Origin of the sequence: Flavobacterium sp. ARAG 55.4, from assembly GCF_051846875.1 — a bacterium.
Lineage (GTDB): Bacteria > Bacteroidota > Bacteroidia > Flavobacteriales > Flavobacteriaceae > Flavobacterium > Flavobacterium plantiphilum.
In genome coordinates this window covers 1-44,605 of record NZ_JBPYCT010000019.1, presented here as the reverse complement: position 1 = coordinate 44,605, position 44,605 = coordinate 1, and the positions used below count along the sequence as shown (strand labels likewise).

The 44,605-nt window shown below is 31.7% G+C and carries 42 protein-coding genes; 19 read left to right on the top strand and 23 right to left on the bottom strand.

Annotated features, from left to right (window positions below):
* Positions 1-335: 335 nt before the first annotated feature.
* Entirely contained in the window at positions 336-1,514 is a 1,179-nt protein-coding gene (locus tag ACSV4D_RS17295; protein WP_439229254.1) for a glycosyltransferase, read from the bottom strand.
* A 199-nt stretch (positions 1,515-1,713) separates the two neighbouring features.
* Between ACSV4D_RS17295 and ACSV4D_RS17290 the strand changes: the two genes are divergently transcribed.
* The 3 genes from ACSV4D_RS17290 to ACSV4D_RS17280 are packed head-to-tail and all read left to right on the top strand — an operon-like array spanning position 1,714 to position 7,575.
* Positions 1,714-4,806, top strand: coding sequence for a hypothetical protein (locus tag ACSV4D_RS17290; protein ID WP_439229253.1), 3,093 nt, complete (start codon positions 1,714-1,716; stop codon positions 4,804-4,806).
* Positions 4,803-6,038: a hypothetical protein gene (locus ACSV4D_RS17285; protein ID WP_439229252.1), complete on the top strand. Its 1,236-nt coding sequence runs from the start codon at positions 4,803-4,805 to the stop codon at positions 6,036-6,038. Before ACSV4D_RS17290 ends, ACSV4D_RS17285 begins: the two co-directional genes overlap by 4 nt.
* Positions 6,022-7,575: a cellulase family glycosylhydrolase gene (locus ACSV4D_RS17280; protein ID WP_439229251.1), complete on the top strand. Its 1,554-nt coding sequence runs from the start codon at positions 6,022-6,024 to the stop codon at positions 7,573-7,575. Before ACSV4D_RS17285 ends, ACSV4D_RS17280 begins: the two co-directional genes overlap by 17 nt.
* Here ACSV4D_RS17280 and ACSV4D_RS17275 read toward each other — a convergent pair.
* From ACSV4D_RS17275 to ACSV4D_RS17265, 3 genes are all read right to left on the bottom strand, one after another.
* A complete protein-coding gene (locus tag ACSV4D_RS17275) occupies positions 7,558-8,760 on the bottom strand; it encodes a glycosyltransferase (RefSeq protein WP_439229250.1) in 1,203 nt (400 codons plus the stop codon). The two genes, ACSV4D_RS17280 and ACSV4D_RS17275, sit on opposite strands and share 18 nt — an antisense overlap.
* A gap of 82 nt (positions 8,761-8,842) precedes the next feature.
* A complete protein-coding gene (locus ACSV4D_RS17270; protein ID WP_439229249.1) occupies positions 8,843-10,117 on the bottom strand; it encodes a sugar isomerase in 1,275 nt (424 codons plus the stop codon).
* An 18-nt stretch (positions 10,118-10,135) separates the two neighbouring features.
* On the bottom strand, positions 10,136-10,426 hold the full coding sequence (locus ACSV4D_RS17265) for a hypothetical protein (protein WP_439229248.1): 291 nt from the start codon (positions 10,424-10,426) through the stop codon (positions 10,136-10,138).
* 151 nt (positions 10,427-10,577) lie between these two features.
* Between ACSV4D_RS17265 and ACSV4D_RS17260 the strand changes: the two genes are divergently transcribed.
* Positions 10,578-12,638 carry a tetratricopeptide repeat protein gene (locus ACSV4D_RS17260; protein WP_439229247.1) on the top strand — a complete coding sequence of 687 codons (2,061 nt, stop codon included), beginning with the start codon at positions 10,578-10,580 and terminating at the stop codon, positions 12,636-12,638.
* Positions 12,639-13,118: 480 nt separating this feature from the next.
* On the opposite strand, the gene ACSV4D_RS17255 is transcribed toward ACSV4D_RS17260, so the two are convergent.
* The 14 genes from ACSV4D_RS17255 to ACSV4D_RS17190 all read right to left on the bottom strand — a co-directional run bounded on the left by ACSV4D_RS17255 (position 13,119) and on the right by ACSV4D_RS17190 (position 27,879).
* Positions 13,119-13,826, bottom strand: coding sequence for a LytR/AlgR family response regulator transcription factor (locus ACSV4D_RS17255; protein WP_439229246.1), 708 nt, complete (start codon positions 13,824-13,826; stop codon positions 13,119-13,121).
* An 11-nt stretch (positions 13,827-13,837) separates the two neighbouring features.
* The gene (locus ACSV4D_RS17250; RefSeq protein WP_439229245.1) at positions 13,838-14,155 is read right to left on the bottom strand and encodes an Hpt domain-containing protein; all 318 of its coding nucleotides are present in this window, start codon (positions 14,153-14,155) and stop codon (positions 13,838-13,840) included.
* Positions 14,155-15,180, bottom strand: a complete 1,026-nt coding sequence (locus ACSV4D_RS17245) for a sensor histidine kinase (RefSeq protein ID WP_439229244.1) — start codon at positions 15,178-15,180, stop codon at positions 14,155-14,157. The genes ACSV4D_RS17250 and ACSV4D_RS17245 overlap by 1 nt, the downstream gene beginning before the upstream one ends.
* Positions 15,180-16,313, bottom strand: a complete 1,134-nt coding sequence (locus ACSV4D_RS17240) for an FIST signal transduction protein (protein ID WP_439229243.1) — start codon at positions 16,311-16,313, stop codon at positions 15,180-15,182. The genes ACSV4D_RS17245 and ACSV4D_RS17240 overlap by 1 nt, the downstream gene beginning before the upstream one ends.
* Positions 16,314-16,315: 2 nt before the next feature.
* The gene (locus ACSV4D_RS17235) at positions 16,316-18,613 is read right to left on the bottom strand and encodes a PAS domain S-box protein (RefSeq protein ID WP_439229242.1); all 2,298 of its coding nucleotides are present in this window, start codon (positions 18,611-18,613) and stop codon (positions 16,316-16,318) included.
* Positions 18,614-19,015: 402 nt separating this feature from the next.
* On the bottom strand, positions 19,016-19,429 hold the full coding sequence (locus tag ACSV4D_RS17230; protein ID WP_439229241.1) for a response regulator: 414 nt from the start codon (positions 19,427-19,429) through the stop codon (positions 19,016-19,018).
* Between the two features lie 412 nt (positions 19,430-19,841).
* Positions 19,842-21,023, bottom strand: a complete 1,182-nt coding sequence (locus ACSV4D_RS17225; protein WP_439229240.1) for a DUF3570 domain-containing protein — start codon at positions 21,021-21,023, stop codon at positions 19,842-19,844.
* 18 nt (positions 21,024-21,041) lie between these two features.
* Entirely contained in the window at positions 21,042-21,275 is a 234-nt protein-coding gene (locus ACSV4D_RS17220) for a DUF4266 domain-containing protein (protein ID WP_439229239.1), read from the bottom strand.
* Complete coding sequence (locus ACSV4D_RS17215) at positions 21,272-22,165, bottom strand: FAD:protein FMN transferase (protein WP_439229238.1); 894 nt, start codon at positions 22,163-22,165, stop codon at positions 21,272-21,274. The genes ACSV4D_RS17220 and ACSV4D_RS17215 overlap by 4 nt, the downstream gene beginning before the upstream one ends.
* A gap of 40 nt (positions 22,166-22,205) precedes the next feature.
* Positions 22,206-22,640 carry a thioredoxin family protein gene (locus tag ACSV4D_RS17210; protein WP_439229237.1) on the bottom strand — a complete coding sequence of 145 codons (435 nt, stop codon included), beginning with the start codon at positions 22,638-22,640 and terminating at the stop codon, positions 22,206-22,208.
* 62 nt (positions 22,641-22,702) lie between these two features.
* Positions 22,703-23,392, bottom strand: a complete 690-nt coding sequence (locus ACSV4D_RS17205) for a VIT1/CCC1 transporter family protein (protein ID WP_439229258.1) — start codon at positions 23,390-23,392, stop codon at positions 22,703-22,705.
* A gap of 480 nt (positions 23,393-23,872) precedes the next feature.
* Positions 23,873-25,831, bottom strand: coding sequence for an LTA synthase family protein (locus tag ACSV4D_RS17200; protein WP_439229236.1), 1,959 nt, complete (start codon positions 25,829-25,831; stop codon positions 23,873-23,875).
* 115 nt (positions 25,832-25,946) lie between these two features.
* Complete coding sequence (locus ACSV4D_RS17195; RefSeq protein ID WP_439229235.1) at positions 25,947-27,209, bottom strand: sensor histidine kinase; 1,263 nt, start codon at positions 27,207-27,209, stop codon at positions 25,947-25,949.
* Positions 27,202-27,879 (bottom strand): response regulator transcription factor, encoded by a 678-nt coding sequence (locus ACSV4D_RS17190; RefSeq protein WP_439229234.1) that lies wholly within the window; start codon positions 27,877-27,879, stop codon positions 27,202-27,204. The genes ACSV4D_RS17195 and ACSV4D_RS17190 overlap by 8 nt, the downstream gene beginning before the upstream one ends.
* A gap of 563 nt (positions 27,880-28,442) precedes the next feature.
* Here ACSV4D_RS17190 and ACSV4D_RS17185 point away from each other — a divergent pair.
* The 7 genes from ACSV4D_RS17185 (at position 28,443) to ACSV4D_RS17155 (ending at position 34,579) form a co-directional block, all read left to right on the top strand.
* Positions 28,443-28,943, top strand: a complete 501-nt coding sequence (locus ACSV4D_RS17185) for an insulinase family protein (RefSeq protein ID WP_439229257.1) — start codon at positions 28,443-28,445, stop codon at positions 28,941-28,943.
* A 516-nt stretch (positions 28,944-29,459) separates the two neighbouring features.
* The gene (locus ACSV4D_RS17180) at positions 29,460-29,912 is read left to right on the top strand and encodes a carboxymuconolactone decarboxylase family protein (protein WP_439229233.1); all 453 of its coding nucleotides are present in this window, start codon (positions 29,460-29,462) and stop codon (positions 29,910-29,912) included.
* Between the two features lie 185 nt (positions 29,913-30,097).
* Positions 30,098-30,436 carry a YciI family protein gene (locus ACSV4D_RS17175; RefSeq protein ID WP_439229232.1) on the top strand — a complete coding sequence of 113 codons (339 nt, stop codon included), beginning with the start codon at positions 30,098-30,100 and terminating at the stop codon, positions 30,434-30,436.
* 29 nt (positions 30,437-30,465) lie between these two features.
* Positions 30,466-31,047 carry a DUF2652 domain-containing protein gene (locus ACSV4D_RS17170; protein WP_439229231.1) on the top strand — a complete coding sequence of 194 codons (582 nt, stop codon included), beginning with the start codon at positions 30,466-30,468 and terminating at the stop codon, positions 31,045-31,047.
* A gap of 59 nt (positions 31,048-31,106) precedes the next feature.
* The gene (locus ACSV4D_RS17165) at positions 31,107-32,336 is read left to right on the top strand and encodes an RNA polymerase sigma factor (RefSeq protein ID WP_439229230.1); all 1,230 of its coding nucleotides are present in this window, start codon (positions 31,107-31,109) and stop codon (positions 32,334-32,336) included.
* Positions 32,337-32,800: 464 nt separating this feature from the next.
* The gene (locus ACSV4D_RS17160) at positions 32,801-33,760 is read left to right on the top strand and encodes an SDR family oxidoreductase (protein WP_439229229.1); all 960 of its coding nucleotides are present in this window, start codon (positions 32,801-32,803) and stop codon (positions 33,758-33,760) included.
* A gap of 30 nt (positions 33,761-33,790) precedes the next feature.
* Positions 33,791-34,579: an AraC family transcriptional regulator gene (locus ACSV4D_RS17155; protein ID WP_408082157.1), complete on the top strand. Its 789-nt coding sequence runs from the start codon at positions 33,791-33,793 to the stop codon at positions 34,577-34,579.
* Between the two features lie 48 nt (positions 34,580-34,627).
* Here the strand turns inward: ACSV4D_RS17155 and ACSV4D_RS17150 are convergent, their stop codons facing one another.
* A complete protein-coding gene (locus ACSV4D_RS17150) occupies positions 34,628-35,533 on the bottom strand; it encodes an AraC family transcriptional regulator (protein WP_439229228.1) in 906 nt (301 codons plus the stop codon).
* A 354-nt stretch (positions 35,534-35,887) separates the two neighbouring features.
* Between ACSV4D_RS17150 and ACSV4D_RS17145 the strand changes: the two genes are divergently transcribed.
* From ACSV4D_RS17145 to ACSV4D_RS17115, 7 genes are read left to right on the top strand one after another with little or no spacing between them, the layout of a single operon-like run.
* Positions 35,888-36,370 (top strand): MSMEG_0572/Sll0783 family nitrogen starvation response protein, encoded by a 483-nt coding sequence (locus ACSV4D_RS17145; protein ID WP_408082155.1) that lies wholly within the window; start codon positions 35,888-35,890, stop codon positions 36,368-36,370.
* Between the two features lie 14 nt (positions 36,371-36,384).
* Positions 36,385-37,389, top strand: a complete 1,005-nt coding sequence (locus ACSV4D_RS17140; RefSeq protein WP_439229227.1) for a Nit6803 family nitrilase — start codon at positions 36,385-36,387, stop codon at positions 37,387-37,389.
* Positions 37,343-38,461: an MSMEG_0568 family radical SAM protein gene (locus ACSV4D_RS17135; RefSeq protein ID WP_439229226.1), complete on the top strand. Its 1,119-nt coding sequence runs from the start codon at positions 37,343-37,345 to the stop codon at positions 38,459-38,461. The genes ACSV4D_RS17140 and ACSV4D_RS17135 overlap by 47 nt, the downstream gene beginning before the upstream one ends.
* Complete coding sequence (locus ACSV4D_RS17130) at positions 38,458-39,066, top strand: MSMEG_0567/Sll0786 family nitrogen starvation N-acetyltransferase (RefSeq protein ID WP_439229225.1); 609 nt, start codon at positions 38,458-38,460, stop codon at positions 39,064-39,066. The genes ACSV4D_RS17135 and ACSV4D_RS17130 overlap by 4 nt, the downstream gene beginning before the upstream one ends.
* A 1-nt stretch (position 39,067) precedes the next feature.
* Complete coding sequence (locus ACSV4D_RS17125; RefSeq protein ID WP_439229223.1) at positions 39,068-40,030, top strand: sll0787 family AIR synthase-like protein; 963 nt, start codon at positions 39,068-39,070, stop codon at positions 40,028-40,030.
* A 5-nt stretch (positions 40,031-40,035) separates the two neighbouring features.
* Positions 40,036-40,314, top strand: coding sequence for an MSMEG_0570 family nitrogen starvation response protein (locus ACSV4D_RS17120; RefSeq protein ID WP_408082150.1), 279 nt, complete (start codon positions 40,036-40,038; stop codon positions 40,312-40,314).
* A 6-nt stretch (positions 40,315-40,320) separates the two neighbouring features.
* Positions 40,321-41,583 carry an MSMEG_0569 family flavin-dependent oxidoreductase gene (locus tag ACSV4D_RS17115; protein ID WP_439229221.1) on the top strand — a complete coding sequence of 421 codons (1,263 nt, stop codon included), beginning with the start codon at positions 40,321-40,323 and terminating at the stop codon, positions 41,581-41,583.
* 39 nt (positions 41,584-41,622) lie between these two features.
* Here the strand turns inward: ACSV4D_RS17115 and ACSV4D_RS17110 are convergent, their stop codons facing one another.
* The 4 genes from ACSV4D_RS17110 to ACSV4D_RS17095 all read right to left on the bottom strand — a co-directional run bounded on the left by ACSV4D_RS17110 (position 41,623) and on the right by ACSV4D_RS17095 (position 43,621).
* The gene (locus tag ACSV4D_RS17110; protein WP_439229220.1) at positions 41,623-41,835 is read right to left on the bottom strand and encodes a hypothetical protein; all 213 of its coding nucleotides are present in this window, start codon (positions 41,833-41,835) and stop codon (positions 41,623-41,625) included.
* Positions 41,836-43,047: an NO-inducible flavohemoprotein gene (hmpA, locus tag ACSV4D_RS17105; RefSeq protein WP_408082147.1), complete on the bottom strand. Its 1,212-nt coding sequence runs from the start codon at positions 43,045-43,047 to the stop codon at positions 41,836-41,838.
* A 321-nt stretch (positions 43,048-43,368) separates the two neighbouring features.
* Positions 43,369-43,518, bottom strand: a complete 150-nt coding sequence (locus ACSV4D_RS17100; protein ID WP_408082302.1) for a sulfatase/phosphatase domain-containing protein — start codon at positions 43,516-43,518, stop codon at positions 43,369-43,371.
* Positions 43,519-43,549: 31 nt separating this feature from the next.
* Complete coding sequence (locus ACSV4D_RS17095; protein ID WP_439229256.1) at positions 43,550-43,621, bottom strand: hypothetical protein; 72 nt, start codon at positions 43,619-43,621, stop codon at positions 43,550-43,552.
* A 317-nt stretch (positions 43,622-43,938) separates the two neighbouring features.
* On the opposite strand from ACSV4D_RS17095, the gene ACSV4D_RS17090 reads away from it, so the two are divergent.
* Positions 43,939-44,193, top strand: coding sequence for an L-rhamnose mutarotase (locus ACSV4D_RS17090; RefSeq protein ID WP_439229255.1), 255 nt, complete (start codon positions 43,939-43,941; stop codon positions 44,191-44,193).
* The last annotated feature ends 412 nt before the right edge of the window (positions 44,194-44,605 follow it).

Here is a 44,605-nt window from a genome sequence, read left to right as displayed (position 1 = left end):
AATAGGGTCACTAAACTTTCAGAGTTTTTATTTGTAACAATACAAATGTAGGGAAAAAGTATTTAATCTGATTGTTGAGAAAATACAGGAATTCGCAGATCTAATGTTTGCTAAAGGTTTTCAGGTATCAAGTATCATTGTGTTACAAAATCGAGCAATTTTTTACTAAAAATCTATAAATAGATAATTCAATGAATTTGAAAATTGAGGAGGAAAAATATGTTAGACAGCAATCCAATAGTTTAAATCGGTTTACTTTTATATTTGAAAAAAAGCTCCGATTATAAAAATCGAAGCCTTGATTTTTCAACTCACACACTTTTTGGGACAGTGTCTTATTTGTAATGAACAGCTATATGTCCTATTTGTCCAATGATTTTAAATGAATCTTTAAATGATAATTTAGAACCATCCATGTGAACCCATCTGTTTAATGGCTTTTCACAAATTAAATTAATCGCTTCTTTTTTGCCATAAATCTTTTTCATTCGCATAAAAATCTCCACATCAAAAAGCCATTTGGTCAAAAATCTTTTTTGGAAAGTCTTTTCTACAATTTCTTTATGCATGATTTTAGCACCACATTGAGTATCTTTAAAATCCATTCCAAGTGTTTTACGGATAATAAAATTAATTCCTTGGCTTATAATTTTTCTAGCGGATTCTTTTGCAATATCGGCACCCATTCTATTGATACGAGAACCGCTTACTATTTTATATTTAGAATTAGAAATAGTATTTACTAAATCATTAAAATCTTCAAAATTAGTTGATAGGTCAGCATCTAGAAATCCAATGTAGTTGAACTGATTGTCCTTTGCTAAATGCAACATTCCTAATCTGACAGCCTCAGCTTTTCCTCCGTTTTTTTCACAATTATAAACACTAATTCTATGTTCGTTTCCTTTGCTTAATTCTTGCAAAACACTTAAGGTATTGTCTTTGCTACCATCATTTACAAAACACAAATGGTATCCTAAGTTAGAGTGAACAAATTTCTTAAACTCTTCACTTAACAATCTTTCCTCTTCATTATAACATGGGATCACAACACCAATACAGTTGTTTTGAATCATTCTATTACTGTTGTCAACTTGCGGTATTGTATTAGAACCTGTTAATCTTTTTACTCTTGCACCAATTTCTCCTAGACTTAAAGGTTTTTTCATGTAATCAGAAACTCCTAATTCAAATCCTTTTAAGATAATGTCTTCATCGTTATTTCCAGATAAAATCATCACTGGAGTATCGTGTTTTTTAATATTTTTGATATATTTTACAATTTCCAATCCAGCTGCTGTATCATTAACAGTAAAAGGTAAATCTTTAGCATTTTCATCTGCCAAAACAGGCATATTAATATCGGCAATTACAAGATCTGGAGAAAAAGCATCATATTGAGCAATGGCATCAAAAACATTATTAGAGCTTTTTACTTCATATCCTAAATCAGTCAAACATTTATCTAAAGATAGTAAAACTAGTTCTTGATCGTCTATAATTAGAATTTTCATATTGTTATATTTTAATGTTAATTATTTTTTGAGTTGTTAATTTGATACAAATATATAACAAGCCTAATATCAGATTTTTAGATATTAGATGAATGGTCGGATATGTTGCGATGAATGGTTGTTTTCTAGAGACACATTAAATTCGACAGTATGTAGTTTATTTTCTATATTTACAATACTGATAATCCATTAGAAATAAGTGCAAGAAAAGACCAATAAATATTTAATCGTTGCCCTACTTATAGGAGTAGTATTTCACTCTAGTGCTATTTTCTTCACTTTAGAAAATACATACGATGCATTAATACATTTATTTTTTGCCAATCATTATGCACACAGTTGGTTTGAACCCTGGAACTACAGCTGGTACACTGGGTTTACCGTTATGGGTTATCCGCCATTAGTACATCAAGCTATTGCTTTATTATCTCTTATCGGTGGTTTAAAATTTGGCATGTTTAGCGTGGCTATTATTGGAATCATCCTCTTTATCACTGGAGCGTATCGATTTTCGCTATTAATAACAGGAAACCGAAATGTGGCAGGTTACACCGCTCTTGTTGCTGTTTTCTCCTCCTCATTTGTAGAAACTTTACATATTTTTGGGCAACTGCCCAGCATCATTGGAGTCTCCATTTTAATGCATTCTATGCCTGAAATTTACTTGTGGATAAAAACGGGTAAATACAAATATTTTTTCACATCAGTTTCTTTACTAGCAGTTACCGTGTGTTCTCACCATGTTACTCCTATTTTTGGAATGGTCTTTTTTATCTTCCCTTTAATCGGGATGGTAATTATGGACACTTGCAGAGAAAAAGCATCTAGTTTTAAAGAAGTTACTTTTAAGCTTTTTTTTAAATCTTTCCTTAAACTTTTTAAAAGAATTGCCCTTTTTGGAGGTTCTTCATTATTCTTAATTATATTCTGCATTTTACCCTATTGGATTAATTCCAAAAAAAATCCGATTACACAAGTTCCTATTCCACACGGAAGTCGGGATAATTTTATTGAAGTTACCTCGTCTGGATTGATGTTTTTTTTAATTCCATGGGGCGTTTTATTGTTTCTCCTACCGTACTTATTTTACCGCTATTATAGCAAGCGTTATTTATTTTTTGGGCTATCCTTAACCTTACTGACCATTTTAGGAACAGGAGGTACAACGCCTATTCCATTAATGCTCTTAGGTAAAAATGCTTTTAATATTCTAACTTTAGACCGCTTTACTTTATGGGCTTCGATTATGAGTTTACCTATGTTTGGTGAATTTGTCTATCGCTTTGTAGAAGGTGATTTAAAACAAGCTATTCAAAATAGATTTGGACACGTTTATCATCGAATTGTAGGCGGATTTATAGCTGGCTGTTTTTTATTAATGGCAGTTTTTACTATTACGCTGGGTTATTTTAGACCTTTTCAACCACAAAAAATCAATACTTTACCCATTGTTAATTTCTTGAACCAAGATCAACACGATCAATGGCGTTATTTACCGTTGGGTTTTGGAGACCAAATGGCGACATTGTCCTATCAAACCAAAGCCTTAACGGTAGATGGCAATTACCATTCGGCTAGGCGACTTCCTGAACTGACTTCAAGGGCAGTTGAACGCTTAGAGAATTCAAAATTTAGAGGTTTGGAAGGAATAGGTTCTTTGCAGCAATTCTTGACTGTTCCTGAAAAATACAATTTGAAATATGCCTTTTCGAATGATAAATTTTACGATCCCATTTTGTATTTCTGTGGCTGGCACCGGTTGTCCCAACTAGAAAATGGTATCATGGTTTGGGAAAAATCGAATGTTCCTCCATTATCCAAAATACTTCCTTTTGAAGATGTGCCTGTTTATCAAAAATTAATGTGGGGAATCATTCCCGTTTTAACAGTTATTATTGCTTTTGTTTTAAACATTCAAATGATGTTCTACCGAACATTAAAATTAAAAACTATCCCAAAAGCTGATTTTTTATTCTTTGCCATTCCTTATCAAAAATTCTCCAACAAACTCATTATTTTATTACACCTTTGGACGGCAATATTGTTAGTAATTATTGCTTTTTTTGCATACCAATTGTATAACAATATGGCTACTCAAATAAGTCCAAAAAATGTGGTAAAATCCTATTATGACGCCATTGATTTTAAGGAATTTGAAAAAGCCTATTCCTTTATAAATCCCGAAAGTCACTTATCTATTGCACAGTTTATGCTAGAAACCTCAGTTGCCGATGGCGTGCTCAACTCCTACGCTAAACTGGATGCTATTGATATAAAAATCCTTAAATCCAGTAAAAACAAAGCAACTGTTTTAGCCAAAACCAAATGGATTACACCCTTAGAAATCATTAAAAAAGACTATATTCATGAAGTAGAAAAAATAGGCAACCACTGGTTTATTATTCCTAAAAAATTAGATTCAGATATTCCTCCAAACCAATTTATTTCTAATGCTATCACTCAATTTTTCAAACAAGGTCGAAGAGTCATTTCTACCCAGCAAACCTATCATGACGATGTTTTAAAACAACCAGTATTAGAAGTAATTTCGGCATCATTAGTACAATTTGGAAAAGAGTATGTTGTTATTGGCGAAGTACAAAATGTCGATAATGTCCCAGCTGATGTAGTTTTAAAAGCGACTTTGTATGATAAAAACAATAGTAAACTAGCGTCACACAATGCTAAATTTGTCATCAAACACAAGTTGATGCCCAAAGAAGTTACGAGTTTCCGAGTGAACTTTGAAGATATTGCATGGTTAAAAAATAATGATGTAAAACCTACTACTTTTAATCCTAATGAATTCACTCCATTGGATTTAAAAGGAATCCCTGTAACTTTTAATATTCAATGTGCTGGAAATGTAGCCATCACCGATTTATATACTCAAGTCGCTTTATCTGATTTGGCAATTCAAGGCAATACCATCAACGGAACCTTATTTAATTTTGGCATTCAAGAAGTCACTATTCCAGAGTTGTTAATTTCTTATTATAATGCTAATAAAAAACTCCTTTATGTAGATCACTTCTTTGTTCGCGAAGGAGTTCGAGTACAACGCAAGCAATATTTTGAATACCAATTATTAAATTTAAAAACTGTAAAACCTATAAAATCATCCTTAGAAAACTGTTTTGTAAACGGAATTTCGAATGCTGAAATCTCCAAAACTGTAGTTCCAAACCGTGATTTTAATCAAGAATACGAACAATTGCAAAAAGTAAACGGCAACGGTTTTAGTTACATTAAAATGGAAATCAATAATTATATTGGAAACCCAAGACAATGAAAAAAACAGCTTACATATTAGCTTCTCTCTTTATTTTATCGCTCCTGGCATTTGGGACAGCTTTGTCGTATTCCAAAAAAAACGAAATCCATTTAGAAACCAAAACTTCCCTGTTTATTGCTGGAAATCCCATACAATTAGTTTTTAAATCTGATTCCAAAACGGATAAAAAACAGCTTTATATAATTCATTCGTATGGCAAAACACTTTTAGAAAGTAAAAACCAAAACGGCAAAATTACTTTTGAAATTCCAACAATTTATACGCAAAAAACTGGAGTAGTTTCCTGGTTTTTAATTGGAGATGGAAATTCAGCAATTAAAGGATCTTTTGAAATCATTCCGAACGACAAGACCAAAACTCAAATTGAAAACTATTTAGGGCCGCGAAGTATTTTAGCTGGTGGTTCTGAATTTACGATGATGGTCACCGTTCCAACCGATAGCTATGACAATCCTAAACAGGAAGGAACCGAAGTAGATATTAAAGACCAATTTTTAAATGCTGTAAATGCCGAAACAAAGAAAACCAAGAATTTTATCATTTGGAAAAACATATATTCCAATAAAAAATCAGGACAAATTTTAGCTTCCACAACAAGCCAAGGAACCGCTAGCAAAGAAATAGAAACCGAAGTATATCCAAATATCGCTACTGATTTCACTATTAGTTATTCCAGAAATCACGATTATGCGGATGGAAACCAAATTACAACCATAAGCAGTTCTATTATCAAAGACCAATACGGCAACATTGTTAGTGATGGAACAACGGTTTTGTTTAGCATCGAAACCAAAAATAATTTGTTCTTAAAAACAATAGGAACCACCATAAACGGAATCGCTTCTGGACAAATTTTGCACCCAGATCATCCAGATACTTATACCATTACAGCTTATATTACTGGAATTGCTAAAAGTAATCCGATTATTCTGAGTTACAAACCCATTATTTCGTCATTTAGCTATCGGTTTTCAAATCATAATCGTCAAATCATTGTTGGACCACTAACTAGTTTTATGGGACAATTAGTTCCTGACGGTATAAAAGTGACTGCGAAAATATATACTAAAAATAAGCATATTGAAACTTTGATTACTGATAGTTCAAGAGGAATAGCTACATTTAATCTTCCTGTTGAATTTTATAAAGAAAAAGCATATTGTTTTGAAATTACCACTTTGGGAATAACCCAAAAAACTGAAACCAAAAATTATGACACTAGTAAATAATAGAAATATCTATCGCAGCATTCTTATTGTGTCATTTATTTTGGTAAATGTATTAATCCTTTTAGGCATCAATAAGACACTTACTTTTTTAAACACGGGAGCCGATAGAACTAAGATGCTACATCTGGAAAAAGAAACCATCAATACCTATCTACCAAAAATCATTTGGGAAAAAATGAACAATGAAGGTAGAAAAATGGAAGCTACTACATTAAAAGAAATCGAAAAAGATTATTTGTTTTCGTGGGTAATTAAAAACAGAGCCTTATTAAGCAATTCCAAACAAGGAATTGAAGATTATTACACTCAAAATACCCGTAAAAATTTATACAATACCATTGATTACAACCTTAAAAACGGAATTACAATAGAAAGCACTACACTTGAGCACAACCCAAAACTAGAATTTTATAGTGCCGATGGTCAGCAGGTTATTTTTACCGATAAAAATGTAGTTGAATTTCAAAAGGTTTACCAGCAGGAAAAACTTGTTACAACGGTTCAAGATACGGCAACTTACCGAGTGATGTTATTGCTGGAAGATGGATTTTGGCGTGTTAGACATTTGCAAAAAATGGACAAAAACATCGCTATTATTGATACCGTAAAATCCAATGGTGTTTTCACGGTTAAAGGTAACTCTATCTTGAAAAACAAAATTCTGTTTACGATAAAAGGAATTAATTATTATCCCAAAAATTCGGCTTGGGATACTTTTGGACCGTTGTTTAATCTGGATACCATTTCAAAAGATTTTGATATTATTAAAAGTGCCAAACTCAATTCGATTCGTTTGTTTGTGCAGTATGATGATTTTGGTAAAGCCGATATTCGAAAAGACAAATTGGATAAATTAAAAAAAATTATTGCTTTGGCGGAAGCCAAAAAACTATATGTAATCATTACGCTTTTTGACTTTTACAGTGATTATACTTTAGAGAGCTGGACACTTACTCACCGACATGCGGAAACCATTGTTACTGCTTTCAAAAACAATAAAAACATTATTGCCTGGGATATTAAAAATGAACCCAACTTAGATTTCGAAAATAGAAAAAAAGAAAATGTGCTTAGTTGGTTGGATCACATGATTTCGGTTATCCGAAAAAATGACCCCAATCATTTAATTACCATTGGATGGTCTAACTCATTTGAAGCAACAAATTTAGCTGACAAGCTAGATTTTGTTTCCTATCATTTTTACAATGCTATTTCCGATTTAGAAAAAGAAAATATGGTTTTAGAAAAAGCAGTAAAAAAACCATTACTTATTGAAGAATTTGGAGTTCCATCTTACAATGGAATTTGGAATCTAAGAGGCTATAATGAAGAAGAGCAAGCCAATTATCATCAAAAAATACAAGCTGTATTCAAAAAGAATAAGCTTGCATTTATGTCGTGGACTTTATATGATTTCCCTCATGTACCCGATCAAGTGGCGGGAAAATGGCCTTGGCAAAAAAAGAGACAAAAGAAATTTGGTTTCATCAATGAAAACGGAACTAAAAAGCCTTCTTTTTTACATATTTCTAACTAGGTACTCTTCTAATTTATTGAATTCTATTTCATTAAAACTATGTAAATACATGTCTACAATTTTATCCATTGACAAGGCACTTGCAGCTTTATAATTTGTTTTAGCTAACTCTAATCGGTAGGCATCATTCTCTAAAATAGCCGCAATTGCATTAGCCAATGACTCTGAACTTTCTGGATTAAAAAATTCTCCTTTGTATCCTTCTTCTTTAACTAATAAGCTCAAATCTCCTAAATCAGGCATCACAACTGCTTTTGCATAACTTCCAGCCTGGTGCAATACTCCTGAACTCCCTGTTGTTGAAGTGTATGGGAAAACAACCATTGTGCTTTCATTAAAAATGGTAGCTACTTGATTTTCTTCCACATAACCTGTAAAGGTAATTCCTGGTACGTGAGCGTATTTTTGTTTTACTGATTCTAAATATCCAGGTGTATTTGGGCTATCAGTTCCAGCAATTACTATTTCGATAGCTTGGGTAGATTTTTGTCTAATTATTTCTACTGCTTCAATTAAAATTTCTACTTTTTTGTAGGTTCCAAATTTCCCAAAGGCCATTACTTTTTTTGGACCCTCTGGCAAATCAAAGTTTGGAGTAGTTGGTTTTTCAAAAGAACCATGAGGAATTAATGTTACGTTTTTACTATTGTATTTTTCATTTAAAACATCTACATATTTGCTAATTGTTACTGCAACCATATCAGCTTTAAGAATGCATCTAGTTAAGTTAGTACCAATGAAATTGTATATTTTGGCAGCCAATTTGTTTTTAGTAAATCCAGCACTTTCTAAATCTACTTGCTCTAAAATATTGTGCAATAAAACCATTGTATTAATTCCGAATAACTTTAAAAGCATTGGCAATAACAAACCTAAAGCAGCTGGGATTTTTTTGTCTCCAAATTTCACAAACTGAAGGTTGAATAAAACAGCATCTGGTTGCTCTCTTAAAACAGTTTTAATAATTCTAAAAACAGTTGAATAACTGTTAAAAGCCCAAGACTCTTGTACATTTACTTTATGACTGTTTTCAAAGTCCAATTGTTTTGGTTCTTTGGTTTTATCAGTTATCAATACCAATTCAGATACTTCCTTTTTTTGAACAAAATTTTTAACTAAGTGGTATCCGTATTCGTTTAATGTTACTTTACTTGGTGGGAACGAAGTTACTATAGCTACTTTCATACTCTGTTGTTTTTTATGTTAATTACAGTACAAAGATGTACAATAGACAAAGGGATTTTTGAGATTTTCGGTGAGTGGTAATTTACTTTAGACGAGTATTCTTTTTATTGTGATAAAAGAAAAATGACAATTGGAAAAATAATAAAGCAACCATCGCTATAATTTGCATTTCAACCACTTGCTCTAAAGAATTATGGAATAAAACAATCAATCCTATTTGCGTTAAGCCTATAATTCCTGAGACTACAACTGGAATGTATTGATTAATGGATAAGAAATAATACGCATAGATGTTTGCTATTGCAAAAATAGAAGTAGCCAAAGCGTATTTCCACAATAAGAAAGCAATAGGCAAATAAGCCTTCCCAAACATTAAATTCACTACCAATTGTGGGAATAAGAAAGAACCCAAAACGATAACACCAGAAAGTGCCCCAATGTATGCTACATATTTCAATAAAATAGGCTGTGTTTCTTTTCCTTCTTTTTTTAATTGAATCACTTTAGGCAATAACAACATTACAAACATCCAGGCTACAAAATACACTACTCGCCCAATAAGCGCTAACGAAGCATACAAACCTGCTTGCTCATTATCAAAGTAATGTTTTACCAAAATGATATCGCTATTGTTGATGATAATTTGTATCAATTCATAGAATGCAGTAAGCATAAAAAATGTTAGAATTGCTTTTTTATCAATGTTTTCAGAAGCTATTGCTACTTTAGATTGAAACGATTTTGAGATTCCTTTTTGAAATGGAAAAAGTCCAAAAACAAATGACAATGTAATTCCTGCAGCAACAATAATAGATGGTGAAACCGATGGCAATACTAAAACTGCAACAATGGTTAAGAATAATCTACTAGCCATTTCAGTTTGATAAGTAACCGCTAATTTATTCATTAAGTTTTTCCCTTGGTACAAACCGCGATTGACACTCATCAAGAAATACAACGGAATTCCTAAACCAAAAATAAAAAACATGGATGCCGTTTTAGTATGAAATACTTCTTGTAATTCCTGATTAAAAACCAATACTATTAATCCAATTAGAATTCCTGCAACTGCTGCATATTTAGTAATCATTCTGGTAAAAAGTGACAAACTATTATTTTCAAGCAATACTGCATACTTAGCTGAGACAATTTGGAATGTCATCCCAACAAAGGATAAAATCAATAAAAAAGTAATTAGAATAGCTGCATCCGAAAATGCTGCTGGACCTAATATTCTTCCTAATAACAAATTGTACAAATAGTTTCCTCCATTCACAAAAAGAATGGTTAGCATAAACAATTGTTCGGAACTTAACTTTTTAGGAATTGCAGGCAGTGTGTAGTTTGCAGTCTTCATGGTTTCTTTTTTAAAATTTTAAAGTAAAATAGTACTAGAATTTAATGCTATAAACTGATTGTTTACTTTGGCATTTTCACTTCCTATGATGTAAAACAGTTGATCACTAGAAATTGCCTTATTATAGAATTCAGTTATTCTCTTTACAGCATAATCATCAATAGCTAACACTTTGTTAAGTGTAATCACAACTCCTTTGGAATGTTTCATAAGTGTTTCAATATGATTGGTTAATGAGTCACTATTTTGCGAGTTTAAAAATCCTTTAATCTCATAAACTCCTCCGCTATATTGTATTTCGATTGCCATGATATTCTTGATTTAGTTGTTAATACTGACGCAAATATCTTTCGTTCTCTCATGAATTTCTTTTATTCTTCGATGAACTGCAGTTTGCTGTAGATGAAATATCAACTCTTTATCCCTAACTTGCATCTTATAAACCAAGAACCAGAATTACATGGAATTAATTAAAAAATCGATCCTTTTTACCTTACTAATTATTAGCGGTATGAGTTATGCTCAAGACATGAACAAAGGATTTAGCAATCTTGAAAAAGGAGAATTCGCTCAAGCGGAAGTGTTTTTTGAAAACATATTAAAAGAGTATCCTAATAACAAAACAGCTCGTTTATGTTATGCCCGAGCAATTGGTTTAAACAATCAAGCTGAAAAAGCTTTAAACATTTTCATTGCTCTAAAAAAAGAATATCCAAGAGATTTAGAAATTGAATTGAATTATGCTGAAGCTTTACTTTGGAACAAAAAATTTGATGAAGCTAAAGTATTTTACAGCACTCTTGTTGAAAAAAATCCAACGAATTTTGTGGCACATCTTGGTTATGCCAATACTTTATCCAACCTAAAAGAATTTAAAGACGCCTTGTTTTATGTAAACAAAGCCTTGGAACTTTCGCCTGCTAATCCTGGAGCTTTAGTTTCAAGAAAGTATATTAAACTAGGTTATGCTAATGAAAAAGTGAATCAGAAATTATATGAGGAAGCAGAAACCTTCTATAACGAAATTCTAGTTGATTTCCCTGGTGACAAAGAAACCTTATTGAATAAAGCCAATTTATATTTAATCACTAAGAATATTACAAAAGGAAAAGGAACCTACGCTGTTTTAGCCAAAGAAAACCCTATTATTGCTTTAAATGGTTTGTCATTAATAGAGCACCTCGATGAGAAAAATAAAAAAGCATTAGCAATTTCTGAAGAAGCAGTACAAAAAGCCCAAGGAAATAGCGATGAAACAATTGTAAAGCAAACTCAAGAACGTTATGTTCAGGCTTTGATTTGGAATAAGAAATACAAATTGGCCGAAGCCAAAATAGAAGAACTAAATACAAAGTATAAAAATGAAAATTGGCTTTTGGCTTTATCGGCAACCTTGGCTATTTATCGTAGTGATTTTAAAGAGAGTGTTGGGTATTATTCTACTATTTTAGAAAATGATTCCAAGTCTTTTGATGGAAATCTCGGAATTGCGAATGCCTACTACGCTTCTGGTGAAACGCATAATGCACTTGATGCAGTTGCAAAAACATTGGTAATTTTCAAGAATCAAAATGACGCCGTTAATTTTTTAAAGAAAATAGAAGACCAATATACACCAAAACTAGAAAAAAAATTGTCCTATGCTTTTGATAATGGTAAAAATACTGCCAAAGCATCGCTAACAACTATAACCTTTCCTGTTTCAACAAAATGGGCTTTTATGACCAGTTACCAATACAGAGAAACCGAAAACACCACTACAAAAGCCAGTGCTAAAACCAATGATTTTGTTGCAGGTATCAACTATAAATTCCACCCAAAAATAGATTTCACTTTTAATGCGGGAGTAACAGCTGCAAATTCTAATAACAACAAATACAACCAAGCATTACTACATACTTTCTTCAAAATAAAACCTATGAAATTGCAAGATTTAGAAATAGGATATAAAAGAGAAATGCAAAATTTTAACTCGGATTTGATTGACAAAGAAATTGCAGCCAATCATTACTATATGAATTATAATTTAAGTACCAATTTTAATTTTGGTTGGTTTACCCAATATTTTTACACCTCACAAACCGATAACAATACACGTAATTTACTCTTTACTTCGTTCTATTATAACTTTATGTCTAATCCCGTTTTAAAAGGCGGATTGAACTATCAATACATCAGTTTCAAAAACCAAGTTCCTAACGATTATTTTAGTCCCAGTAAGTTTAATGCAGTAGAAATCTTCTTAGAATTATTAAAAGATGAGCAAATTACTAAACCTAAATCATGGTTCTACAATATCAATTTAGCAACAGGATACCAATTTATTGAAAACAACGACAAGCAATGGACATATAGAGTGCAAGCCAAATTAGGGTATAAATTTTCAGATCGTTTACTGGCTAATATTTATGGTATTAAAAGTAATATTGCATCGGTATCTGTGGCTGGGTTTACCTATACCGAAATGGGTTTAAGACTACGCTGGAACTTATTTGACAAACCTATCTTTAACTTAAAATAACCAAAACCAATTTAATATCTAAGAAGACTGTTTCATACATTCTGAAACAGTCTTCTTTTTGCTCTTATATTTTCCATTTATAATCTAATATTCCTCTTATTGAAGGAACAATAGTTTGATTTATTAAATAAAAGTGGGCAGACTCTTTTTTACAATCTTTACTATTTATTCTTAGCAACAATTTTACTCAATCAAAACTGCAAAACAAATGATATAAAATACCAAGAATACTTCATTTATTCCAAACTAATCATTTAACTAATTTCAAAATCAAAACCTCATCAAACAAAAAAAACACTGCTCAATTAAGAACAGTCTGGATAAGCATTAAGAATTTCAGATTTTAAAAAGAACAAGAATCATTTCATAATTATTGATTTATTATGAAATAAAGGTATCAGCAAATCTAAATGGCACAGATAAGATTCGCTTAGATAGGAATAACTTTAGTTGAGAAGTAAAGAAATAACGATAAACCGTTTACAAAAGATTCAACCGCTTCATTAGTTCCGGTCTGTTTGAACGGCTTACAGGAATTACATCTTTGCCTATTAAGACACTATTATCTTCAATATCAATAATTTTTTTGGTATTGATGATATAAGAGCGGTGTACTTTTAAGAACAAATCCGTCGGAAGTTTGTCTTCTATTTTTTTGAGCGTAGAATGAACAATATAATTTTTATGCTCTGTTTTTATATGAATATAATCCCCTTTTGCTTCAACGATAGTGACGGAAGGAATTTCAATTTTAATTAAACGCCTGTCAATGTTGACATAGAATTCATTTTTATTATCCTCAGCCTGGACTTTTACTTCTTTAGAGATTGTATTTGTTGTAGAAGAATTAGCTTTTTGAGTAGCTTTTACAAATCGATCCCGAGTAATTGGTTTCACTAAATAATCTACGATACATTCGTATTCAAATGCTTCGATTGCAAAGTTTTTATCGGAAGTAACTAAAATTATTTTTGGAGGATTTTTTAACGTTTGGATAAAATCAAATCCTGAAAAATCAGGCATATGAATATCCAGAAAAATCAAATCTGTTTCGTTTTGATTTAAATATTTGATTGCACCCATTGCATTTGGAAACTCACCGGCTATAACTAAATCGGTATTTTTAGTAATAAACTGAGCAATAATTGCTCTGGCCATTTCTTCATCGTCAATTATTATGCAATTCATAAGCATATGTATTATAATTGGATTACAAACTCCTGCATCACCTTTAAAACATCTTCAAATTCAGATTGTAATTCCGTAGTTTTATTCTTTAAATTCGATTCGTATTCTTCAGCAAGATAATAACTTTTTTCTAAACCCAGTATAGTAATCTTATGTTTTAATTTATGCACCATTTGATGCATTTGTACAAAATTAGCTTGCTCTTTATGATTGTTATACTGCTGAATTTCATCAGGAAGTTCAGCTTTTAAAATTGAAATGATTTGGTTTTTAAACTCAACATTATCTCCCGATAATTCGTTGATGTAACTCATATTAGCTTCTTCCATTATTTTTTAGGTATCGTAAAATAAAAAGTGCTCCCTACTTTCTCCTGACTTTCCAGCCAAATTTTCCCTTTATAAAAATCAATTATTTTCTTTACTATAGACAATCCTATTCCGGATGAATTATCATTGTTTTCTAGTTTAGTGAATACTTTAAAAATCTTGTCATGATAGGCTTTTGCAATTCCTTTTCCATTGTCTTTTATATAAAACTCAAATTCATTTTCATTTTCAACGGCGCCTACTTCAATTACACCCTTTTCTTTATCATTATGATTGATGGCGTTTTGAATTAAATTTTGGAAAACTTGTTTAAATCTAGAACTATTACCATATACCTTAGGCATGTTAGTAACAATATTTACTTGAATATTTTCGGGAATAAAGACAACTCGTTTTACCTCATCAATTAAATAGTTAAAATCAACTATTCTATCTTCAGATTCTACTTTTCCAATAGTTGAATAATCTAAAATCCCCTTGATGAGTAAATCCATTCTTTCTACATTAAAAAGTACCAAGTTTAATGAATTTAATGTTCCTTCACCTATAAGATGTTTATTATCCTCAATGACCCAATTAATTAGAGTGTCAATATTACGAAGTGGTGCTTTTAAATCATGAGAAACCACATGGGCATACTCATTTAGCTCTTGATTTTGCAACTCTAAATTTTGTAAAAGTTCTTCTCTTTGCTTGTTGATGGAAACAATTTCTAGTGCTTGTTTTTTTAAATAGTCAGCCGGATTAAAATCTTTTTCTTCAGAAAGTTTCACGGCATCTAAATTCATCGAATCTAAAATATCAGCCAAGTTTTTATTGATTTCTTTTAAACTTGACGCTTCTTCTCTCAATTTTTTATTGGCCGCAAAAAGTTCGTCAGAACTAATTTTCATTGCTCTTTGCAACAACGCAATTTGGTTTTCATAATTGAGATAAGAATCATCAATGGCGTTCAAAAAAACATCCATATTGGTTTGTCCTTCTTTTAGGTGCTTTGCTAATTGTCTTTTTAAAAGTGAATTCATTATTCGCTTATTAAAGTTAAAGTCATAGTTTGATTGTGGAGTTCACAAGATGTTTCTCCATTAAACGGAGCCATTTCACCGTAGGAATAGAATCCAGTAACAGCGACATCATTACCTATAATTTCTTGAACCTGCTCAATTTCCTCTTCTACTCTCTGATTCATTACTAATTTCCGCCCAATACAACTCACTAAAATAGCCACTTGAGGTAATTCCTTTCTTTCTTTCATTGCAATCTCGGCTGCTTTTAAGGCTCCATCTGCAATTCCATCAACGGATGCCATCATTAATTGCACAAAAGATCCCTTAGGTACATCTCCAGCTAAAATCATGGACTGATTTTCATTATCTATCCCCAGAATAGTTCTTACTACAGGTTCTTTTTTCCCTTCGGGAGTTACATTTAAAGGGTACAATAAAGAGGCCTGAGGCAGTTCATTGGCTTTTTCACCTAAATAATTTTTATACAAATTCAATGCGGGTTGCCCATCAATCTCATAAAGGATATTCCCTTCTGATTTAGTGATAATACGTTCGGGACCAAAAGGAATCCAACCGCCAAAACTAGCAAAAGAAATATCAAGTGTTTCCCCATAAAAACCAATTAAGATAACCTCTCCTTCTTTTGGGTTTTCTTTATAAGAAGCTATTGTTTTTTCAAATCGAGCATCATCGCCACACATTCCGCCGGTTATGGAAATACTATCTTCAATTTTAGTTTCTAGACCTTTAATTAAAGAACTTCCATTTACATAACTCCCTTCAGAAAGCACAAACAAATGTTTTAAACCTGCTTTAGGTATTTTATCATACAAGACTTCTCCTAACTCATTGGCATTTTTATTATGCTCTAAAACATTTTCTGTTTGAACTATAAAACTGCTTTTATCAAAATCAATTGCCGTTATAGTAACAGAATTATCATTGACATTTCCTCCCATTATTTCTCCTGAGCTGGAACCAAAAACAAGATGTTCATAAGGGAACTCTTTCCTAATTTCGGTAATTATTTCTTCTTTTTCTAAAAGATATCTATTCCCAAAAACCAATACCAATGGGTTTCTTAACACCTTTTTCTCCTGAAGATAGTTCCATTTTTTATCTTCGCCTATAAATGCTTGTATAATTTTCATTACTACTTATTTAATTTTATAAAAAAAGTTGTTCCTTGTTTCAATTCACTTTCAACCCATATTTGTCCTTGGTAGCTTTCTATAATTTTCTTAACAATAGACAAGCCTAAACCTGTAGATTTATCATTGTTAGCCAAGGATTGAAAAATATTAAAAATTCTTTCTTGGTCTTCTTTAGGAATTCCTGGTCCGTTATCTTTTACAGTAAAAATAAAATCTTGTACAGATTCTTTACAATCAATTTCCACAAGAGATTCTTCTTTGTCATTATGATTTAAGGCGTTACTAATCAAATTTTGAAATAATTGCTGCATTCTAAATCGATCTCCTTTTACAATTGGCAACTGACTTTTAATTTGAACCTTAGCATTTTTAGGAATGTGGATAATATTAATAATGTTTTGAATAATTTCATCAACACTTACTTTCTCCTGAGTAACATTAATTTTATCAATTTTAGCATAAGTTAAAATTCCTTCGATTAAATGATCCATTTTTTCCACCTTATTTTCTATCATAGAAAAATAGCTTAAGGTTTGATCGGACAGTTCTTTTTCATTATCTTCCTTAATCCATGAAACTAAAGAATGGATACTTCTTAAAGGAGATTTTAAATCATGCGAAACAATGTGGGCATAATCTTCTAATTCTTTATTGCTAATTGCTAAACTTTCAACTAATTGTTCCCGTTGGTTCTCTAATATTTTTTTATCGGTAATATTCTCTTCTACAGCAAAAAATTTCACTATCTCATTGTCTTTATTGTACAGGGCTTGCCCTTGAATACTTACCCAATATTTTTGACCTGATTTAGAATAATTAACAATTTCACAGTTAAAAGGCAATCCCTGTTTAATCCTATCTTTAAGATAAGCAATTGTCTCAGGATTAGTATCAGTTCCTTGTAAAAAAGAGCCAGGTGTTTTCCCTATAATTTCCTCTATTGAATAACCTGACATTTCTAAGAAGCTACTATTTGCCCATTCTATTCTTCCTTTATTGTCTGCTACAATAACCGCATTGATATTCTTCTCAGCTATTAAGGACAATAAATATAATTGTTCTTCTTGTTTTTTTTGTTCTGTAATATCTAAATGAATTCCTATTGAGCCTAATACTTCCCCATTTACATCAAAATTTGGAGCACCGCTTATTAGCAAATGTCTTTTTTCTCCATATTTATTTAGGATATTAATTTCATAGGTGTCTGAAATGCCTTTTTTTCTATTCTTAATCCTTGTATGTAATTCTTGTTTATCTGTTTCGGAAACTAATAATTGAGGTGCATTTCTTCCTATTAATTCTTCTATAGAATAGCCACTAATTTTAGAAAAACTATTATTAGCAAAAATGATATTTTCATCTTTATCTACTTCTATCAAACCTAAATTCATATTAGCAATGATACGACTGTATTTTTCTTTTTCTTTTTCTAAACTTTCTTCATATTGTTTTTTGATTGTAATATCTTCGATCATTGCAAAATACTGTGTTACTTCGTCTTTACTATTCAAAATGGGTTGCCCTTTAGTTTTTGTCCAAAAATAAGTTCCATCTTTTCGCCCATGAATAAGTTCTAAATCAAATAGTTCACCTTTAAAAAAAAGGTCAGCCATTTTTTTCAAGCTCTCTTTATCTGTAAATTCACACCTTCCTACTTCAATTGGTGTTTTTCCTAAAATTTCTTCTTTAGAGTAACCTGTTAATCTTAAATAAGCCTCGTTACACCAAAATATCTCTCCATCTGCTTTTGTAAAAAGCACTCCATTTTCATTCGTGCTTGCAACAAGAGAGAGCCTATTTAACTCTTCCTTGTCTTTTTTTAATTTTTCTTTTTGATTATTTATTGTAATTAATGACTCATTTAATTCTTGAGTGGTAATTTCTTGGTTATTTAAAACATGAAGTAAATCCAGTAACGGATCATTTAAAGCAAAGTCACTTATATCTAGCTCTCGTTCAGTTACTTGCTCCATAGAAACAAACCAAGGAGTGCCTACAAAAAGCAACTCGTTTTCTAATAATTCAAATTGACCTCTTAAAGCAACTCCTTCATTCTTGAGTTCTATAACCATAAATTGATTCAGATTTTCAATTATGTTCTCTCGACTTGGGTTTTCTATAAATGGTTTCAAAATGGTAAAGTGATTGGTAAAACAATCAGAAACCTTTATTGTTGAAGAAATTTTTACTAAACTTTTTCCTAAGCCTTTTATAACTAGAGCTGAATCAATTAGAATAAAAAAAGGAAAAAGTTTATTGAAACTTTCCTCACCAAACTTAAATTCTAATTTACCCATATTATTTAGCTAATTAAATATTCCTATTTGAAAAATATTCATTTTAAGTATAGTAATATAAAAGTAAATAGAGGGTATATATTTACCGTATTTTCAAAATCAATCCACAAATAAAAACTTGAGGACATATATTGTCTAACTAATATTTGCAATTAAAAGCTCAATATACAATATATAAGAAAAATCAATGATATTACTAAGATATGAACCTAAGTAAATTTAATAAAAAATATTTAGATTTTAGATTGATGAAATTTATTTTTTAAAGAAATTTCTCTACACACGAAGCAGCTTAAATCTTGTGCTTTTAATGATGACTTTTTATATTTATTTGACTAAAAAAATAATTGTCTATCTGTTAGCCAAAAACAGTAAAATCCGTAGGCATATTATTTTGAGATTTTACTGTGATATCAATTCATTTACACTCCAATATTCCAGCATTTTCTGGATTCTATTTAAGTAATCATCATACTTTAATGGTTTTAAAACATACCCTGCAATTCCTATTTTGTAACATTGCAACACATCAGTATGATTATTTGAAGTGGTTAAAACAATAGCAGGAATGTACTTTAAATAATCATCATTTTTCAAAATCTCTAAGAATTCAATCCCATTGATTTTAGGCATATTTAAATCCAAAACTATAATATCAGGAATTACCTCCTTTACTTTTAAAATTTCTAATGCTACTTCTCCATTATTAGCCTCGATAACCTTATGGTTAAATTTAAGTGTGCTGACAACTCTATTGAATTTCATTACTTCAATTGCATCGTCTTCGATTAATAAGATATTAAGTGATCTGCTCATTTCTTCTATAATGTATATAATTCAATGTTAAAATTAATTTTATTTATAAAAAACGATAGATATATTCGATTGAAAAAAATTAAGTGTCGTTGAAAGGTATTTAAGTGTAGACGAATGGATTTTTATGTTGAAATTTCGATATTTAATAATAGGATTGTAATTGTTAAAAAATTTAGATAGTATATCGGATGCGTTGTGTTTAATATTCAAATTACATTTGTAGAAAATCAATTAATCTTCCTAACGTTTATAATCGGTTTTTACGGTTCTGTCGCATTAGGAACTAACTTTATCATTACAAATTAACCCCATCAAAAATAAATACTAAAGGTAATTGAACCCTAAGTCTAAAACCATATAATCAGTTTTAGAATTTAGTTAGAACTGCGTTTTTAGCGAGGAGGTATCATTTTTACTTGTATTTTATATTTATGCTGATAATGTCTGAAGTCATGTTATTAGTTCTGGTATAATGACCATAACGTATTTCTAATGTGTTCCAGTGTTTAAGACCAAATACACCATTAAGTGGAGTGAATTTCATTCCCATTCCAAAGAAACTGCTATCAAATTTTGATAAATCATAATTACTGGTATAATATTCATCAGCCGCAGTATGCTGTCCATATGGTTTAAAATATTTTGTTCCAGTTTGTGAATAATATCTGTAAAAGGGGCTTAAAGAAAATGTTTGAGTTAATTTAACAGGTATTTCAAGATCAGCTGTATGTGCTTTTAAGTTCCAATTATCACCGTAGTATCTATAATATGCCCTAATGATGACATTATCTCCTAAAAAATAACTGGCTCTTATTCCCAAAGGAATTTTTAATCTATTATCAGGCATTTTTTCCTGATGCACTAAATTATCATTAAAATAAACTCTATGAAATGGAAGACTTAAATATCCACTCTGGCTAATTACATCACCCACAATCATTATTTGCAGTTTTTGATTGATAATTTGAGAATAACTTAGAGTTCCAGCAAAAGTATTACGGTTTGCGCTGCCGTAACCTTCTCCAGCGGTGCGTAGCTCAATAGGTTCAATTAATTTTAACTGATCGATAAAAGTTTGGAATTTAGCTGTAAACTCTCCATTTCTATCTTTAGTTTTTTGCGATAAACTAATGTTTCCACCAAAAGACTGATAATCAAATTCTGTTGATGATGAAACTCCAATACCAATAGTACTGCCTGTTGCTTCATTTTCTCTAAGGTAAGTTATAGAAGGATAGAAGCGATTGTCTGCAGAGGATGCAGATGAATTAGCACTCAAATCGATCATATCTGATGAAGCAGAAGTATAGTGATCAATACCAGCTTCAATATCAAAGGTATGTTTAATACCGGTTTCTCCGTATTTTACCAGCTTAACATCAATTGTATTGGCTATATCAGTAAGACGTTGAGAACCAATTCCGCCGGTAACGGCTGAATTTTCTCCACTTTGTTTATAATAACTGGAAACTAAGTTAATTTCTTCCAGTTTTATTTTTTTGCTTTTGTAGCTAGTTGAATCATTTGGAACATTTTGTGCTCTTGATTGGAACAGTGCCAGTAAGGTAAACCCAGTAATGAATATTCTTTTCATTTTTCGATTGTATGAAAATTAGTTACAGCCGCAGCCACCTCCGCTTTTTCCTGAATTAGCTCCGGAAGCTCCCTCACGGTAGGATTGAAAACTAAGTTCTGTCTTTTCGATTTTTCTGTTTGAAAGTACCATTTCAGAATCATTTATTTTTCCTTTCTGGTATTCTTTTACCGAAGTACAAGAGGTGAGCAGTATGCCAATAAAAGCAATACTACATAGTAACATGAGATTTTTTTGCTTTGACTTTTTCATTTTAGTCGAATGTTATTTGAAGTGTAAATTTTGTTGTTGTCATCTATAATTATACAATATAGGTCAGGTATTTGGTCTATTAAAAACAAGCCTGCTTTAATTCCCATAATAGCTATTGGAGTCGCCATAGCGTCTGCAAATTCTGCATTTGAAGCGATAATGGTTACGCTTTTAATTCCCGTTATTGGAAGTCCTGTCTTAGGGTTAATGGTATGCGAATATTTTTTTCCGTTAATAGTCACGAATTTTTCATAATTTCCTGACGTGGCAATTGCTTTATTGGATATTTCCATATAAGAGAAGGCTGCATTTGGAGCATCAGGATTAGCTACACCAATGGTCCAGTTTTTACCGTTTGGTTGTAAACCCCAGATGGAAAGGTCTCCACTAGCGTTGATAATACCACTTTTTACATTCTGTTTTAAGAGAACCTGCTTCGCCATTTCGGCAGCATATCCTTTTCCAATTCCACCAAAACCAATTCGCATTCCTTTTTCTTTTAGAAATACAGTTGTGTTTTCTTTGTTAAGAATGATATTTCTGTAATCAATAAGGTGTACCATTTTTTTTGCTGTTTCAGCACTAGGAAGTTTGGTCATTGTCCTATCAAAATTCCACAAGCTCTTGTCGATACTTCCATATGAAATGTCAAAAGCACCTTGAGTAATTTTAGAAATACCAATTGATCGTTCTATAAGATTAAAAACTTCCTGATCTACTTTTACCGGACAAACTCCTGCATTTTCATTAATCATATTGGTCTGGCTGTCTTCTTTAAAAGTAGTCAAAAGTCTTTCGATCCTGCTGATTTCTTTAATAGCAAGGTCAATATTCTCATTTCCTGTTTGCTCATTTTCAGCAACAACTGTAATGGTAAAGTTGTTCCCCATGAGTTTTAGAGACTTAGAATATTTTTGTTTTTTTGATATGTTACTTTTTGCTATCACAGATTGCTTTTATTTCTGCAGTCCACTTTTCAGGGGTAGATTCGGGTTTTCCATGCCATGTTTTAATTATTTTACCATCTGCATCAAGAAGAAGGGTAAGAGGAAAACTACCTTCTTTATTGTAAATTTCGGCTAATTCTTCGTTTCGTTTAACCTGTTCTGGAGTTCCCATGTTTTTCTTCTTTCTTGGGAAATCAGCGTTAACTAAAACTAAATTTTCATTTGCCATTGCTGTGAATACCTGACTTTCAAAATAATCTCTGCGTGTCAAGATACAAGGACCACACCAGTCTGAACCAGAGAAGTTCAGCAAAATTAATTCGTTTTTTTCCTTCGCTATTTTTTTTGCTTTATTAAAGTCAGGTTCCCAATTTACAGGAAACAGAGTTAATAAAAGGAATAGTGTAATGAGCTTCATTTAACAGTCTTTTTTTAGTAAATTAAAATATAATGAATATGTATTTTGTATTTGTTTTTAGATTAAGAAGTTTGTACTCCAAAAAGATAGCCTACCAAAGCAGTCATTCCCATTGCAAAAGTCCCCCAGACGCAAATACGTACAACTGCTTTAATGGTATTTGATCCACCTGCTTTAGCTGCTAATATTCCTGATAGTGCTAAAAAGAGTATTGAAAAACCATATTGATAGAATACCATTTCTTTTATAGGGGCAAAAATAGCAACCATAAGCGGTAACAAGCCACCGATAATAAATGAAAAGGCTGAAGCAAAAGCAGCCATTAATGGATTTGCCTGAGTGAATTCATTAATACCTAATTCGTCCCTTGCATGACTTTCAAGTGCATTATGTGCAGTTAATTCAACAGCTACCTGCTTTGCTAGTTCTTGATTTAGTCCTCTTTGCATGTAAATATGAGTAAGTTCTTCAAGTTCAGATTCTGGAATGGTTTCCAATTCCATTTTTTCTCGTTCTAAATCAGCCGTTTCAACATCTGCCTGAGAATTTACCGAAACATATTCTCCTGCAGCCATTGAAAGTGCTCCTGCAACTAATCCTGCTAATGCTGCAAGTAAAATAGGATCTCTTGTATGGCTTGCCGCAGCCACACCAATAGCTAAACTTGTAGTAGATAAAATTCCATCATTAGCACCAAGTACAGCTGCCCTAAGCCATCCGCTTCTGTTGATATAGTGCTTCTCGATATACATAGTTACAATTTTATTTGATTTTACCCAGTTTGAATTTTCAAAAGTTTTATCCACTCCTTCAAAGTTTATTTTAACCAATGTCTTATCTGAAGTGAGGATTTTTTTCGAGTAGCATTTTTCCAATTATCCACATTAAAAATATTAATTTCTTATGAATTAGGATTTGTAATAATGGTTATTTTGAATATTAAAAGCTTTTATTTTTTGTTCATTTAACCTACCAATTTTTTTTCTATGTTTTTAATAATAGTTTGTGAAAAATATTCATTTTTAATAATATGTATGCTTATATAATCAAATTTTTATATAAAATTAATTCAAAAGTGCTTCAGTTTTGGCATACAGATTGTTAGAATGATTCTAAATTTTGTATTGATGCTTTTTACTTTCACATTGAAGTAATTCAGTAATGAAAAGTAATTAGCATGCAGTTTCGGGAAGCAATTTTAAAAAGTATTTCTATGAAATATAAAATTAATTTTATTTTAAAAGCCTGTTCGTAAAAAGAAAATCAGCAGTTTGATACCACGAAATTGTTTCATACAAAAAGGATTTGTCCATGGGAATTGATTTCAGGCTATTGTCTTTTTTATTCCAATTATAAAAAGCCTGCTTTTTCTGATCCGATAGAATAATCACTTTTTCTTTTTTCATCAAGACTAATTTTCGATACGTTCCCAGTAAAGCACGCTGTTCAAAATAAGGATTTAGAACATCTTTTCCAAAAAAATCAGATTCATAATTCCAATGAAACAAAGAAAACAGAGTAGGCCACAGATCTATTTGAGAGCATTGCTTTGCTATTTTCTGATATTGATTTTCTGGCAAATTCACTATGAAAGCCGGGATATGATAGTTAGCAACATCTATTTCATCTTTTCCAGCGCTGCTGGCACAATGATCTGCAATGATTACAAAAACGGTATTTTTAAACCAAGGTTTAGTTTTTGCTTTTTCTAATAATTCTTTCAATGCAAAATCGGTATATTTTACAGCACCTTGACGGCTTGTACCCGAAGGTATGTCAATTTTTCCTGAAGGATAAGTAAAAGGTCTGTGATTGGATGTTGTCATCACAAAATTGAAAAATGGCTTGTTGTTTTTGTATTGAGCGTCTGCAACTTGTAGCATTTTATTGAAAATATCTTCGTCGCAAATTCCCCAGGCATTTTCAAAAGTTACTTCATCATCATTGATATTATTACGAACGGTTTTGATCTTATCACTTAAAACACTACCGCGTCCACGATCATAAATAGTAAATCCGTTACCTCCAAAATAAGCATTCATATTATCAAAATAACCGTCTCCACCATAGAAGAAATTACAGTCGTAACCTTTTGATTTAAACACATTGCTTACTGTGAACAGATTAGAGTTTTCGGGTCTTTTTACAATACTTTGCCCAGGAGTAGGAGGAATACATAAAGTAACGGCTTCCATTCCTCTAACAGTTCTCGTTCCAGTAGCGTATAAGTCCTCGAAAAAGATACTTTTTTGGGCAAGACTGTCTAAAAATGGAGTAATATTTTCTGTATTACCAAATTCTTTAAGAAAATTTCCACTAAGACTTTCTACTAATACAAAAACAACATTTTTGTTTTTTAGAGATGGAATACTGTCTGTAATTGTTCGGTGAATTGAATTTTTATTTTTGGTGTAAACAGAATTATTTTGGGCTAATTTCTTTCTAACAACATCAAAAGCTTTGTCTTTAGGAATGGAAGTATAGAAATCAACATATTTCATCTGGTTGTTTCTAAAAGCAGCAAAAAAAGAAAAAATTCCTGATTTTGAAATTTCTGAATTATATCGATTCGAAGACCATTCCGCTTGATTATTGTTGATAAAGAAAGCAAAAAATAAAGCGATACCAATAGTAGATAATAAAACAGAAATCCGGGTTTTTACATCAGCTTTAGAAGTAAAAGTTTTGGTAAACGCTTTTCTTTTATAAAAAATAAAAAGAAATACTAAAGTAAGCAGTATTACACTACCAATTAGGATAGGAAGAGGGTAGGATTGTTTAATATTCGATACAACTTCATGAGTGTAAATAAGGTAATCAACGGCTATGAAATTAAATCTGGTTTTAAATTCATCCCAAAATGTTACCTCTGCAAAAAAAGTAAATACAAGAATAAAGACCGTTAAAGAAGTGAAAAAATAGACTAGTATTTTATCTAAAACAGAGCCGATCCATTTATTAGGCATAATACTGTAATAGATAACACTACAAATGGATATGAAAGTAATGGTTCCAAAATCAAAGAATAAACCAGTTAAGAGTGTTCTTATCAGGTCTATTCCATTCCAGGAAACTTCATCATATTGCCTGATGAAAAAGCTAATCCTTAATAATTGCGAAAGAAGTAAAAACCAAACGATAAAACTCACTAATAAAGAATACCTGCCGTATCTTGAAGATAATTTATGCATAATTTATTGAAATATAAAAAAGCAAATTTTATAATCCAATTTTGAATTAATTCTGAATTTAGGTTTTTAATTAGGAAACCAATATTTGTAAATGATTCTATAAGAGGTGTATGATTTAAAATGTAATGCTAAAGCTGTGCAATTGATTTTCAAAAGTATAATGGATTTCCCATTGATTAATTTCAACTATTTTTTTGATAATAGCCAAACCAAGCCCATTTCCTTGTGAAGAAGGATTTATTTTAGAAAAACGATTGAATAATTTATCGATTACCAATGAAGTGGATTGTCCTGTATTGGAAAATGTCAATTGGTTATTTTCAAGATGAATAATTATTCGACCATTGTTTTCATTATGGCGAATAGCATTTAAAAATAAATTATTGATTAGCACTTCTGTAAAAGCAGAATTCGCTGTAACGGAAAGGGTAGAGGTGAATTCGATTGTGATTTTAATGTTTTTTGCTTCAGCTTGCTCGATAAAAAAGTCAAGGTGTTTTTCGATGTATTCGTTTAAAATAATAGTGCTTTTTTCAACATAGCTTCCGTTATCTATTTTAGAAAGTAATAAAAGATTTTTGTTTAATCTGTTGAGTCTGGAAACATCATTATTCAAAGAACTTACAACAGAAGACTGTTTTTCATTGAGTTCTAGTTGTAGTAAACTGTCAATTTTAGTTTGAAATAAAGCCAGTGGCGTTTGTAATTCATGCGCTGCATTTTCTATAAATTCTCTCTGATTTTGATAAATGGCTGTATTTTTTTCAATAAGCTGTTCGAGACTTTTATTGAGTTGGTTGAATTCGTCTATATCAGTTTGAATAAAGTGTGGCGGTTTATTTTTGTCAATTTCAAAATCGTGGATTTGATGCAATGTATTATAAAAAGGTTTCCATATTTTAGCCGCGGATTTTTTTGATATCCAAATGATTCCGATAAGAAGAATAATTATAATAAATAGAAACATAGCGGCAATATTAATTACCATTCCTTCCATTTCTACCAAATTGATTTTTTCGGTATACGTATATCTTTTTCCATTGATAATAACCGGGGCATAAAGTACACGAAAAGGTTCGTTTTCATTGGCAATAGAATCAAATAGCATTTCACCAAAGATGGAGTCTTTGGTTATTCCCATATCTTGAACAATCAGTACATTGAGATTGTATTTGTTCCATGATTTAATATCTTTTTCGGTAAAATCCTTATAACTCTCCATAACAAATGCGCCTTTGTGGAAATGTAATACTTCGTCAGTTTCATAAATATAAAGCCATTGAGTAATGAAATAAAATGTTGGAGCAGCTATCAACAGTATGATAATAGCAAACGTTAAAAAACTGCTTGTGGTTTTATGTAATAATTTTTTACTCATTTTCCCATTTGTATCCTAAACCGTAAATTGTTTTGATATAATCACCACTTCCTGCAGCGTGCAGTTTCTTTTTTAGATTCTTAATGTGGGCATATATAAAGTCGTGATTATCCAGCATATCAGCCATATCGCCGGAAAGATGTTCTGCAATAGCACCTTTAGACAAAACCTTATTATTGTTCCCAATTAAAAACAGTAGTAAATCTATTTCTTTTCTGGTTAAATCTAATTTTCGGTTATCAATTTTTACTGTTTTGGACAAAATATCAATACTAATTTCATTATAAACAATAGTATTATTTCCTTGAAAATTCTTGCGACGAATAAGTGCCTGCATTCGCACTAAAAGTTCGGAAAGATGAAAAGGTTTGGTTAAAAAATCATCTGCACCAAGATTAAAACCTTCAATACGTGTATCTAAATTTTCTTTTGCAGATATAATGATTACGCCCTCTGTTTTGTTTTTGCTTTTTAATTCTTTTAAAATGTCAAAACCATCACCGTCAGGAAGCATCAAATCTAATAAGATACAATCGTAGTCATAATTATTAATTTTGTTTAAAGCCATATTAGAGTTTCCAGCGGTTTCACACTGAACACCATTGGTCTTAAAATAAGTTGCAATGTTTTGAGCAATTTCCTGCTCATCTTCTATAATCAATATTTTCATACCGCAATTTACAAATCAATTTTGAAGAAAAACTTAATATTATTTTAAAGACTAAAGAGATTGATAATAAAGATTGATAATCGGGAGCAAGCCAGATATATAAATTTATTGATTTTTTTGATAGCCAAGTTTTTTTGAAGACTGTGACTCTTTTTTATTGCATTTATGCTGACCTCTGGCTCTGCTTGATCTTAGCTGTAAATTCTGCCGGCTAAGTAGTCATTTTGAATTTTTAATCTTCAATGGGCATCATCCTGTCTCTTGCCTAAAATGTAAGCAAATAGTATTTACATGTTGGCTTTGTTAGTATTTAACAATACCTATCACCTTTCTATATATAGCTTCAACAATTTCATCAAAAATGCTAAGATACCATACAAGTATGTAAGCTCTGCAGTATACTGCAGGGCTGTGGAAACAATTATCCATACTCCAATTGTCGTTCCTATCATTGCGCACAAATTATCATACGATGAAGCCAGACTGTTGGGAAACTCCATTGCTTAAGTTATGGGGGATAATCAAATATGCAGGTTATTTTTAATTAAAAGTTTGTTGAAAACATCAATTTTGAAAAAGCGAAAAACATTTACAAAAACAGAATTCGCAATGCAGCCGATTTTACGTATGTTTTTGTTGGAAATATTAGGGTAGATCAAATGAGTTTAATTCAAAAATACATGAGAAATATTGCTTCCGAAGAAAAGGAAAAAGAAACTTTTGTAAACCATAACATAGAACCTAAAAAAGGAAATACAACAATTCATTTTAATCGTTCGATGGAAATTCCGAAAACGACGGATTACGTTCATTTAACGGGAGCAGTTAAATATTGGCAACAAACTGCTTATGAGATGTATATGATTGGTGAATTACTTTCAAAGCGATTTTTGCAAACTATTCGTGAAGAAGAGGGGGGAAGTTATGGTGTTCAGATAAATGGAAGTTTACAAAAATTACCATCTTCACGTTTCGATATAGTTTTGAATTTTGACTGTAAACCGGAAAAAAAAAGAAAAACTGATAGAAATTGTATGGAAGGAATTAAATCAATTGAAAAATAATCCACCAGTTGGAGGTGATTTAGATGATATAAAAAAAGACATGCTAAAACAAAGAGAAGAATCTAAAATGACAAATTCGTTTTGGAATTGAGTACTTTCGGCTATTTATTTGTGGGATAATCAGTATCTAAACGAGGGTGATTATGAAAATTTAACCTATGAAGAATTGCCAAATTCAAATCAATAATAGAATTGATGGTTACAATGCAAAGTTGTAAAATTAGGAACCTTAAGATATTAAAATAAATCACTAGGAATTATGTTTTAAGAAATAGTTTTGTTCTTAGCTTTATTAATAGCTATTACTCTTTAATTGGTAAAATCTTTTTTAAAAAGAAAAAGTCAGGAAGTAAACACTGTGGAGTAAGTGTGATATTCATTAGTAAAAATAATAGATTACGACGGTTAATCATTAACAAAATAATTCGCTTGATTTTTTTTAATTTTTTTTAAACTTTTTGTCCAATATCAAAAGTTCGATTGTTATCAGGATATAACAATAAAAATTTATACGTCATGGAAACAAGAATTAATTTATTCGAAAAAGGTCAAAAAGCAATTTCAACATTGTTTGGAACAAATGTTTATTTAAAAAAAGCATCAATTGAAAAACAACTTTTAGAGCTTGTTGATTTTAGAGTATCACAAATCAATAACTGTGCGTATTGTCTAGACATGCACTCTAAAGAACTAAGAGCTCTTGGAGAAACAGAACAAAGAATTTTTGGAATAAGCGCTTGGAGGGAATCTCCTTTTTACAGTAATAGAGAAAAAGCAGCTTTTGAGTGGGCTGAAGCAGTTACTGCTGCAACTGTACCTGATACTATTTATGAGAGAGCAATTGCTGCATTTACTGAAGAAGAATTGGTTGACTTGACGTTAGCTGTTACAGCAATCAATACTTGGAACCGATTGAATACTTCTTTTTATAACCCAATTGGAAGTTATAGAGTTGGACAATTCGGTTAATCTTAAAAGAGATTAAAGATTTTAAAGCTGTTAGATTTTACAAACAAAAATTTGGGTTTAGCAGCTTTTTAAAAATAATACTATTAGTTAGTTGCTTTAAAGTATACTGCTGATTAGTATTTTTCAGTAATTTTAAGAAAGTTTATATTTTTTAAAATTATTAACAACTAACTAGAACTTAAATTATGAATGAGTTTTTATTGATTTTCAGAAGAGATTTTATGAATAAGGAGGTTCAACCTTCTCCAGATGAATTACAAAAGCACTTACAACACTGGCAAGAATGGTTTGGAACGTTAAAAGAACAGGATCAACTCGCTGCTCCTCTTAAACGCTGGGATAGAGAAGGAGTTATAGTCAATACTAAAGGAACAACAAATGGTCCGTATGTAGAAGTAAAAGAATCTATTGGAGGAATGGTTTTGATTAAGGCAAACGATTATGAAGAAGCAGCAAAAATTGCAGCAGGTTGCCCAATATTAAAATTTGGAGGCAATGTAGAAATTAGAATGGCAGCAAGTTAAAAAATAGGAAAGCCACTTAAAAATTAGTTATGAGAAATCGATCAGCTTTTGGAACCATATTTATTGTTGATATTAGTGGGTTTTCCAGTTTTGTACAGAATATTTCAACAGAAGAAGGTGCTATGATTATGCCTGCACTTTTTGACTCTATTTTGCGAGCAAATTATTATTCCTTGCACGTAGCTGAAATTGAAGGCGATGCCATTTTATTTTATAAAATGGGTGATGCATTTTCTATTAAAACGATTTTCGAACAATTTAACAAAATGGTACTTTCTTTTCATTCAGAAATTGATTTATTAAAGAAAGATTTTCCAGAAATAAGTGCTTTGACTATAAAAGTGGTTGTTCATTATGGTGAAATGTCTGGTTTTAAAGTAGGAGGCTATTACAAGCTATATGGGAAGCCACTTATTGAGGCTCATAGATTACTTAAAAATCATATTAACTCCAAAACGTATTTGTTGATTACCAAAAGTTATTATGATCAAAATCAGGAAACCATCATCAATAAAGGTACCAATAGGAGCGAAGTTTATGATATTGGAAATATTTATTATACCTATTTTGCTTTTTCGTCAATTGTATATCCCAATATGTGGTTGGCTTAAAACAATTAATTTATATCAATTTTACGTTTAAAAAATTAATGTAATATTAAATTTTAAGTATGGAAGATAAAGAACTTATTCCTAATTTATTTAGAATTGAATACCAAAAAATAGTTTCGGTATTAATTAATTTGTTTGGTATAAAGCATATTGAAATTGCAGAAGATATTGTAAGTGACACATTTTTGGCTGCAACTGAGGTTTGGAGTATGAAAGGAATACCTGAAAATCCAACTGCCTGGTTGTACACAGTGGCTAAAAACAAAACGAAGAATTACTTTAAAAGAACTTCTCTCTATGAACAAAAGATATCCCCTGAGATTAAATACAATTCTACTGTCCAGACTAATGAAGTAGAACTAGATCTTTCAGAAAAAAATATTGCGGATAGTCAATTGGCGATGATTTTTACCATATGTGATCCTTGTAATCCTAGTGAGGCCCAAATTGCACTAGCGTTGAACTTGCTCTGTGGTTTTGGTACTCATGAGATTGCTGATGCTTTTATGACTAATAAAGAGGTTATTTACAAAAGGATAAACAGGGCAAAACAAAAACTGAAGGATAAGAATATTCAAATCAATGGTCCTACGATAGAACAAATGAAACTAAGACAAGAAAATGTTCTAAAAACGATTTATTTGCTTTTTTCAGAAGGCTATTACTCCTCAATAGGAAATACAGTTTTACGCAAAGATTTTTGTACAGAGGCAATGAGGTTAACTTATTTGTTATTACAAAACACTACAACTAATCTTCCAAATGTAAATGCCTTGATGGCATTAATGTGTTTTCATACCTCTCGATTCGATACTCGAACGAATGAAAATGGGGATATAGTTCTTTATCAAGATCAGGACGAAGAACTATGGAATCAAGAACTAGTAAGTAGGGGAGCTTATTACTTAGGGAAAGCTTCTGTGGGAGATACACTTTCTAAATATCATCTTGAAGCTGGAATTGCCTATTGGCATACCCAAAAAAAGAATACCCAAGATAAATGGAAAAACATACTCGAATTATACAATAATTTATTAGTCATAGATTATTCTCCAATTGTAGCGTTGAATAGGGCTTTTGTAATTTCTAAAATAGAGGGTAATAAAGCTGGAATAATAGAAACAGAAATGTTACAGTTGTTAGATAATCACTTTTATTTTTCACTGTTAGGCAACCTACATTTGGATATTGATAATCAAAAAGCATTGCAATATTTCGAACAAGCTTATGCATTGGCTCATACAGATGCTGATAAAAAAATAATAAAAAAATATATTACCAATATTTAAAAATTAAATGAATGATATTCTATTGGGATGAGAAATTTTACCCATTGAGTCGTTAAACACTAGTAACCAACGATCAAAATATTGATTTTCAATAGTTAATTTGAAGTACGGAAGTATTAAAGACCCTTTGTATGCAAACTAGTGGAGTAGGATAGCTTGCCAAAAGCGATACATGATTTCTAAATGCTCAGGCCAATTATCTTTGATAAATTGATTAAAAATATGTTTTAGTAAAGTATTTTTTTTAACGGAATCATAAAAAGTATCAACCATCAATTTTATGTCGGATAGTTTTGTCTTATTTAATTTAAAAATATTTTATTTTTTCAAAAGGTTTTAACTTATTGAACAAAATGAGTTATCGTTTTGAACTTTTGAACAAAATTATTTTGAACTTTTAAACAAAATAGTTCCCTTTTATAAAACTTAATTTTACTTTATTAATTTATATAAAATCATAAAAAATGAAAAATAAAAGAGTTTTAGTTACAGGAGGTTCAGGTTTTGTTGGTATTCATACTATTCTACAATTATTAAAGCAAGATTATAGCGTTGCAACTACAATTCGGTCCTTAAGCAAACGAGAAGAAATTAGTAATGCCTTGGTTGAAAACGGAATAACCAATTTAGAAAAATTACATTTTTATGAAGCCAATCTTATTGCTGATGAAGGTTGGGATACAGCAGTAAAGGACTGTGATTATGTTTTGCATGTGGCTTCTCCGTTCCCAGCTCAAGATCCAAAAAATGAAGATGATTTAATTATTCCCGCTCGTGATGGTGCATTAAGGGTTTTGAAAGCTTCAAAAAAGGCAGGCGTAAAACGAGTAGTATTGACTTCTTCATTTGCCGCAGTAGGATATAGTATCAATATTCCTAACCACATTTTTACTGAGGAAGATTGGACAGATATTACTGATTCTCTTCCTGCGTACATAAAATCTAAAACTATTGCCGAAAAAGCAGCTTGGGACTTTGTTAATAAAGAAGGCCTCGGATTAGAATTAGTAGTTATTAATCCAGTTGGTATTTTTGGCCCAGCAATAGGAAATATAACATCGGCTTCTTTAGATATTGCTGTTATAGGTATACTAAATGGAACAACTAATCAAGGAGGAAATTTCACAATGGGCGTCGTTGATGTACGTGACGTAGCAGATTTGCATATCAGAGCTATGGAAAATCCTAATTCAATGGGGCAACGATTCTTGGCAAATGCTGATGGGGTTATGAGCTTTGCAGATGTAGCCCAATTATTTAAAAGCAAACGTCCAGAATTAGCGATTAACGTTGCAGAAATTGCTCCAACGGCTAAGGAGTTTTACAAAGAGATGAGTAACCAAAAAGCAAGAACATTTTTAGGTTGGAATCCTAGAAGTAAAGAAGAAGCATTATTAGCAAGTGTAGATTCTCTAAATAAGTAATTAAATTTACCATTAATAAATTAAAATACTTTGAAAGTAAATAACATTCATTCTTGTCATTTAGGCCCTGATATTTCTCCAGAACAATTTATTCCGGAGCATTTTTTTTTGTTTTTAATAAAAGGAGAAATGATTGCTTTTGACGGAAACAAAAATTATCAACTGAAAGCTGGTGATTATTGTATTGCACGAAAAAACCATTTGGTTCGCTATACTAAATTCAAGAATGAAGGTTTATTTGAGAAAATTATCATTGTTTTTGACGAACCTTTTTTAAGGAAATTTATAGATAGAAATACACCAGTTATGCAGTCTTGGGCTGTAGATAATTCTTTTTTATTTATAGAGGAAGATAAGTTGATTAATAATTTTATTCTTTCATTGGGTCCTTATTATAATACAAATGAACAAATCGATGATCAATTCTCTTATGTAAAGAGAGAAGAGTTATTATTAATTTTGCTGAGAAACAATCCTAAATTAACTGCCGTTTTTTTCAATTTTGCAGTACCTCAAAAAATAGATTTAGAAGAGTTTATGAATCGTAATTTTAGATTCAATATAAGTATGGAACGTTTTGCTTTTTTAACGGGGAGGAGCTTATCCACGTTTAAAAGAGATTTTCAAAAAGTATTTTCATTTAATCCAGGTCAATGGTTAACTAAAAAACGGTTGGATGAAGCTTATTTTCTTTTAAAAAATGAAAAACAAAAACCTACTGAAGTTTATTTGAATGTAGGTTTTGAAGATCTATCTCATTTTTCCTTTGCTTTCAAAAAGCAATTTGGTATAGCACCAAGTGAGTTAAATTTGGAATAAATTGTAGTATCGTTCAGTGTATTATTAATAACATTATATCAGGATTTATTATAAATTTTTAAATTGACTATTTCTGAATTGTTCCGGAGTTTGAAATGTTATTTTTTTAAAAAGTCTAATAAAATAAGAATCATCGTTAAAATTCAAATTGGTAGCAATGGAAGAAATAGACAAATCAGAATGTATAATAAGCCTTTTAGCTTCTAAAATAATACGGTCAGTAAGAATCTCAGTAGGTTTCTTATTCACTGTTTTTTTACACAAGTAACTCAATTGTCTATCTGTTATATTCATCTTCTTAGAGTAACAGGTGATGGGTCTGTGCATCCTAAAGTATTTATCTACTAAAGCTTCAAAACGATTTAATTGCGATAAATCGTAATTATAAATATGTTCCTTTTCAAAATTTTCCACATATACTCTTGATAATTCTATAAACATGGCATTCAAATAGATACGAATCATTTCTTGATACCCCGAAGATCGTTGCTTGTATTCCTTAAAAACAAGAAGATATTTTGATACTATATCCTCTTGAACTTCTTTATTTAAATTCATAAAAGGCAAACTAAAAGTAGAATTAAAAAAGGGGAAACGAGTTAGTTTCTCCGTACTAAAATCCAATAAGAAAAACCCTTTTGTAAAAAACAGGATATATCCATCAATATCTTTGGATAAATTCCAATGATGGATTTGACCGGGAGAAATTATAAACATGGCACCTGGGAAAACTTCATATTCTAAAAAGTCAATTGTGTGTGTTCCGCTTCCTTTTGTTATTAATAATATCAGATAAAAATTATGTCCATGAGGTTTTTCAATAAATACATTCTCATGAACGTGTTCACAAAATTTTCTGATATAAAAATTACTTTCAAATTTTAAACTTTCATTATAATCATCAAAATTTGAAATATCATATACAGGTAATTTACTTTTAGACTCCGTACACATAAGATTACTATTTTAAATAGGTAAATCAAAAAACAATAGAATTGATAATTCGTAATAGGCATAAATAAGAATCAAACAAAATACTTAGTTAGTTTTTACGAATACTATCAATACAGCATAAAAAAGAACTAAAATTGGTTTAAATACTTATTTTCAAATATAACACTATTATCAGTGAAAAAGAATTTTTTTTGAATTATAATCTGATATTTATTGTTTTGGAAAAATATTTTTTATCAAAAAAGGCAAAATTATGAATAAAGTTTAATAAGTACTATACTTTGTTGTTTTTGTGCTACGTATAAAATACTTAGCTAGTCTACATTTGTAAAATAAATCTAAAACATTAAAATTATGCCAAAAGTAGAAAAAGCAATGCACAAAGACGGAGACTTTTTTGTGGATTATGAAGACAAAGTATTTGAAGATGTAAAAGCTAAATCGGGAGAAAAAGCTTTAGTAACTTTTCATACTGTAGCCTTTGAAGGTTCAATCGGATTAGTAAACATTTTAACTGCAACAAGGTTACAAAGAAAAGGTTTCGAAACTTCCATTTTGTTATATGGACCCGGAGTGACTTTAGGAATCCAAAGAGGATTTCCAACACTTGGAAGCGAAGCTTTTCCTGGACATTTAAATTATGGCGCTCGTTTAAGCAAATTTATGGAAGAAGGTGGTAAAGTTTACGCCTGTCGTTTTGCGCTTCAAGCATTATACGGACATGGAGAACCATCATTACTTCCAGGTATTATTCCTATCAATCCATTAGATGTTTTGGATATCCAATTGGTTCATCGCAATGAAAATGCATTTATAGTTCACACTTGGACCCTGTAAAATAAAAAACAATTATGATGTATAAAAAATCTATTGTAAGAGCCGCAGCAGTTCAAATTGCTCCCGTATTAGAAAGCAAGTCAGGTACCTTAGCTAAGGTAGCAGATGCTATTGTAAAAGCTAGCGCTAATGATGCTGATATTATCGTTTTTCCAGAAACTTTAATACCTAATTATCCTTATTTCTCATTTATAAAACCAGCGGTAAGTATAAAAAAAGATCATCTAAAATTATATGATGAAGCGGTGGTTGTTCCAAGTGAAGATACTGATTTTATAGGGAGCTTAGCAAAAACGCATAACATAGTAGTGGTGTTAGGTGTTAACGAACGTGATGGAGGAACCCTGTACAATACACAACTTGTATTTGATACAACAGGAGAACTGGTTTTAAAACGTCGAAAAATAACACCTACTTATCACGAACGAATGATTTGGGGACAAGGAGATGGCAGCGGATTGAAAGCAGTATATACATCAATTGGAAAAATTGGTGCCCTAGCTTGTTGGGAACATTACAATCCACTAGCTAGGTTTGCACTGATGAATGATCATGAAGAAATTCATTGCAGTCAATTTCCAGGTTCAATGGTTGGACAAATTTTTGCCGACCAAATGGAAGTAACGATGAGACATCATGCGCTAGAATCGGGATGTTTTGTAATTAATTCGACAGGATATTTATATCCGGAGCAAGTTCAAGAAATAACAGGAGATCCCTCCATGCAAAAAGTACTGGAGAAAGGCTGTTTTACAGCTATTATTTCGCCGGAAGGCGTCATTATTTCAGATGTTTTGACGGATGGGGAAGGAATTGTCTATGCCGATATGGACATGAGTCTTATTACAAAAAGAAAACGAATGATGGATTCGGTAGGACATTATTCAAGACCCGAATTATTATCTCTAAAAATCGATAAAAATCCGAAAAACCTAATGCATGAATCAAAATCACTATTCAACGAAAAAGATCATGAACAGCACACTAACACTAGAGAGCAATTATACGTTACTGAATGAAATTCAGACAGAAGGTATTCGTATAGAAAACACAGCTGATTTGACCATTCGTAAAGGAGGTGCAGGACCTACAGATCATAAAGCGATTACTATTTTCAATACCACTTTAATGATTCCTGTATTTAGTTCTACAGCAAAACAATCTTCTTTTGAAGTAACATCCCCAACCAAAATGGGAATGGCTTCACTGAAGAAGAACGGTAAAATCATCACCACAATTCGTTTTGTTGGTGAACCAAAATTTTACAAAGAACAAACCTCAGATGGTATTCCTTTTTGGAAAATCGCACGTTTACATAGCAAAGATGTATTAGCGACAACTGTACTTCAAAATTGTATCCGCTATAAAGAAAAAGAAACATCCTGTCAATTTTGCGCTATTGGAGAATCTTTAAAATATGATACTACGATAGCCTATAAAAAACCACAACATCTAGCAGAAGTAGCTAAACGAGCAGTAGAATTAGACGGTATTTCTCAATTTATAATGACAACTGGTACACCGGCAAGTTCAGATCGTGGTGCTAAAATATTATACGAAAGTGTTTCAGCAGTTGCACAAGCGGTAACTATACCCATTCAAGTACAATGTGAACCGCCAGATGATTTTGAATGGTTTGGCAAACTTAAAAATGCCGGTGCAAGTTCTATAGGAATGCATTTAGAAGCCGTTTCTAATCGGGTTCGAAATAAAATCATGCCTGGCAAAGCTGAAGTCTCCATCGCTTTTTACTTTAAAGCTTTTGAAGCTGCAGTAAAAGTATTTGGAAAAGGAAACGTAAGTACCTATATACTTGCAGGATTAGGAGATACCCAAGAGGAAATTTTAGAAATGTCTAAAGAATTAATTGCTATTGGAGTATATCCATTTGTGGTTCCTTTTGTTCCGGTAGGAAACACACCTTTGCAAAACCATGCTTCGCCAAATAAGGATTTTATGCATGATATATTAGAGCCACTAGCTCGTGAATTAGTCAATGCAGGAATGACTTCTGACACCTTAGAATCGGGTTGCGCCAAGTGTGGGGCTTGTTCTACACTCTCTTCATTTGAAAAAAAATATGTGCTATGATTTATTTTGAAAAAGACAAAAAATTCACCGGATTAGATTTCATAGACATCAATATCCCTAGTGATAAGGCACAACTAGTAGCCTACTTCGAAACTCGAAAAACAATTTTTTGTGAAGAACAAGGTCTTTTTCAAGTTTCAGATTATGATGACAAAGATGTGCATGCCATACCTATAATTGCTGTAAATCATTATCTGGGAACTCCTGATAGTGTGGTAGGTGTGGTTCGAATTTATGAAGAAAATAAAAGAGAATGGTTTGGTGGTCGATTAGGAGTAATAAAAGATTACCGTTCTTTTTCAAAATTTATTTGCCCCAATTTATTTAAAGAAAAAGATGTTTCTGCTTTGTACCAAATGTCGGTTGCTGCAGGTTTAATATATAGAGCGGTTTCATTGGCTAATTATATGGGTTGCGATAAATTTTCAGCCTATGTTCAGGAGCAAAATGTAAAACTTTTTCAACGCTTGCATTGGAATATCGAAGCGGATATTGATTTGCATGGCATAAAACACTTTCTGATGAATGCTAATTTAGAGGCATATCCAGCAGTGCCGGTCTATGCGAGTTCAGATTCGATTGTATCATTTTCTAAAGTAGCTTAAAATGAAAGAATGCACAGAGGATATGCTTGCAAGTATTGCCAGTTTGAGGAATCACACCGATATCATAGATAAAAGAACGATTCAGCAAACCTATAAGGCTATTGGTAACGAAACAAAAAGTAGTGTTTTTTTTCCAGATGATAATGCAACCATTTTGCTTGGTGATGATACCGCTGCTATACCGCAAAAAGATGGAAGTCATCTGTTATTAGCAGCAGAAGGTATTGTGAATCATTTTTTAAAATCAGATCCTTGGTTTGCAGGTTATTCTGCTGTAATGGTAAACATCAGTGATATTTGTGCCATGGGAGGCTTGCCTATTGCTGTTACTGATACTATTTATTCATTTGAAGCAAAAGATAATGAAGCCATTTGGGAAGGAATGTCAGCTGCTTCAAAAGCCTATGGCGTACCCATTGTGGGCGGACATAGCTGCTACCATTCTAATATTAATGCTCTGAGTGTTTCCATTTTAGGAAAAGCAACACATAATTTATTAAGCAGTTTTGATGCTCAGCCAAATGATGCTTTGTTATTGGCTATCGATTTAAAAGGAAGTTATTATAAAGAATATCCTTTTTGGAATGCTAGCACGACAACCAGCAGTGAGAAATTACAAAAGATGGCTCAATTGCCCTATGAAATTGCAAATAACAAATGGAGTAAAGTAGCCAAAGATATTAGCATGGGAGGAATCATTGGTACATTATTAATGCTCTTAAATACGTCCAAAGTGGGTGCCGAAATTAATATCGAATCGATTACAAAACCCGAAGGCACTTCTTGGAAAAAATGGCTTTCCAGTTTTCCCAGTTATGGTTTTCTGTTTAGTTGCCCCGCAGAGCATGTAAAAAAAATCCAATCTTTATTTGCAGAAAACAGTATCAACTGTGATCATATCGGGAGTATTAATCAACAACCCGATTTATTGATAAACTATAAAGAAAATCAACTTAAATTTTAAAAAACATGCCTATAACATACGTCCAAATCGAATGGCCCGATAATCAAACCGATCAGGTTTATTCCCCATCCAGTGTCATTGAAGACTATTTTAAAGTGGGAGAAACGCTTAGAATAGATACTTTTTTAGAACGATGCAACAGTAGCTTAAATGAAGCTAGTGAAAGAGTACGAAAAAAATTTGGTTATGCTTGCACCTCTGCAGAAGCTGAATCCTATAGAATAAAATTGAAATGTGAAGATTATGAGGTTTCAAAAATTGTAAAAATAATATCAATAAAATAAAAGAAGATGAATCACTATCAAGTTATAATTGTTGGAGGAGGTCAGGCAGGTCTTTCCGCAAGCTATTGTTTAAAAGAAGATAATATAAACCATTTAATTTTTGACCGAGGCCAAATTGGAGATACATGGAAAAACCACCGTTGGGATTCTTTCTGTTTAGTAACTCCCAACTGGCAATGTAGATTACCTGGTTTTGATTATGATGGAAATGATCCTAAAGGATTTATGTTGAAAGATGAAATTGTGGATTATGTAAAACGCTATGCAGAATCATTCAACCCTCCAATAAAAGGAAATGTAGAAGTACATAATGTTTATAAAAAAGAAAACGAATCTATTTTCAGCATCGAAACCTCAATAGGCAACTACACTGCCGATAAAGTTATTATAGCAACAGGTGCGTATCATATTCCGAATATGTTACCCATATCCAAAGATTTTCCAGATCATGTTGTGCAAATACACTCTGATAATTATAAAAATCCAGAACAAGTTCCAGACGGAATTACTCTGGTGGTTGGATCAGGTCAGTCGGGCGCACAAATTACTGAGGATTTACACTTGGCTGGAAAGAAAGTTATTCTTAGTGTTGGAACGGCTCCAAGAGCACCAAGAGTATATCGAGGAAAAGATGCTGTAGAATGGTTAGAAGAAATGGGGTATTATGACCAACCGATTGAATTGCATCCTGATCCGGAAGAAGCCAGACATAAAACCAATCATTATTTGACAGGAAGAGATGGTGGGCGTGATATTGATTTACGAAAATTAGCTTCCGAAGGCGTTATCTTGCGTGGTCAAATTAATCAGGTTAAAGACACTACCATCATGTTTCAAGATGATTTAGAATACAATCTTGATGAAGCAGATAAAACCTATAATAGAATTCTAGACAATATTGACAACTATATAAGCAAAAACAATATTGATGCTCCCGAAGGACGCCGATATGAAGCTATGTGGAAACCTACAGCAGAAAATAAAACCGATTTAGATTGTATAAAAGATTCTATTACATCCGTTATTTGGAGTACGGGTTATAAAGTAAAATATGACTGGATTGATTTCCCTGAGGTATTTGACCAACGAGGCTTTCCTATCTATGACCGCGGTATTACTAAAGAACCTGGTTTATACTTTTTAGGTTTACCGTGGTTGCACACCTGGGGATCCGGAAGGTTTTCTCATGTTGCACAAGATGCCAGATATATAGCGGAACATATTGCCAGCTGTTATGAAGAAGTAGAAACCTGCTTGAATAGAAAATAAAATATTTAAACAAAAAAGGAAACCGTCTCGATTACGTTTTTAGACGGTTTCTTTTTTATCTGAGAAAATAAAAAAAGTTAAAAAATTTGAAATTAATGATGCTACTACCCAGGAGCGCATCCATGAAAATATAAAATCAGTGTTATCGCTGTAATTAATAAACGCTAATATTAATGTTATTAAGAAGGCTGCAGTAAGATTTTTTAAATTTTTCAGAATTACTTTGCGTGCAGAACCATCCTTTACTTTCATTTAATTTAAGTTGATCAGCTGGGGGCCGAATTCTTCATAAAATATATTTTCAGCATTTACATTTAAATTAATCAGGCTTTCATACTGTACTTTGATGAAAATTTCCGGACCGCAGATATAAAACCTGGCATCCTGCAGCTGTACGGCATGAAGACATTTTTCCAGATTAACTCTTCCAATGAAAGTATCTGCGGGAAGATTTTGAAGGTTCTTTGCCGAATCATAAAAAGTATAGGTCTCAAGCCATTGAGTATTTTGTTTCAAATGCTCGATATGGTTTTTAAATGCATGAACCGATTCATTTCTGCAGCCGTGGATCCAGACTGTCTTTTTGTGCTGCAGCGATTTCATGTTGGCTTCCAGCATACTGACCATAGGAGTTAACCCTACACCGCCGCTAATCAGCACTAATGGACTCTTTGAGTCTTTTTCCAGATGAAATAAACCTGAAGGTGCCGAGATTGAAACAATGTCTCCCTCGGACTTCGCATGCAAAGCGTTGGATACTGTACCTGCCGGATTTGAATGCATTCCGGACTCTTTTTTTACCGAGATTCTGTAATATTCAGCATTATAAGAGTTGGAGAGACTGTATTGTCTTGGCTGAAGTAGGTTTAATTCCCTAATAAAGATCTGAATACTGATAAACTGACCGGGATGGAAATCTGCAATGGCTTTACCGTCTTTTGGATAGAGATAAAAGGATTTAATTTCTGCTGATTCCTGGTCGATTTTTTTGATTACAAAATCTCTCCAGCCGTTCCAACCTCCTTCTTTTATTAAATTATCAGCATATAATTCTTTTTCTATTTTAATCATAATATCGGCCAGTTGATAAAATGCCGTGGTCCAGGCTTCAAGAATTTCGTCAGTAGCAGGTTCTCCGATTACTTCTCTAATTGAAGCAATAAGATGTGTACCGACTATTTTGTATTGTTCAGGCTGGATGTTCAAGCTTGTGTGTTTTGAGCCAATTCCTTTCAGAACGTCAATCAGTACAGCAGGATTATCAATATTCTCGGCATAGGCAAGAACAGCATTTGCTAAAGCTGATTTCTGTCTACCATTGGCTTGGTTACCCATGTTAAACATACTTTTAAGTTCAGGATGATGCCTAAACATTCTTTCATAAAAATAATCTGTCAGCACTTCACCGCTCTGGCGGAGAATGGGCACTGTGGCTCCTATGAGCACTTTTTGATTTTGAGTCATTTTTTTTAATCTATAGGATTTCGTAAATATTTGTAGTGCATTTATTCAAAGCACTTTGTTTGCTACACTCACAAATTTAAAGCTGTCAGGACACTCTTTTTTATGATTGAAATCATAAACAACCTAAAAATTAATAAAAGTTCCAACCGCAAAAAAATTCCGAATAAAATCAAAATCCATTTAACTTTAAGCTAATATCCTTTTGATGCTATTTTAGCAGTAATCACTGTTAAACGAATCAAAAAGGCATCATTGAAAAGCCATATTTTTGATTAATACTAACTGAACTAAAAGTATTCAAAGTCAAAACAAATATTTCACCTATTGAATATAAATAATCATTGAATTAAAAGGAAGGGTACAATATATTAATTTGTACCTGACGGTAGTGATAACGTAATGACGACTTACGTCATGCTCCGAAGAATGCTCGTAATAATGATAGTAAAGGGCTTTACGCCAGAAGGGTATTGCCTTTTAAAATAGTAACGATACTTCTTCCCTATATATCAGAAGGAATTGTTATTTGAGCAAGATCTAAGAACCTTTCGGCAAAATCAAGGTTCGATACCAGATCATTTTTTACCTCTGCTGTTTTAATCTGACCCGACCATTTAACAAGTTATATGCAATTCGAAGAAGGGTTTCTATAAATGATGAATATTATGGTTTAGTATGACAGAAGAATTATTGGCTGGAGTTTAAGTGATGAAATGAGCACAGAACAAACAAGTCTTAAAGTATGGGAAATGGGAGTCTAAATAATAATCAAATTAATTACAAAAAAATGTGGCTTATTTTATAGTGCAGTTTTGTTTGCATATCCATTTAAAAGAGGATTAACAATTGATTGCAGTATATAAAGCACACCCTAAAAAAGTTTGACCGGAAATTACAAAAAACATCAATGATTCTGCGATTGAGATTCTGGATATATATGTTATAGGTAATCGTATGTTTATGATAATTGAAGGGAATGGTAGCCTTTATTTTGAAAATAAATCAACTATAGATGCTAATAATCCTAAATTTCAGGAATGGGCAGAATTGATTTGGAAGTTTCAGCAGGCTTTTCTTTTTGCAAAGTCAGGAGAGAAATGGATGCAGGTGGGAAAAATATTGGAATTGGAATTGGGAGAAAAATAAACGATAAAATACTTAAATGATTTCAATATGCTTTCAACGAATGTAAAACTGCTGTCTCAAGGTTCTGTAGTATCAACAAATAACTTTGATCTTTAAAAGTTTAAATAGTTTAAGAAATGAATACGAAAGATCTTTGTTATGCCCAATACATTAATCTAATTGTATTGTTATAAATTAAAAGGATTTTTGTTATTATCAAGACGCCCCGTAATTGCTTACGAAAGTAAGAGCAATTACGGGGCGAAATTTTTCAGCCCTTTTTCACGGGCTTTTTTTATTAAAAATTATTACTTTACTGTTTTATTCTTTTTAATTCGGTTACGTATCTGATACAGATTTTTTTTCATCAGATTCAGAATCATTTTATGCTGTTTTGAGTTTTTGTTTTTCAGTCCTCTGCATTGAACAATTT

What these genes read in the sequence shown, in the direction of transcription:
- ACSV4D_RS17295 (WP_439229254.1), bottom strand. Translation starts at nt 1,514, where the DNA reads ATGAAAATTCTAATTATAGACGATCAAGAACTAGTTTTACTATCTTTA.
- ACSV4D_RS17285 (WP_439229252.1), top strand. Translation starts at nt 4,803, where the DNA reads ATGAAAAAAACAGCTTACATATTAGCTTCTCTCTTTATTTTATCGCTC.
- ACSV4D_RS17280 (WP_439229251.1), top strand. Translation starts at nt 6,022, where the DNA reads ATGACACTAGTAAATAATAGAAATATCTATCGCAGCATTCTTATTGTG.
- ACSV4D_RS17275 (WP_439229250.1), bottom strand. Translation starts at nt 8,760, where the DNA reads ATGAAAGTAGCTATAGTAACTTCGTTCCCACCAAGTAAAGTAACATTA.
- ACSV4D_RS17270 (WP_439229249.1), bottom strand. Translation starts at nt 10,117, where the DNA reads ATGAAGACTGCAAACTACACACTGCCTGCAATTCCTAAAAAGTTAAGT.
- ACSV4D_RS17265 (WP_439229248.1), bottom strand. Translation starts at nt 10,426, where the DNA reads ATGGCAATCGAAATACAATATAGCGGAGGAGTTTATGAGATTAAAGGA.
- ACSV4D_RS17260 (WP_439229247.1), top strand. Translation starts at nt 10,578, where the DNA reads ATGGAATTAATTAAAAAATCGATCCTTTTTACCTTACTAATTATTAGC.
- ACSV4D_RS17255 (WP_439229246.1), bottom strand. Translation starts at nt 13,826, where the DNA reads ATGAATTGCATAATAATTGACGATGAAGAAATGGCCAGAGCAATTATT.
- ACSV4D_RS17250 (WP_439229245.1), bottom strand. Translation starts at nt 14,155, where the DNA reads ATGGAAGAAGCTAATATGAGTTACATCAACGAATTATCGGGAGATAAT.
- ACSV4D_RS17245 (WP_439229244.1), bottom strand. Translation starts at nt 15,180, where the DNA reads ATGAATTCACTTTTAAAAAGACAATTAGCAAAGCACCTAAAAGAAGGA.
- ACSV4D_RS17240 (WP_439229243.1), bottom strand. Translation starts at nt 16,313, where the DNA reads ATGAAAATTATACAAGCATTTATAGGCGAAGATAAAAAATGGAACTAT.
- ACSV4D_RS17235 (WP_439229242.1), bottom strand. Translation starts at nt 18,613, where the DNA reads ATGGGTAAATTAGAATTTAAGTTTGGTGAGGAAAGTTTCAATAAACTT.
- ACSV4D_RS17230 (WP_439229241.1), bottom strand. Translation starts at nt 19,429, where the DNA reads ATGAGCAGATCACTTAATATCTTATTAATCGAAGACGATGCAATTGAA.
- ACSV4D_RS17225 (WP_439229240.1), bottom strand. Translation starts at nt 21,023, where the DNA reads ATGAAAAGAATATTCATTACTGGGTTTACCTTACTGGCACTGTTCCAA.
- ACSV4D_RS17220 (WP_439229239.1), bottom strand. Translation starts at nt 21,275, where the DNA reads ATGAAAAAGTCAAAGCAAAAAAATCTCATGTTACTATGTAGTATTGCT.
- ACSV4D_RS17215 (WP_439229238.1), bottom strand. Translation starts at nt 22,165, where the DNA reads ATGGGGAACAACTTTACCATTACAGTTGTTGCTGAAAATGAGCAAACA.
- ACSV4D_RS17210 (WP_439229237.1), bottom strand. Translation starts at nt 22,640, where the DNA reads ATGAAGCTCATTACACTATTCCTTTTATTAACTCTGTTTCCTGTAAAT.
- ACSV4D_RS17205 (WP_439229258.1), bottom strand. Translation starts at nt 23,392, where the DNA reads ATGTATATCGAGAAGCACTATATCAACAGAAGCGGATGGCTTAGGGCA.
- ACSV4D_RS17200 (WP_439229236.1), bottom strand. Translation starts at nt 25,831, where the DNA reads ATGCATAAATTATCTTCAAGATACGGCAGGTATTCTTTATTAGTGAGT.
- ACSV4D_RS17195 (WP_439229235.1), bottom strand. Translation starts at nt 27,209, where the DNA reads ATGAGTAAAAAATTATTACATAAAACCACAAGCAGTTTTTTAACGTTT.
- ACSV4D_RS17190 (WP_439229234.1), bottom strand. Translation starts at nt 27,879, where the DNA reads ATGAAAATATTGATTATAGAAGATGAGCAGGAAATTGCTCAAAACATT.
- ACSV4D_RS17180 (WP_439229233.1), top strand. Translation starts at nt 29,460, where the DNA reads ATGGAAACAAGAATTAATTTATTCGAAAAAGGTCAAAAAGCAATTTCA.
- ACSV4D_RS17175 (WP_439229232.1), top strand. Translation starts at nt 30,098, where the DNA reads ATGAATGAGTTTTTATTGATTTTCAGAAGAGATTTTATGAATAAGGAG.
- ACSV4D_RS17170 (WP_439229231.1), top strand. Translation starts at nt 30,466, where the DNA reads ATGAGAAATCGATCAGCTTTTGGAACCATATTTATTGTTGATATTAGT.
- ACSV4D_RS17165 (WP_439229230.1), top strand. Translation starts at nt 31,107, where the DNA reads ATGGAAGATAAAGAACTTATTCCTAATTTATTTAGAATTGAATACCAA.
- ACSV4D_RS17160 (WP_439229229.1), top strand. Translation starts at nt 32,801, where the DNA reads ATGAAAAATAAAAGAGTTTTAGTTACAGGAGGTTCAGGTTTTGTTGGT.
- ACSV4D_RS17150 (WP_439229228.1), bottom strand. Translation starts at nt 35,533, where the DNA reads ATGTGTACGGAGTCTAAAAGTAAATTACCTGTATATGATATTTCAAAT.
- ACSV4D_RS17145 (WP_408082155.1), top strand. Translation starts at nt 35,888, where the DNA reads ATGCCAAAAGTAGAAAAAGCAATGCACAAAGACGGAGACTTTTTTGTG.
- ACSV4D_RS17140 (WP_439229227.1), top strand. Translation starts at nt 36,385, where the DNA reads ATGATGTATAAAAAATCTATTGTAAGAGCCGCAGCAGTTCAAATTGCT.
- ACSV4D_RS17135 (WP_439229226.1), top strand. Translation starts at nt 37,343, where the DNA reads ATGAACAGCACACTAACACTAGAGAGCAATTATACGTTACTGAATGAA.
- ACSV4D_RS17130 (WP_439229225.1), top strand. Translation starts at nt 38,458, where the DNA reads ATGATTTATTTTGAAAAAGACAAAAAATTCACCGGATTAGATTTCATA.
- ACSV4D_RS17125 (WP_439229223.1), top strand. Translation starts at nt 39,068, where the DNA reads ATGAAAGAATGCACAGAGGATATGCTTGCAAGTATTGCCAGTTTGAGG.
- ACSV4D_RS17120 (WP_408082150.1), top strand. Translation starts at nt 40,036, where the DNA reads ATGCCTATAACATACGTCCAAATCGAATGGCCCGATAATCAAACCGAT.
- ACSV4D_RS17115 (WP_439229221.1), top strand. Translation starts at nt 40,321, where the DNA reads ATGAATCACTATCAAGTTATAATTGTTGGAGGAGGTCAGGCAGGTCTT.
- ACSV4D_RS17110 (WP_439229220.1), bottom strand. Translation starts at nt 41,835, where the DNA reads ATGAAAGTAAAGGATGGTTCTGCACGCAAAGTAATTCTGAAAAATTTA.
- hmpA (WP_408082147.1), bottom strand. Translation starts at nt 43,047, where the DNA reads ATGACTCAAAATCAAAAAGTGCTCATAGGAGCCACAGTGCCCATTCTC.